This is a genomic window from Streptomyces sp. NPDC005181, from assembly GCF_040608395.1.
Lineage (GTDB): Bacteria > Actinomycetota > Actinomycetes > Streptomycetales > Streptomycetaceae > Streptomyces.
The window spans coordinates 57,672-113,148 of record NZ_JBEXID010000019.1; the positions used below are offsets into that span (position 1 = coordinate 57,672).

The window sequence follows — 55,477 nt, forward strand, 5'->3', positions numbered from 1 at the left end:
CCGGAAACGGCCATGTGGGCCGCTTCTTCGTCAACAATGGCGTGGAGCGCGCCCAGATCTGGCTGACGGCCAACAGCTATCACTCGGCCGATGAACCCGCGGTCACGGGTGGCCAGTTCGTGGACGTCACCGGACGTTATTTCGTCTACAACGCCGCGTCGACCGGAAAGCAATATATCGACGACGTTTCCGAATACCGCTCGACGAATGTCCGAATGACCCGGTCCATCGGCGCTGCCTCGGTATGGGGAGCCCTGCTGTGGACGTCCAGTTCCACCGCCGGAGCCGTTACCGCGATCGATCTCGAAAAGAAGAAGACCGTCGAGACGCTCGCCACCGGCGCGCCCTGTGTGGTCAAGGAACTGCAGACCGTCGGCCGCTGGCTCTACTGGAACTGCGGGACGGGCGGCCCTGCCGGTGTGTACGACCGTACGGCGAAGAAGAGCTTCACCGTTCCGTCCGGTGCCGCACTCGTCGGCGACGGCTATCTCGTACAGCACGACCGGTCCGCCGGGAAATTGATGCTCACCGACTTCCACACCGGGACAGCCGTGGCGCCCCGGGAGATCGCGGATCTGCCTGCGGGCAGCACCGCCGACCAGCGACGGCTGACCTGGGCCGTGGACAAGTTCGGCGGGGACATCGCGTACGTCGGCCCGGACAACGCGATCCGGTTCGTGCAGAGCGGTGTGCCCGCACAACCGCTGGCGAAGATCGAGTCCGATCTCGGCGACGGTTATCTCGACTACAAGAACATTTACGGCAGCCAGTACTGGGACAGCACCTGGCAGCTCAACAAGCCGGCGAGGTGGACCTTCACGGTCAAGGACGCGCTCGGTCGCACGGTCCGCACGCTTGCCGGGGACTCCGGCGCCGAGGTCAAGGTCGAGTGGGACGGGAGGACGGACGCGGGCGGCTACTCCTTCAACGGCCCTCACACCTGGACGCTGAGCGCTAAGGCCGCCGACGGCGACGGCACGTACACCACCAGCGGGAAGATCGCGGTCAGCGGCGGCCTGCAGGGCCACCACGACCAGGGCGGCTACACCTTCGGTGAGCTGGTCACGCTCAACTCCTCCGGCGACCTGACCCTTCATTACACCGAGGGCAAGGGCACCTTCGACGGGAAGCGGTCAGCCTCCGGCTGGCCCGCGGGCACGGTGGCCGTCCCGTTCGGGGACATGGGCACCGACCGGTGTTCCGAGATGCTCGTACGGGTGCCGAACGGAGAGCTGCGCCGGTACGCCGGCAAGTGCGGCGACTCGTACAAGCCGACCAGCAGCCACACCTCTCTGGGCACGGGCTGGAACGCGTACAACGTGCTGACGGCGCCCGGCGATCTGACCGGGGACGGCCGTACCGACCTGCTTGCACGCAAGACGTCCACCGGTGACATCTACCTCTTCGCCAACGACGGACACGGCAAGCTGAAGGCCGGCGTGAAGATCCGTTCGGCGTGGGGCGGCTACACGAAGATCGTGGGTGCGGGAGACCTCAACGGTGAAGGGTACGGCGATGTACTGGCCCGCCACAAGGACGGGACGCTCTACCGGTACAACGGCACCGCCACCGGCGCGCTGAAGGACCGGGTGAAGGTCTTCTCCGCGTGGGGAGCCTCGTACAACGTCGTCGTCGGGGTGGGAGACATCACCGGTGACGGCAAGGCCGACCTCGTCGAACGGGACGGCTCCGGCAATCTCTACCGCAACAACGGGGACGGCAAGGGGTCGTTCGGCTCGCGCACGAAAATTGCCACCGGGTGGCAGGCCTACAAGGGGGTCTTCTGATGTGGATGATGCGTGGTGGTGGCCGGGCTCTCACCACTGTGGCCGCGGCCGGGGCGGTGCTTGCCGGGCTGCTGGGATCCGCGCCGCAGGCCCAGGCGGCCACGACCGTCCCCTCGTGGCTCATCCCGCTCTACTACGCGGACGACGCGGACGGCTCCCACCGGGCCTGCACCGGCATCACGCTGTCCAAGACCCGGACCCTGGCCACGCCCGACTGCTTCACCGGACGCAGCGATGCGGACATGGAGTGGGACTACAGCCTGCAGAGCGGTCAGCTCTCGGGAGGCAGCAGCAGTCCGCGCTACCGCTCCCACCCGAAGTACGACACGAACACGCGTCAGGGGGCGGTGGCGGTCGCGGTCCGGCAGACGCCGTCCTCGTACGGCAAGCCGGTACTGGCGTCGTCGAGTGATACGGCGCTGTACGCCGCCGGTGCCAAGGCGACGTTCTACTCGTGGGCCGGATTCGACCTGGACGGGGCGCCGCGTGCCAGACACTCCGAACAGGTTGTCCTCAAGTCCGGGGCGGACTGCACCACTCTGCTCGGACGCACGCTGCCGAGCGGAACGCTCTGCACCGTACCGGCGCCGGGTGCTGCCCCCGTCGCGGACGACGACCAGTGCTTCGGCGACGCGGGCGGCGCACTTGTCGGCGCCGGCAAGCTCATCGCCGTATCGGCCACCAAGGCCACCGGGTGCGTCCGGGGCGGTGTACGCCTGTACACCAGGATCTCGTCCTACCGGGCCACGATCACCGACTGGACGCGCGATGTCGATCTCGACGTGCGGATCAGCGGATCGGTCCTGGCCCGGGAACCCAGCGACGAGATCGACCTCTGCACCACCAACGCGCAGGGCAAGCTCGCGGGCTGCTACGTCGACGATGCCGGTTCGATGCTCGACTGGGACGACGACTTCAACTACCTCACCGAGCTGGGGGACATGGGTGGCGACGGCAAGGGCGACCTGCTCGCCCGTACCCCCGGCGGCACGCTCTACCGCATTCCCAATCCGCTCGACTACATGGAGGTCGGCGACGCCCCGAGGGTGAAACTGGGCACCGGCTGGTCCCAGTACAACAAGATTGTGGCCGCCCGCGATCTCAGCGGCGACGGCCTGCCCGACATCCTCGCCCGTGACACCTCCGGAGTGGTCTGGCTCCACCGCGGCAAGAGCGACGGCTCCCTGGCGGGCCGTACGAAGGTCACCACCTGGAAGACGTACACCGCCATCGCCGGACGCGGCGACCTGTCGGGCGACGGCCGCGCGGACATCGTGGCGCGGGACAGCGCAGGCGTGCTCTGGCTCTACCGGGGCAACGGCAAGGGTGGTTTCGAGCCAAGGACGAAGATCGGCTCGGGCTGGGGCAAGTACAACGCGATCGTCGGCAGCGGCGACATGGACCACAACGGGCGGCAGGACATCCTCGCCCGGACGTCCGCGGGCGCGGTGTACCTCTACAACGCGAACCACACCGGGGGCTTCTCGGCGCCGAAGAAGCTGGCCGACACGCGCTGGAAGAAGTACTCGAAGATCAGCTGAGCGCTGGGCACGAGCAGAGGTGGGGTGCAGCCTGCGGGCTGCGCCCCACGTGCCGTGCGCCATGTTTTCCCAGTCGTAACCACGGCGGCGGCATGCGTACGCCGGGGCGAGGGCATCGCTGGGGTCATGACAACAGACATCAGCGAGGACAAGCCGCCACCGGGCGTTTCCGACGAGGAGCGTCTGGCGCAGCTCGGGTACACGCAGACGCTCGCCCGGCGTATGTCCGCCTTCTCCAACTACGCCGTCTCGTTCACGATCATCTCGGTGCTCTCCGGCTGCCTGACGCTGTATCTGTTCGGCATGAACACCGGCGGGCCCGCCGTCATCACCTGGGGCTGGGTCGGCGTCGGCCTGATGACGCTGTTCGTCGGCCTGGCGATGGCGGAGATCTGTTCGGCGTACCCGACCTCCGCGGGCCTGTACTTCTGGGCGCACCGGCTGGCCCCGCCGCGCTCGGCGGCGGCCTGGGCCTGGTTCACGGGCTGGTTCAACGTCCTCGGCCAGGTCGCCGTCACCGCGGGGATCGACTTCGGGGCGGCGTCCTTCCTCGGGGCCTACCTGAATCTTCAGTTCGACTTCACGGTGACGCCCGGTCGTACGATCGTGCTGTTCGCCGCGATCCTGCTGCTGCACGGACTCCTGAACACGTTCGGCGTCCGTATCGTCGCGATCCTGAACAGCGTGAGCGTGTGGTGGCACGTGCTGGGGGTCGCCGTCATCGTCGGTGCGCTCACCTTCGTGCCGGACTCCCATCAGTCGGCTTCGTTCGTCTTCACCGAGTTCGTGAACAACACCGGCTGGGGCAGCGGCTTCTATGTCGTGATGATCGGGCTCCTGATGGCCCAGTACACCTTCACCGGCTACGACGCCTCCGCCCACATGACGGAGGAGACCCACGACGCGGCGACGGCGGGTCCGCGCGGCATCGTCCAGTCGATCTGGACCTCCTGGATCGCCGGGTTCGTCCTCCTCCTCGGCTTCACCTTCGCCATCCAGTCGTACGACGGAGCCCTGAACTCCCCGACCGGCGCCCCGCCCGCCCAGATCCTCCTGGACGCCCTCGGCGCCACCACCGGCAAGCTCCTGCTGCTGGTCGTCATCGGCGCGCAGCTGTTCTGCGGGATGGCATCCGTGACCGCCAACAGCCGCATGATCTACGCGTTCTCCCGGGACGGCGCACTCCCGTTCTCCCGCGTCTGGCACACGGTCAGCCCCCGTACCCGCACCCCCGTTGCCGCGGTCTGGCTGGCCGCGACCGGGGCACTGCTCCTCGGCCTTCCGTACCTGATCAACGTCACCGCGTACGCCGCAGTGACCTCGATCGCGGTGATCGGCCTCTACATCGCGTACGTCATCCCCACCCTGCTCCGCCTCCTGCGCGGAGACGACTTCACCCCGGGCCCCTGGCACCTCGGCCGCTGGTCCCGGCCCGTCGGGATCGTCGCGGTGGTGTGGGTGGTCGTCATCACCGTCCTCTTCATGCTGCCGCAGCTGTCCGCGGTCACCTGGGAGACGTTCAACTACGCCCCGATCGCGGTCCTGGCGGTCCTGGGGTTCGCGGCGACGTGGTGGTTCGCGTCGGCGCGCCACTGGTTCCTCAATCCGGATCACAAACGCACGAGCGCGGACATGGCGGCGGACTGACGACCTCCGATGACGGCTCGACGGGCCCGGCGGCCGATACCCGATCGGCGGCCGGGCCGCGGCGGGCTGTGCTCAGGGGTGAATCGCCGAGGTCCGTTAGCTCTATTGGCAGAGCAGCGGACCTTTTATTCATCGGGTCGACCGGGCGGCCGGACCGCCGGGGCGCCGTCGAGTCACGGGAGCTGCCCGAGTTGCCCGCTTGCATCTGGGTTGTAGAGCTCTGCAACAGCTGATCGGGGCGAGGAGCAGGGCTCGGCCGGCGGCCTCGTGGATAAGGCCGCGAGGACAGCCTGGCCGTACGGCTATGCTGGGGCGCGCGGGCCGCTAGCTCAATTGGTCAGAGCAGCAGACTTTTAATCTGTTGGTTGTGGGTTCGAGTCCCACGCGGCCTACAGGTATGCCCCCTTCCTCGGTGATGTCATCTCGAGGAAGGGGGCATTGCAGTGGGTGGGCGTGACGCCAGGCGGCTCACTCGGTTGCCTCGTGAGGCCAGCGCTGCCGCTGCTGCGCGATCGCCTCGGCCAGTCGGCCACGGCTGTCGATCGTGTCCGGATGCCTGGCGCCCAGAACATCTACACGCCCTTCAGCGCTTCTGCGGACCCCCGGCTGTGGGTGACGCGGGCCGCGTCGTCTGCGAGCGCGCCCGTCGCGAAGCCGACTCGGGAGCGCCACATGCCGATCACGTCACCCGTGCAGACCGACCTCGTCGTCCTTGCCCGCACGCAACGTCGACCGGAGCCGATCTCGCCGAGACCTCCGAAGGGCGCAGGTCAGAGCCGCGCAGACGTCGAGGCCGCCATCGTCCACCGCCCGAGGTGCGGGGAGTGATCGGCATGTGGCATCAGTCCGGCACTCGTGCCGAACTCATGGATGTGATCAGGATCGCTAAGCCATCGAGCTACGAAATGCATGCGGCGTCATATTGTTGAGATGCATCCAAAGTCATGCATCAGCGAGGAGCGCATCATGCAGTTCGGCATCTTCGGCGTCGGAGACATCGCCCCCGACCCGACCACCGGATACACCCAGAGCGAGGCGGAGCGGATCCGTAACACGGTCAGGATCGCCCAGCGTGCCGACGAGGTCGGTCTGGACGTGTTCGCGCTCGGTGAGCACCACAACCCGCCGTTCGTGACGTCGTCCCCACCGACGCTGCTGGCGCACATCGCGGCGATGACGGAGCGGATCATCCTGAGCACGTCGGTCACGCTGATCACCACCAACGACCCGGTGAAGATCGCCGAGGACTACGCGATGCTGCAGCACGTCGCGAACGGCAGGCTGGACCTGATGCTCGGGCGCGGAAACACGGTTCCGGTCTACCCGTGGTTCGGCAAGGACATCCGTGAAGGCGTTCAACTCTCCCTGGAGAACTACAACCTGCTGCATCGGTTGTGGCGCGAGGACGTGGTCGACTGGGAGGGTCGGTTCCGTACGCCGCTGCAGGGCTTCACTTCTACGCCGCGGCCGCTGGACGACGTGCCGCCGTTCGTGTGGCACGGCTCCATCCGCACGCCCGAGACCGCCGAGCAGGCGGCGTACTACGGCAACGGGTTCTTCGCCAACCACATCCTCGCTCCGAACTTCCACTTCAAGCCGCTGGTCGACCTCTATCGGCAGCGGTTCGAGCACTACGGCCACGGCACCGCCGACCAGGCCATCGTCGGTCTGGGCGGGCTGGCGTTCATCGCCAAGCGGTCCCAGGACGCGATCAACACGTTCCGGCCCTACTTCGAGAACTATCCGGTCTTCCGCGGCTCCAAGCTGGAGGACCACATGGCCGCCACCCCGTTGACCGTGGGCAGCCCGCAGGAAGTCATCGACAAGGTCCTGACCTGGCGGGAGGGCTTCGGCGACTACCAGAGACAGCTGTTCGCCGTCGACAGCGTGGGGCTGCCCGTCGAACTGGCCCTGGAACAGGTGGAGATCCTGGGCACCGAGGTGGTGCCGGTGCTGCGCAAGGAGCTGGAGTCGCGGCGCAAGCCGGATGTTCCCGACGCGCCCACGCACGCCTCGCTGGTCAAGGCGAAGTACGGCGACGCCGAGCCTCGCCGGCCGCGACCGAACCCCAACCGGGGCGACAACCTGTCGGGCACCTCGCCCTACCAGGACAGCGACCCTGCGGTCGAAGCCGGCTTCCCGGTGGCGTTCTGATGTCCGACATCACCAGATTGGCGAACGAGGCTTGGGAAGCGATGTTCCGGGCCCAGGCGACGCTGGCACGCGAGTTCGAGTACGAGGGCGACTGGGGCGACTTCCCACCGCGCGAGTACGGCGTCCTCTACGCCCTGGCCAGAGCGGAGCAGGGCCTGCGGATCACCGACCTGATCGACGACGCCCTCCTCACCCAGGCCGGAGTCTCCCGGCTCGTCGCACGGCTGGAGAAGAGGGGCCTCGTCGAACGTCACGACGACCTCGACGACGCCCGCGCCTGCCGGATCGTCCTCACCACCGAGGGCCGCGAGGTCCAGCGGAACATCGGGAGGGCCCACGCCAAGCACGTCACCACCGCCATGACACGGGCCCTGAGCCCCGAGCAGCTGAAGACCCTGCGCGAACTCGGTAGGGCGCTCACTGCCGCAGCGCCACCGTCCGGCTCCAGCCATCACACGAGAGCAGTCTCGAAGAACCCGGCGAGGAACACAGCATGAGCAATCCCACCTCCACAGATCCGACCACACGACCGTCGACCAGTTCGGTGACGATCGTGGTCGTGAACGCCGGCGTGAGCGACCCGTCGTCAACCCGGCTGCTGGCCGACCGCACTGCTCAGAAAACGATCGACACCCTGCGCGACTCCGGCACGACGGCGGCGGTGCGCTCGATCGACCTCGGCCCGCTCGCCGTGGACATCGCCCAGGCGCTGGTCTCCGGCATGCCCAACCCGAAGGTCCGGGCCGCCATCGAGCAGCTTGCCCAGGCCGACGCCGTCATCGCCGCCACCCCGGTCTACAAGGCCGGGATCAGCGGGCTGTTCAAGTCCTTCGCCGACCTGATCGACAACGACCTGCTGATCGCCACGCCCGTCATCCTGGCCGCGACCGGAGGCAGCGCCCGACACGCCATGGTTGTCGACGACCATCTTCGGCCGTTGTTCGCGTTCCTGCGTGCGATCCCCGTGCCCACGTCGCTGTATGCCGCACCCGAGGACTGGGGCTCGACCGACCTGGGCAAACGCATCGCACGGGCCGCCGGCGAGCTCTCCGCGCTCCTGAGCAACGGCACGGCCCGCCAGGTGACCGAGGGCAACTGGTCCGGCTACCAGCACCAGTTCGGTGGTAACGCCACCCGCGCCGAGCGAACGGCCGCCGACGTCGATTTCGACACCGACCTGATGCGGCTGGCCGCCGGTGGCGTATCGCAGCCGCGCAACCACGCCCGGGCCCATGAGCGCTGACGATCACCCGAGTGGGCCGCACGGGCGCCTGGACCCCGACGCAGCCGCGAGCGGGCCACTGCGATCGGCAACGGTGGTAGTCATCGGGGGCGGCCAGTCAGGGCTGTCGGCCGGTTATCACCTCAAGCGGCGTGGGTTCACGAGTGCGTTGGTGGAACCGGATGGTGGCCGGACGTTCGTCATCCTTGATGCCGAACCGGCGGCAGGAGGGGCGTGGCGGCACCGCTGGGAGTCGCTGCGGATGGCGACGGTCAATGGGATCTTCGACCTTCCCGGCTACCCCAAGCCGCCCATCGACCCCGACGAGCCCAGCCGCACTGCGGTACCGCGCTACTTCGCCGACTTCGAGCATGCCGCGGAGCTGCCGATTCTGCGTGCTGTGACCGTCACCACCGTACGTCGCGCCGACACCGATCCAGAGGGTGGGCTCGTGGTCGAGTCCAGCCACGGAACCTGGAGCGCCCGGGCGATCATCAATGCCACCGGCACCTGGACCAACCCCGTTCGCCCGCACTACCCCGGCCAGGAGACCTTCACCGGACGCCAGCTGCATACCCACGACTACGTCTCCGCGGAGGAATTGGCGGGGCTGCGGGTCGCCGTGGTCGGCGGCGGTATCTCCGCCCTGCAACAGCTCGAAGAGATCAACCAGGTCGCCACGACGTTCTGGTACACCCGACGCGAGCCGGTCTTCCGCGAAGGCGAGTTCAACTCCGAGGTCGTAGGACGCGAGATCATCGCCAAGGTCGTCGCCGACGTCGAAGCGGGCAAACCCACTGGAAGCGTGGTCTCCTACACCGATCTCGCCTGGACGCCCTACGCACGCGCGGCCAGGGAACGCGGAGCTCTCCAACGCCGCCCCATGTTCACCTCGATCGAGCCCGGTGGCGTCCGCGAGGCGGATGGCTCCTTCACCCCCATTGACGCGATCGTATGGGCCACGGGATTCAAAGCCGCCCTCGGCCACCTGGACCCCCTCGCCCTGCGCAACGACCGGGGCGGCATCCAATTGGTCGGCACCCAGGTCACCGACGAGCCCCGCGTGCACCTGATCGGTTTCGGCCCCTCCCAGTCCACCGTCGGCTCCAACCGAGCCGGCCGAGACGCGGTGGCCGCGCTGACAAGACACCTCAACAAGCGGGATCCGGGCGTTCGGCCCGCGGTCCGGAGTCCAGCACACACGTGACCCACCGATCCCGGCCAAGGGTGCTCACCTCCGTCCAAATGTATGCGCAGTCATGTTGTTTAAACAATTGAGCGGGTCACCCGCACAAGCAAGGAGTACGCCATGACTTCCGAGACACAGTCAGCGCCGACCTCGGCGGGTCGCTTCGAGTTCGGACTGAACTCCTTCGGTGAGTTCGCAACGCAAGGCACGGATCGCCGGGTGCTCAGCGACGCCGAGACGATTCGACTTCTCCTCGATGAGGCCAAGCTGGCCGAGTCGGTCGGTCTGGACATGTTCAGCGTTGGTGAGCACTACCGCGCGGGGCACACAGACTCGGCCACCCCCGTGCTCCTGGCCGCGATCGCCCGTGAGACGGACCGGATCGGGTTGGGCACGTCGGTGACCGTGCTGTCGACCAACGACCCGGTACGGGTCTATCAGGACTTCGCGACGGTCGACGCGGTCTCCAACGGCCGCGCCCAGTTGGTATTGGGCCAGGCGTCGGCGATCGAGTCGTTCGGGCTGTTCGGCTACGACATCTCCGACTACGAGGAGTTGTTCGAGGAGAAGCTGGACCTGTTCTTGCGACTCCAGCACGAGGACGCCGTGACGTGGTCGGGCCGGTTCCGGACGCCGCTCGACGAAGTGGTGCTGCATCCACGGATGCCGGACGGCGGTATCCCGACGTGGATCGGCGTGGGTGGCAGCCCGGGCTCGGTAGTTCGTGCCGCCCGCCACGGCCTGCCGTTGATGCTGGCGATCATCGGCGGCCGACCCGAGCGGTTCGCCGGTCACGTCGAACTCTACCTGCGGTCCCTGGAGCAGTTCGGGCACACCGAGCAGCCCATCGCCCAGCACTCGCTCGGCCTGGTCGCCGAAACCGACGCCGAGGCCGTCGAGACCTACTGGGAGTTCTGGCAAAACTGACAATCCTGCGGTAGAAGGAGTATCGGCATGAGCACCACGATCGCATCCGGGACGCTACGCCTTGGCATTCTCGGTGCCGGAAAAGTCGGTACTGTGCTCGGCCGGCTCGCCATCGCCGCCGGCTACGAGGTCCTCATCGCAGGATCGGGCGACCCCGACAAGATCGCCCTGACCATCGACGTACTCGCGCCCGGAGCGATCGCCACCACAGCGGCCGATGCTGCCCGCAACTCGGACGTCATCATCTTGGCCCTCCCTCTGGGTAAGCATCGCAATCTCCCGGTCGAGGCCTTGGCCGGCAAGCTCGTCATCGATGCGATGAACTACTGGTGGGAGATCGACGGCATCCGCGACGACCTGGCCGACCCCCGCACCTCCACGAGCGAGATCGTGCAGGAGTTCCTCCCCACCTCACGAGTCGTCAAAGCCTTCAACCACATGGGCTACCACGATCTCGACGACGAGGCGCGACCCGCCGGCGCCCCCGGCCGCAAGGCGATCGCCCTCGCCGGCGACCACTCGGCGGACCTGGCGAGCGTCGCGGACATCGTCGATGTGCTCGGCTTCGACCCCGTCGTCGCCGGCGCACTCGCCGACGGCATACGCCTCGAGCCCGGAACCGAGCCTTTCGGCGCCAATGTCGACGCCGAGGAACTGCGCAGCATGATCAACCGGTTCCCCGACTCCGACCGCGGCCGCGAGGTCGTCGCCGCACGCCGGTGACCAGTGACCGACCCCGCGCGGGCGCCCGCCGGCCGGGCTCGCGGCGCGGCTCGGCACGCAGCGTCCGGGCCTGCGCTGCCTTCTTCGTCTCCCGGAAGTTCTCGTCGATCTCGTCGATCTTGGTCATCGACTGATCGGCAACGACGACTCGAGGGAGCACGCTACGACCGGGTGTGACGTGTCCGTCAGCCTGCCGTGGTGGTGGCGAACCGCCGCTCGAAGTCCACGAACGCGGCCTCCTGACGCCACTGGACCCGAGCTTTGGTGCTGGCGTCCAGGAGTCGCCGGCACTGCTGCCGGGGGTTGTCCGCACCGGGCCTGTTGTGGCGGCAGGGGCCGGTGAGACGGTAGCCGTTCCGGGTCGGGTTGCCCTGCCAGAGGCCGGTGCCCGGCAGGAAGGCGTACTCCAGGGAGGCCCGCGCGAGGTCCTTCAGCTCGCGGTAGCCGAGGTCGTACGTCGTGGCGGCGTACCGGTACTCGTGGCTGATGTCGATCCGGGACACGCCGGGATCGTCGGTGGCCAGCACGACGGGCACGCCGTAGGCGCGGTAGGTGGTGAAGGGGTGGTCGGCGCCCTTGACCCCGAGGATCTGCGCGTTGCTGGTGAACGGCACCTCGACCGCGATCTGCCGGTCGGCCATGGTGCGGGCGAGTCGCTGCCAGTTGTCCTCGTGGACCAGGTCGACACCGTGGCCGATGCGCTCGGCGTGGGCGACGTTCACGGCCTCACCGATGTGGAACGCCAGGTCCTCGGGCTTGACCAGGCCGGGCCACAGCTCGCCTGCGTGCAGGGTGATGTGTGCCTGGGGATACACGCGGTGCAGGTAGTCGAGCATCCGCATCTGGAGGCTGTAGTTCCGCAGGGAGCTGTCCCAGTCCTCCGGCTGCACCGGATTCACGGCGACGAACCGCTTGTCCCGCTCGGCGAGGCGCAGCCCCAGGGCCATCTGAGTGAAGACCCGTTCGGGTGAACTTCCGCGCGACACCTGCGAGATCCACCGCACCGGCACCCGGCAGCCGGCCTCCGCGCGGGGCGTGCCGCACTGCGCTGCCGTACGGAACTCCGCGTCGGACTCGTCCGTCTCCCGGCCCGCCTCGGCGACCAGCTCGTCCAGCTTGCCGCCGGCCAGCAGTTTGCTGTGCAGTTTCGCCAGGTCCTCGTCCCAGCCGACCTCGTCGGCCAGCTTCCTCGCGGCGTCGGACGCCGGGGTCACCATCGTCTCCAGATAGAACTGGTTCTGCCTCGCGACGGTGTTGACCACATCGGCGAGCAGCTTGCCCCGGTGGCGCCAGGTGACCTCGCCGAACTTCCCGAACGTGTCGAAGAAGTGGTCGTGCCCGGACCGGTCCGGCGGGAAGTCCTGCATGGACCACGCCTGCAGCAGCGCGCGGCGGAAAGCGGCATCGGTCAGGGCGTCGGACGCCGGTCGCCGGCCCGGCCCGCACGGCGGCGGCACCGCAGTCAGCGTCTTCTCGTCGATGCACAGACCGTCTTCCGCGGCGAGCGAGATCAGGTACTCGGTCGAGACGGCGCCGGACAGGTGGTTGTGCAGGTCCCCTCCCTTCGGCAGTGCCGTGAAGAAGGCACTCAGCGCGGCCGGATCGTTCCGGATCGCGGCGAGCCGCGCGGAGGTCAGGCGCTCCCCGCGCGTGGGCGGGGGCAGGGGCGCTGCGGCGGGGGGCCGAGTGGCGGCCACCGGCTGTGCGGCGGCGGGCAGCGTGCCCGGCAGCAGGGACAGGACGGCGAGGGCACCGAGACCGATCGGGGCCAGCGGGCCACGCGGGCGACGCACGGAGCGGCGGTTCACGAAGATCACCCGCGCATGATCCCGAGTTCCCCGGACGCTGTAGGCGCGACGGGCGGCCGCCCGGCCGGGTCCACCCGGCCGAGTGATCACGCCTGCGTCCTGCTGCCTCTTCTCCGCGGCGGCGAGCCGGTTGCCGTCGATGTGAGGTGCATCTCAGTAGGCTGATGCGCCCGGACGAAGGAGCACTGCGCATGAGTCTGCGCCTGAAGGCGATCACCCGCGAGGAGCACCTGGCCTTCGTCAGGGACCGGTCCTCCGCGAGCCACATGCAGGTTCCCTCGTGGGGGGACGTGAAGCCGGACTGGCAGGCACGGAGCCTGGGCTGGCTCGACGAGAACGATCGGCTCGTCGGCGTGGGGCTGGTCCTGCTCAGGCCGCTGCCGAAGCTCAGGCGATACCTCGCCTATCTGCCCGAAGGGCCGCTCATCGACTGGTCCGCGCCGGATCTGGAACGGTGGCTGCAACCGATGCTCGGCCACCTGAAGGCGCAGGGGGTGTTCTCGGTGAAGATGGGCCCGCCCGTTGTCGCCCGCCGTTGGAGTGCGGAGGCCGTCAAGGCCGCGATCGCCGACCCGCAGGCCGGACGGCTGGGGGACGCCGAGGCCACCGCCCGCGAGCCACGGGCCTTCGACATCGCGAACCGGCTGCGTGCGATGGGCTGGCGGCAGACCGAGCCCGGCAGCGAGGACGGCTTCGCCGCCGGTCAGCCGCGGTACGTATTCCAGGTGCCGTTCGCGGGCAAGTCGCTGGAAGAGGTCCAGCGAGGTCTCAACCAGCAGTGGCGCCGCAACATCAAGAAGGCCGAGAAGGCCGGCGTCAAAGTCGTCCGGGGCGGCTACGAGGACCTGCCCGCTTTCCACAAGCTCTACGTGGAGACCGCCCGGCGGGACCGGTTCATCCCCCGCCCGGCGGCCTACTTCCAGCGGATGTGGACCGCACTCACGGCCGAGGACCCGGACCGGATGCGGCTCTACCTCGCCCATCACGAGGGCGATGTTCTGGCGGCGGCGACGATGCTGACCGTGGGCGAGCACGTCTGGTACTCGTACGGCGCCTCCACCGACCGCAAGCGCGAGGTCCAGCCGAACAACGCCATCCAGTGGCAGATGATGTCCGACGCCCACGAACTCGGTGCGAGCGTCTACGACCTGCGCGGCATCACCGACACCCTGGACGAGGACAACCACCTGATGGGCCTGCTCCGCTTCAAGGTCGGCACCGGTGGTGAGGCCGTGGAATACCTCGGCGAATGGGACTTCCCTCTCAACAGGCTCCTGCACAAGGCACTCGACCTGTACATGTCCCGCCGCTGAGGCCGGGTCCGGGAAGTCCCACCACGCCCGTCGGGCCTCAGCCCTCGTCCTCCAGGTCTCCCTCCGTCTCCAGGAACACCTGGCGCAACGCCTCCAGGACCGTCGGGTCCGGCTTGGACCACATCCCGCGGGACTCGGCTTCCAGGAGGCGTTCCGCGATGCCGTGGAGGGCCCAGGGGTTGGCCTGCTGGAGGAACTCGCGGTTGGTCGGGTCCAGGACGTACGTCTCGGTGAGCTTGTCGTACATCCAGTCGGCGACCACGCCCGTCGTCGCGTCGTAGCCGAAGAGGTAGTCGACCGTCGCGGCCAGTTCGAAGGCGCCCTTGTAGCCGTGGCGGCGCATCGCCTCGATCCACTTGGGGTTGACCACGCGGGCGCGGAAGACGCGGGACGTCTCCTCGACCAGGGTGCGGGTGCGGACCGTCTCCGGGCGGGTGGAGTCGCCGATGTATGCCTCGGGGGCTGTGCCGCGCAGGGCGCGGACGGTGGCCACCATGCCACCGTGGTACTGGAAGTAGTCGTCCGAGTCCGCGATGTCGTGCTCGCGGGTGTCCGTGTTCTTGGCGGCGACGGCGATGCGCTTGTACGCCGTCTCCATCTCGTCGCGGGCCGGGCGGCCGTCGAGTTCGCGGCCGTAGGCGTAGCCGCCCCAGACCGTGTAGACCTCGGCGAGGTCGGCGTCGGTGCGCCAGTCGCGGCTGTCGATGAGCTGGAGGAGGCCCGCTCCGTACGTACCGGGGCGGGAGCCGAAGATACGGGTGGTGGCGCGGCGTTCGTCGCCGTGTTCGGCGAGGTCGGCCTGGGCGTGGGCGCGGATGTGGTTGTGGTCGGCGGGTTCGTCGAGGGATGCGGCGAGGCGTACCGCGTCGTCGAGCAGGCCGATGGTGTGCGGGAACGCGTCGCGGAAGAAGCCGGAGATGCGCAGGGTCACGTCGATGCGCGGGCGGCCCAGGTCGGCGAGGTCGATCGGTTCCAGGCCGGTGACACGGCGTGAGGCGTCGTCCCAGACGGGGCGGATGCCGAGCAGCGCCAGTGCCTCGGCGACATCGTCACCCGACGTACGCATCGCACTGGTACCCCACAGGGAGAGGCCGACCGAGGTGGGCCATTCGCCGTTGTCGGTGCGGTAGCGATCCAGGAGCGAGTCGGCCAGCGCCTGGCCGGTCTCCCAGGCGAGGCGGGACGGGACCGCCTTCGGGTCCACGGAGTAGAAGTTGCGGCCGGTCGGCAGGACGTTGACCAGGCCGCGCAGCGGGGAGCCGGACGGGCCCGCCGGGACGAAGCCGCCGTTCAGGGCGTGGACGGTGTGGTCCAGTTCCGCTGTGGTGGCCGCCAGCCGGGGGACCACCTCGCGGGCTGCGAAGTCGAGGATGTCCCGTACCGGTTGGGGGTGGGACGCTGCCACGGCCGCGACCGCCGACGGATCCCAGTCCGCGTCCTCCATCGCCTGGACCAGGGCGCGTGCCTGCTCCTCGGCCTCGTCCGCCGTGGTGCGGGTGGCGGCGGACTCGTCGAGGCCCAGTGCCTCGCGCAGCCCCGGCAGCGACGCCGTACCGCCCCAGATCTGGCGGGCGCGCAGAATCGCCAGGACCAGGTTGACCCGGTCCGGGCCGGCCGGGGCGCCGCCCAGGACGTGCAGCCCGTCGCGGATCTGGGCGTCCTTGATCTCGCAGAGCCAGCCGTCCAGATGCATGATGAATTCGTCGAAGCCCTCGTCGTCCGGGCGGTCGTCGAGCCCCAGGTCGTGGTCGAGCTTGGCGGCCTGGATCAGGGTCCAGATCTGGGCGCGGATCGCGGGCAGCTTCGCCGGGTCCATCGCAGCGATCTGGGCGTGCTCGTCGAGGAGCTGCTCCAGGCGTGCGATGTCGCCATAGCTGTCCGCGCGGGCCATCGGCGGTACGAGGTGGTCGATCAGGGTGGCGTGGACACGGCGCTTGGCCTGTGTACCCTCGCCCGGGTCGTTCACCAGGAACGGGTAGACGAGCGGGAGATCGCCCAGTGCGGCGTCCGGGCCGCAGGCCGCGGACAGGCCCGCGTTCTTGCCGGGCAGCCACTCCAGGTTGCCGTGCTTGCCGAGGTGGATCATCGCGTCGGCGCCGAAGCCGGCGTCGTCCCGGTCCGCCGCGATCCAGCGGTACGCGGCCAAGTAGTGGTGCGAGGGCGGCAGATCGGGGTCGTGGTAGATCGCGATCGGGTTCTCGCCGAAGCCGCGCGGCGGCTGGATGAGGACCAGCAGGTTCCCGCGGCGCAGGGCGGCGAGCACGATGTCGCCCTCGGGGTTGCGGGAGCGGTCCACGAACATCTCGCCGGGGGGCGGGCCCCAGTGCCGCTCGACGGCGTCGCGGAGTTCGTGCGGGAGGGTGGCGTACCAGCGCCGGTAGTCGGCGGCCGGGATCCGGACCGGGTTGCGGGCCAGCTGCTCCTCGGTCAGCCACTCCTGATCGTGGCCGCCGGCCTCGATCAGGGCGTAGATCAGCTCGTCGCCGTCGCCGGACACCAGGCCGGGCAGGTCGGCCGCGGGGCCGAAGTCGTAGCCCTCGGCGCGCAGTCGGCGCAGCAGGGCGACGGCGCTGGCCGGGGTGTCGAGACCGACCGCGTTGCCGATACGGGAGTGCTTCGTCGGGTATGCGGAGAGGACGAGTGCCAGGCGCTTGTCCGCGGCCGGGATGTGGCGCAGCCGCGCGTGGCGTACGGCGATTCCGGCGACCCGGGCGGCGCGTTCGGCGTCGGCGACGTACGCGGGCAGGCCGTCCTCGTCGATCTCCTTGAAGGAGAACGGGACGGTGATCAGCCGGCCGTCGAACTCGGGGACCGCGATCTGGCTGGCCGCGTCGAGCGGGGAGACGCCCTCGTCGTTGTCCTGCCAGTCGCTGCGCGAGCCGGTCAGGCAGAGCGCCTGCAGGATCGGTACGTCGAGCCCGGTGAGCGCGCCCGCGTCCCAGGACTCGTCGTCGCCGCCCGCGGACGCCTCGGCGGGCCGGGTGCCGCCCGCGGCGAGGACCGTGGTGACGATGGCGTCGGCGGCGCGCAGTTCGTCGATGAGTTCGGGTTCCGGGGTACGCAGCGAGGCGACGTACAGGGGGAGGGCGCGGGCGCCTGCGTCCTCGACCGCCCGGCAGAGCGTGTCGATGAACGCGGTGTTCCCGCTCATGTGGTGGGCGCGGTAGTAGAGCACCGCGATGACCGGGCCTGCGGTGGTGCGCGCGGTGCGCTCCAGAGGACCCCAGGACGGGGCAGGCGCCGGGGGTTCGAAGCCATGGCCGGTCAGCAGGACCGTGTCGGAGAGGAACCGGGCCAGCTGGTCCAGGTTGGCCGGGCCGCCGTGCGCCAGATAGGCATGGGCCTCGGCGGCGATCCCGATCGGCACGGTGGAGGCGGCCATCAGCTGGGCGTCGGGAGCCTGTTCGCCGGTGAGGACGACAACCGGCCTGCCGGTGGCGAGGAGGTGGTCGAGCCCTTCCTGCCAGGCACGGACACCGCCGAGGAGGCGTACGACGACGAGGTCGGTGCCGTCGAGGAGAGCCGGGAGGTCGTCGAGCGGCAGGCGCGAGGGGTTGGCGTAGCGGTAGGTCACCGGACCGTCCGCGGCGCGGGCGCTGAGCAGGTCGGTGTCGGACGTCGACAGGAGCAGGATCATGCGGCGTCGGGCCTTCCTCGGGGTGTCCACGCCCCGGGCGGTGTCGGACGACAGGAGTTCCTGACTCGCCCGGCCGTTGCAGCCGGACTCACAGTGGCGGGACCGCGCCGGACTCGCACCGGGCTTCCTCCCATGTCGCCGTTTCTGGCGATGCCGGACCGGGTGGCCCGCTGCTAGGCATAGTAAGGGTCATACATCGGATGGGATTCATACAGCTCAGGATGATGGTCGGTATGCTCGCCGCCATGTCCACTTCGCCCACCCCGACGTCGTCCCCGGGGGAGTCCCCGTCCCGGGAACGTGGCGATGCCTGCCCGGGGTCGCTGCGGCTGCACCGGGCGGACGACGGCGCGCTCGCGCGGGTGCGGATCCCCGGTGGTGTGCTGAGCATCCGGCAGGCGGACGTGCTCCGGGAGGCCGCACGGGAGTTGGGCGACGGTGAGCTGCATCTCACTTCGCGGGGCAATGTCCAGTTGCGCGGGCTCGGCCAGGAGTGCGGCGGACGGCTCGCGGAACTCCTCGGCGGGGCAGGGCTGCTGCCGTCCTGGCGCCATGAGCGGATACGTAACGTGGTGGCCTCCCCGCTCTCCGGGCTCGACGGCCGGGGCCGGTCGGACGTCCGGCCGTGGCTGACCGCGCTGGACGAGCTGTTGTGCGGAAGTGACAAAGCGGCCGGGTTGTCCGGCCGCTTTCTGTTCGCGCTCGACGACGGCCGGGGTGACGTGGATGCCCTGGGTGCGGATGTGACGTTGCTGGGCCGGAGCGACGGGAGTGCGCTGCTGCGGGTCGGGACTGCGGGGGCGGATCTGAGGGTCTCCGCGGTGGATGCGCCCCGCGCCGCGCTCCTGGCCGCCGAGACGTTTCTGGACGTGGCGCGGGAGGCGGGCGCCTGGCGGGTGACCGAACTTCCGCTTTCTTCCGAAGAGTTGCTGGAGATGACCGGAACGGCGCTGCGTGCGGCGGGAGTTGACACGGCCCGCGTGGAGCACGAAACACCGGCGACGGGGGCGCAGGAGCCCGGGTACGGACTCGTCGGCGCCCGCGGTACCTCCGGCCCGGCCGCGCTCTGTGCGGGTGTGCCGCTCGGGCGGCTGACCGGCACGCAGTGGGAGAGCCTGACCCGCGCGGGCGGTGAGGTGCGGCTGACCCCCTGGCGGAGCGTCGTCGTGACAGGTGTGGCGCGCGAAGAGGCGGCCGCGCGGCTGGCCGAGTGGGGCACGGCCGGACTGGTCGTCGGGCCCGACTCCGCGTGGACCGGGGTCGGGGCCTGCATCGGCCGGCCGGGCTGTGCGAAGTCCCTGGCCGATGTACGGGGGGACGCGGAGGCCGTGGTGACGGCCGGGGAACCGGGCACCGCGCGACTCCCTGTGCACTGGTCCGGCTGTGAACGCCGGTGCGGCCACCCCAAGGGCACCTGGGTCGACGTCGTCGCCGTCCCCGGCGGGCACGAGGTGTCCCGGGTGCGCGGCGACGTGCGGGGCGGCCCCGTGACGGTCCACGGCAGCCCGTCCGACCTGGCCGCCGCAGTGACGGCCGCCCGCCGCACCTGTAGCTGAACCACCGGCCCCAGGGCCCCGCAGTCCGTCAGCCCGACCACCCACCGACCGGAGAGAGCGAAACCACCGTGTTCCAGTACGAGAAGGACGGACCGGCGATCTACCGCCAGTCCTTCGCCGCCATCCGCGCCGAGGCGGATCTCGCGGGCCTGCCCGCCGACATCAGCCAGATCGCAGTCCGCATGATCCACGCCTGCGGCATGGTCGACCTCGTACGCGACATCGGCTTCACCCCGGGCGTGGTGGCCAGTGCCCGCCGGGCACTGCGGTCCGGTGCGCCGATCCTGTGCGACGTGGCCATGGTCGCCAGCGGGGTCACCCGTAAGCGGCTGCCCGCCGACAACGAGGTCATCTGCACCCTGTCGGACCCCACGGTCCCCGATCTCGCCGCGAAGCTGGGCACGACCCGCAGCGCCGCCGCGATGGAGCTGTGGCGGGACCGCATGGAGGGGGCGGTGGTGGCCGTGGGCAACGCGCCGACCGCACTGTTCCGGCTGCTCGAGATGATCGAGGAGGGCGCTCCCCGCCCGGCCGCAGTCATCGGTGTGCCCGTCGGCTTCGTCGGAGCCGCCGAGTCCAAGGACGCCCTGGCCGACCATCCGTCCGGTCTGGAACACCTGGTCGTACGGGGCCGTCGCGGCGGCAGCGCCATAGCCGCGGCCGCGCTCAACGCGATCGCCAGCGAGGAAGAGTAAGAGTGAGCGAGCAGAACACGGGCCGGCTGTACGGGGTGGGACTCGGGCCCGGCGATCCCGCACTGATGACCGTACGCGCGGTGCAGACCATCGCCGAGGCCGATGTCATCGCCTATCACAGCGCCCGCCACGGACGGTCCATCGCGCGCTCCATCGCCGCCGAGCACATCCGCGCCGACCACATCGAGGAGAAGCTGGTCTACCCGGTCACGACGGAGACCACCGACCACCCCGGGGGCTACCGGGGTGCGATGGAGGAGTTCTACGGCGAGGCCGCGGCCCGGCTGGCGGTGCACCTGGACGCCGGACGGACGGTGGCGGTGCTCGCCGAGGGCGACCCGATGTTCTACGGCTCGTACATGCACATGCACAAGCGGCTCGCCGGCCGCTATCCCACCGAGGTGATCCCCGGCGTCACTTCGGTCAGCGCGGCCGCCGCCCGGCTCGGCACCCCCCTCGTCGAGGGCGAGGAGGTGCTGACGATCCTGCCCGGCACGCTGCCGGAGGAGGAGCTGACGGCCAGGCTGGCCGCCACCGACGCCGCCGTGGTGATGAAGCTGGGGCGTACGTTCCCCGCTGTGCGCCGCGCCTTCGAGGCGTCGGGGCGGCTCGACGAGGCGCATTACGTGGAGCGGGCCACGATGGCCGGGGAGCGTACCGGCGATCTGGCGGACACCGACCCGGACTCCGTGCCGTACTTCGCCGTCGCGGTGCTTCCCAGCCGGATCGGCGCATCCCGCCCGGAAGCGAGTGCGGACGCGGCCGGCACCGGTGAGGTCGTGGTCGTCGGTACCGGACCTGCCGGACCGCTGTGGCTGACCCCGGAGACCCGTGGGGCGCTGGCCGCCGCCGACGATCTCGTCGGCTACACCACGTATCTGGACCGGGTCCCGGTCCGCCCCGGCCAGCTGCGCCACGGCTCCGACAACAAGGTGGAGTCGGAGCGTGCCGAGTTCGCCCTCGACCTCGCCCGCCGGGGCCGCCGCGTGGCCGTCGTGTCGGGCGGCGATCCGGGGATCTTCGCCATGGCGACCGCCGTACTGGAGGTGGCCTCGCAGGACGCGTACGCGAAGGTGCCCGTGCGGGTGCTGCCCGGTGTGACCGCGGCCAACGCCGCCGCCGCCCGTGCGGGCGCGCCGCTCGGCCACGACTACGCCACGATCTCGCTCTCCGACCGGCTCAAGCCGTGGGAGGTGATCGCCGCCCGGCTGCGCGCGGCCGCGGCGGCGGATCTGGTGCTCGCGCTGTACAACCCGGGTTCGCGGACCCGCGCCGAGCAGGTCGGCAAGGCCCGCGACCTGCTGCTGGAGCACCGTTCGCCGGAAACACCGGTGGTGGTGGGCCGGGACGTGGGCGGCCCCGCGGAGAGCGTACGGATCGTCACGCTGGCCGAGCTGGATCCGGCCGAGGTCGACATGCGGACGATCCTGCTGATCGGGTCCTCGCAGACGCGATCGGTGCGGCGGGGGGACGGCCGGCAGATCGTGTGGACACCGCGGCGGTACCCGGAGGTCTGAGGGCCGGCCTCGGCGCGGGCCGACCGGACCTCGGGCGTGCCGGCCGGCCGGTCGGTCCTACAGCGGCAGGCCGGCCAGCCACTCCACCGCGTGTTCCGGCGTGCCGACCACCGGTACGCCCTCCGGGACCGGCGGCCGGCGGACCACCACCACCGGGATGCCGGCCTCCCGGGCGGCGGCCAGCTTCGGTGCGGTGGCGTCGCCCCCGCTGTCCTTCGTGACGAGGACATCGACGCGGTGACGGCGGATCAGCTCGCGCTCGCCGTCGAGGGTGAAGGGCCCCCGGTCCAGCAGGACCTCCATCCGCGCCGGGTGCGGCCCGTCGGGGGCGTCCACCGACCGCATCAGGAACCACAGGGAGTCGAGGCCGGCGAAGGCGGCGAGTCCCATCCGGCCGGTGGTCAGGAAGACGCGGCGGCCCAGTGCGGGCAGGGCGGCGGCCGCCTCGTCCAGCGACCCGACGGGATGCCAGCGGTCGCCGTCGACGGGCACCCAGCCGGGCCGGCGCAGCGCGAGCAGGGGAACATGGGCGGCGGCGGCGGCCGAGGCCGCGTGGAAACTGATCGTCCCGGCGAAAGGATGGGTGGCGTCGATGAGCGCGTCGACCCGGTGCGTACGCAGCCACTCGGCGAGCCCGTCGGCTCCGCCGAACCCGCCGACCCGCACCTCGCCGGGCGGCAGCTTCGGACGGGCCACCCGGCCGGCGAGCGAGCTGGTGACCCGGGCCCCGGCGGGGAGCGCCTCCGCCAGACTCCCGGCGAGGCGGCGGGCCTCCGTCGTGCCACCGAGGACGAGTACGTGCATGGGATCGGTCCAGACATGAGTGAGGCGAAGGGCGGGCGCAGCGCTCAACTCAAACACACCGGTCTGCGGCCCGGCTGGACGACCGGCGCCTGTGCCACCGCGGCAGCCACCGCCGCGTACACGGCCCTGCTGACCGGCGACTTCCCCGATCCGGTGGCCATCATGCTGCCGAAGGGCCAGGCCCCCGCGTTCGCGCTGGCGGTGGAGGAGCTCGACGGGGAGCGGGCGACCGTGGGCGTGGTCAAGGACGCGGGCGACGATCCGGACGTGACGCACGGCGCGCTGGTACGGGCCACCGTGCGCCGCCTGCCACCCGGTTCGGGTGTGGTGTTCCGGGCCGGTCCGGGGGTGGGCACGGTGACCCGCCCCGGTCTGCCGCTCGACGTCGGTGAGCCCGCGATTAACCCGGTGCCCCGGCAGATGATGCGCGACCACATCGCGCGGGTGGCGGCGGAGCACGGGGCCACGGGCGACGCCGAGATCACCGTCTCGGTCGACCACGGCGAGGAGATCGCCCGCTCGACGTGGAACCCGCGCCTGGGCATCCTGGGCGGTCTGTCGATCCTCGGCACGACCGGAATCGTGGTCCCGTACTCCTGCTCGGCGTGGATCGACTCGATCCGCCGTGGCGTGGACGTGGCCCGGGCGGCAGGGCATACGCATGTGGCCGGGTGCACGGGTTCGACCTCGGAGAAGACCGTCGTCGCCGAGTACGGCCTGCCGGAGATCGCCCTGCTCGACATGGGGGACTTCGCGGGGGCGGTGCTCAAGTACGTCCGCAGGCATCCGGTGGACCGGCTGACGGTCTGCGGCGGGTTCGCGAAGCTGTCGAAGCTTGCGGCGGGCCATCTGGATCTGCACTCGGCCCGCTCGCAGGTCGACAAGGGGTTCCTCGCCGGACTCGCCCGGCAGGGCGGCGCGGACGCGGCCCTGGCCGCCGAAGTGGCGGACGCCAACACGGGCCTGGCCGCCCTTCAGCTGTGCGCGGCGGCCGGGGTCCCGCTGGGTGACCTGGTCGCGGTGGCCGCCCGCGACCAGGCGCTGTCGGTGCTGCGCGGGGCGCCGGTGGCCGTGGACGTCATCTGCATCGACCGCGCGGGCACCGTCGTGGGCCGCAGCGAGCCGCGCTGACGCCGGCCGGGCGACCGGGTCAGCAGACGTGCCGCTCGCGCTCCGCCGAGTACAGGTGGCTGTCGCGGAACTGCTCGGCGCCCAGCGTGCGGCCGACCATGATGACTGCGGTACGGATGACTCCCGCGGCCTTGACCTGGCCGGCGATGTCGCTGAGCGAACCGCGCAGGATCAGCTCGTCCGGGCGGGACACCATGGCCACCACGGCGGCCGGGCAGTCGGCCCCGTAGTGCGGCAGCAGCTCCTCGACCACCCGGTCCACGTACCGGGCGGCCAGGTGCAGCACGATCAGCGCACCGCTGCGCCCGAGCGTCGCCAGGTCCTCGCCGTCCGGCATGGCGGTGGCGCGGTGGGCGATCCGGGTGAGGATGACGGTCTGGCCGACGGTCGGCACGGTCAGCTCCCGCTTCAGCGCTGCGGCGGCCGCCGCGAACGCCGGTACGCCGGGCACCACTTCGTACGGCACGCCCGCCGCGTCGAGCCGCCGCATCTGCTCGGCGACCGCGCTGAAGACGGACGGGTCGCCGGAGTGCAGCCGGGCCACGTCGTGCCCGTCCTCGTGGGCGCGTACCAGCTCGACGGTGATCTCGTCGAGGTTGAGCTGCGCGGTGTCCACCAGACGGGCGTCCGCCGGGCACTCGGCGAGCAGTTCGCGGGGGACCAGGCTGCCCGCGTACAGACAGACCTGACAAGCGGCGAGTGTCCGCGCACCGCGCACCGTGATCAGGTCGGCGGCGCCGGGCCCGGCGCCGATGAAGTACACGGTCATCTGTTGTTCTCTCCTGATGAGGACGGTGAGGGCGGTATCCGGGGGGTGCCGACGGGCTTGCACACGGACCACTGGGTGACCGGCATGGCCTGCCGCCAGCCGGTGAACCCGCCGACCGGCACGGCGTGCGCCACCGCGAGCCGCACCAGCTCGCCGCCGTGGCGCCGGTACCGCTCGGCGAGCAGCGCCTCGGACTCCAAGGTCACGGTGTTGGCGACCAGCCGTCCGCCGGGCGGCAGCGCGTCCCAGCAGGCGTCGAGCAGCCCCGGCACGGTCAGCCCGCCGCCGATGAACACGGCGTCCGGGACCGGCAGTCCGGCGAGCGCCTCCGGGGCCCGGCCGGTGACCACACGCAGCGCGGGGACGCCGAGCCGGTCCGCGTTACGGGTGATGCGTTCGGCCCGCACCGGATCGCGTTCGACGGTGACGGCACGGCAGGAGGGGTGCGTACGCATCCACTCGACGGCGATCGACCCGGAACCGCCGCCGATGTCCCAGAGCAACTCGCCGGGGGCCGGGGCCAGTGCCCCGAGAGTGGCTGCGCGCACGTGTCGCTTGGTGAGTTGCCCGTCATGTTCGTACGCGAGGTCCGGGAGTCCGGGTACGGCCCCGAGCCGCAGCGCGTCCGGGGCGCGGCGGCACTCGACCGCGATGACGTTCAGCGGGTCGCCCGGCGGATGCGGCCAGCCGTCGGCCGTGCCGGTGACGACCGCCTCGGCCTCGCCGCCGAGCCGCTCCAGCACCCGCATGCGGCTGGGCCCGAAGCCGTGCGCGCACAGCAGCGCGGCCACGTCACCGGGGGTGCCCGCGCCCGCGCTCAGCACCAGCAGCCGCCGGCCGTCGTGCAGGGCGGCGGCCAGCCGGGCCGGCGGGCGGCCGACGAGGGTGACGACCTCGGTGTCCTCCAGTGGCCAGCCGAGCCGGGCACAGGCGTAGGAGACGGACGACGGATGCGGCAGGACGCGGAGGTTCCCGGCGCCCAACTCCTCGCAGAGCGCGCGCCCGATGCCGTAGAACATGGGGTCGCCACTGGCCAGCACGGCGACCCGGAGCCCTCGATGTGCGTCGAGCAGACCGGCCACGGCAGGCCGCAGCGGAGAGGGCCACGGCACGCGGCGCCCCGTACAGACCGGCGGCAGCAGGTCCAGCTGCCGCGCACCGCCGATCACCGCCTGCGCGTCGAGCAGCACCGCACGCGAGCTCTCCGGCAGCCCCTCCCACCCGTCGGCGCCGATCCCCACCACGGTCGGCGCAGGGGGCGGGGGTAGTGCGGGCTCTGCGGGGATCACGGCCGGTACCTCGGTGTTCGGGGGCTGACGCAGCCGAAACTCTACTGTTCGCGCTGACCGGCGAGATCGTTCCGGCGGGTGAGCATCGCCATACGTGCGCCGCCGACGCCCTCGGCCGGGGCAGCGGAACGCCCTTGCCCGGCGCGTGGGCCGGGCAAGGGCGTTCGAGGGCGAAGCCCGGGTCAGAATCCGAAGACGGGTCCTGCGGCCGCTTCCATGGCGCAGGCGCTCGGGTAGGTGCGCTGCCAGTTCACCCTGTGACCGTTGTACGTCCCGTGCGCGGTGACCGTGACGGGGTCGTAGATCATCGGGCACAGTTGCGGGTTGCCGGGCAGCCTGTTGAAGTCACCTTCGGCCTTGTCCAGCGCGGCGCACGCCTGCGCCGCCTTCGGGTAGATGCTCTGGGAGGAGGCCGGACACTGGAGGCCGATGCCGCGGATCCAGGTGTTGTCGCTGCCGGAGACGGTCAGGAAGAGGATGGCTCCCCGGGACTCGGCGTGCGCGGGCGGAGACATGAGCACGGGGGCGGCCAGGGCGGCGGCGGTCAGCGAGGCGGCGGCCAGGCGCCGGGCGACGGTAGAGATGATCACGGTGGGGGTAACGAATCGCCGGTCACGAGGACACGAGCGGTGCTCCTTCCAGGTGGGGTGAAGGGAGGCTTCCGGCATGCCGTTCGATCCGTTGGGGGCAGCTCATTTCCGCGAGGCGGCTGCACCCCGCCGGGTGCCCCGCCGGAGTATCCTGGATAAACGAGGAACATTCCGTGCACGAGCTTCCGAGTCCGTGGCGTTCTTGGCGATTCGCAACGCCGGGCCGGTGCACACCGGCCCGGGGCAGGGTTCGTGTCATGACTGCGACCATTCTGTACACGTCCGCGGTCGACGACCGGACCTTCTCTTTGTCCTCGTTGCCACCGCGCCTCTCGCTGGCCCGGGCCGGCACCGCTCCCGCTCTGCTGGACGGCGCGTGGTGGCCGCGTTCCCGCGATCTGACGGCGGAACTTCCCGCGCTGACAGCGGTGCTCGACCCGCTGTGGGGGCGGATCACCCGCGTGACGGTGAACCCCACTGTCTGGCCCGTGATCCCACGGAAGGTGCCCGTCCAAGGGCATGTCGTCCACGTCGGCTGGTTCAAGCCCGAACAGGACCCGAACAAGTTGCTGCTGTTCTCCTACGCCACCGGCCGCTGGGACCTGCTGGTGATCCCGCCGCAGACCGGCCCGGCCACCGCCGCCTGGCTGATGAACGCGGCCGCTGATCCGGCGCGAAGCATCACCGCGAGCGGACTGATGCGGGAGGCCGAGTTGTTCCGGGCCGCGGCCGAGGCCGACTGGGACCTCGTCCGGGAGACGGTCTGGGACTCCGAAGGCGGCCACAGCGCCCGTCCGGGCTACCGTCGCCTGCGAGAAGTCGTCGCCCAGGCGCCGCGCCCGACGCAAGGGATGTGAGGGCATGACGTCCGATGTGCACGCACGTACCCCTGCCGATGACCCGGCGCCGCACCTGCTCCTCGCGGATACGAGCAGTCGGCCGATCGTTCCTGGCGTCGCGGTGCTGCGGATGGAGATGACCCCCAACCGTGAGGGGACCTTCGACGGCGCGTGGTGGCCGCGTACCCGTCACGTGGCGTCCCAACTGCCTGACCTGATCGATGCCTTGACCGCTCGGCTGGGACCCGTCGCGCGGGTCGGCCTGGATGCGAGTGCCTGGGACGACGCGCCGGGCCACCTCGTGATCAAGGGCAGGACCGTCCGTATCGACTGGTCCGCCGTCGACGACAGCACGATGATCGTCACCCGTGGTCATCAGGACCACTTCTCGTTCCTGGTGATCCCCTCGCAGGCCACTGCCGCTGCCGCGCGGGCGGCGATGGCCATGGCCGTGCAGGACGGCAACAGCGCGTCCGCGGAGCAGATCCTCATGGACACGGGCATCGTGCCCGCTTCACCGGACTGACGCGCACATGGAAGCGGCCCCGATGGTCTCGCCACCGGAGCCGACCCTTCCAGGGCGCCACACGTGAGAGTGTGCGTCCTTGCCTCTACGATACTCCGCAAATCGGTCCAAAGCGGATCCGATCCGCGTCTATTCCGTGTTGCCGTGCCACTGCCCCTCGACGCGGAACCACAGGCCCGGTGCGTAGATCGCATGGACGACCGGGGCTTCCCCCTTCGCCACCTGCAGGATCCTCAAGGCGCCGCTGGGGAGCAGGTCGTACTCGTAGACCATCTCGGAGTCGCTCTCCGTGATGTCCGCGTACGAAATGTCGGCCACTCCCCGCTCCGCGTATTCCTTGGGGGACGATTCTCCACCAACTTGACGAAAACACCCATGAGGCTGCCGCGCTCCCCGGACGGCATCCCACGACCGCGGAACCGGAGGCGGTCAGATCCGCCCGGTCGGCGCGATGTTCTGGTTGGCGTGGAAGAAGTTGTCCGGGTCGTAGGCCCGTTTGACGGCCGCGAGCCGGTCGTAGTGGTCGCGGTAGGTCGCCCGGACGCGGTCCTGGGTCTCGCCCGCACCGATGAAGTTGACGTACGTGCCGCCCATCGAGTGCGGATGCAACTCCTCCCAGTAGTCCACGCACCACTGCCGGAGTCTCTCGGCGCTGTCCGGGTCCGGGTCGATGCCCGCGATGACGCCGGACCAGACCGCGTCCCGGTAGGCCCAGGCCGTGTCGTCGGGGCCGAGCCGGTGGGCGGCTCCGTCGACCGGGTACAGGTGCATGGTCGACAGATCGGTGGGGAGGTTCTCGGCGTACTTGCTGTGTACGTCGATGGCGTCGTCCGTGATCCGGTCGAAGAAGTTGCCGCGCCAGTACCACTGCAGGCCGGCCGGGAGCAGTTCGTCGAACATGCTCTGCAGTGCGGGGTACGGCATCGGTGCGGTGAAGTGGAAGGCCGGCGGACCCGGTTCGTTCACCACCTCAAGGGTCTCTTCGAGGAGCTCGGGGTCGCCGGTCCAGCACCAGACGACGCCGCATATCTTCTGACCGTGCAGCTCCTCCGGGAACGGCGGACCGGGCGGCACGCTGAGCGCCGCGAAGAAGCCGTTCAGGTCCTCGGGTGCCTGCGGCAGGAAGTCCCGGTACCACTGAAGGACTTCGCGGGTCCGGTCGACCGGCCACACGGTGATCGCGACCCCCACGGTGTCCACCGGGTGCAGCCGGAAGGTGAACGAGGTGACGATGCCGAAGTTCCCGCCGCCGCCGCGCAGCGCCCAGAACAGGTCGGCGTTCTCGGTCTCGTTCGCGGGGACGAAGCTGCCGTCGGCCAGCACGACATCCGCCGCAAGGAGGTTGTCCACCGTCAGGCCGTACCTGCGGGTGAGATGGCCGTGGCCGCCGCCGAGGGTGAGGCCGCCGACGCCCGTGGTGGACTGGATCCCGGCCGGGGTGGCCAGCCCGAAGCCGTGGGCGGCGTGGTCGAGGTCGGCGAGCCTGCTGCCGCCGCCGACGCGGGCGGTCCGGGCGCTCGGATCGATGTCCGCCCAGCGCATGGGCGACAGGTCGAGGGTGACACCGTCGTCCACCACGCACAGTCCGGCGCCGCTGTGCCCGCCGCCCCGGACAGCGAGTTCGAGCCCTTCGGTACGGACGAAGTCGACCGCGGCCATGACGTCCGCCGCGTCCACGCACCGCACCAGGGCAGCCGGACGCCGGTCGATCATGGCGTTGTAGACCGTGCGGGCCTCGCGGTACTCCGGATCCTGCGGGCCGATGACCGGGCCGCGCAGCGCGGTCCGCATCGCTTCGAGAGTGGTGCCGTCCATAGCCGTCTCCTTGCCGGGGCGCGGACCGCTGACCTCTCCACGCTGCCGTCGGGCGGGGGGCCGTGCAATCGCCCGGGGCCGCGCAAAGAGCGACATGCGGTGCCGGGGAGCGGTGGGCGGCGGGCAGCGGCGGGCGCACCATGAAGCCATGGATGGACGCCCAGGGCCTTTTGCCGGCGACATCAGCCCATCGGGGCGCCTCGCCGGGCCCGGCGAGGGCATCAGCCCGGAGGAACTCGCGCTCGCGGCCCGCAACCACGGTCTGCCGCTGGAGGCGCTGCGTTACGACCTCACTCCGCCCGGACTGCACTACGTACTGGTTCATTACGACATCCCGTACGTCCCCGACGCCTCCGTCGCGCGCTCCCACGGCTGGCAGCTCACCGTGCACGGCCGGGTCCGCAGACCGCTGGCGCTGGACGTGGCGGCTCTGCGGTCGTTCCCGGCCGTCACCCTCCGCGTCACGATGGAGTGTGCGGGCAACGGCCGGGCCCTGCTCGCCCCGCGCCCGGTCAGCCAGCCGTGGCTGGTCGAGGCGGTCGGTACGGCGGAGTGGACCGGGGTGCCGCTGCGGCTGCTGCTCGCCGAGGCCGGGGTCGAGCCGGACGCCGTCGAGGTCGTGTTCAGCGGGGCCGACCACGGGGTCGAGCGGGGCGTCGAGCAGGACTACCGGCGGAGCCTGCCGCTGGACGTGGCCACCGGCGACGACACGGACGTGCTGGTGGCGTACCGGATGAACGGCGGGCCGCTGCCACCGCAGCACGGCCATCCGCTACGGCTGGTGGTGCCCGGCTGGTACGGCATGGCTCATGTGAAGTGGCTGCGCGAGATCCGGCTCACCGACACCCCGTTCACCGGATTCCAGCAGGCGACGGCCTACCGCTACCACCAGGAGCCCGGTGATCCGGGCGAGCCCGTCACCCGGATCGCCCCACGGGCGCTGATGATCCCGCCCGGCTGCCCGGACTTCATGTCCAGGATCCGTTTCGTCCGCCCCGGCCGCGTGCTGCTGGAAGGCAGGGCCTGGTCGGGGCGGCCGCCGGTCACACGGGTCGAGGTGACCACGGACGACTGCCGCTCCTGGTACGACGCCGAACTCACCGCGCCGGACGGGGAGGGGGTGCACCTCTGGGCCTGGCAGCGGTGGCAGTTGTTCTGGACGGCCACGCCCGGCAGTCATGTCCTCGCCGCCCGCGCCACCGATGCGGCGGGCCGGGTCCAGCCCCTCACCCAGCCGTGGAACCGCGGCGGCTTCGGCAACAACCGCGTCCAGCGGATCCCGGTCCACTGCAGGCCGGGACGGCTGGGATGAGGAGTACGCCCGGGAGGAGGGAGGAGGGAGGAGGGACGAGGCACGGGTCTCAGATGAGGAGCTTCGTCTTCGCCTGCCGGAACTCCTCATCCGTGATCGCGCCCCGGTCCTTGAGGTCCGCGAGTTTCGCCAGTTCGTCGACGCTTCCGCCGCTCTTCGGTGTGCCGCCGCCCTTCTCGCCGGTGCCCGCGGCCTCGCGCACGTACGCCTTGAAGGCGGCTTCCCTGTCCTGGGCCTCCTTGAGGTCGCGCTTCCCCATGGTTTTGCCGCGCGCGATCACATAGATCAGGACGCCGAGGTACGGCAGCACCAGGGCCAGGATCAGCCAGCCCGCCTTGGCCCAGCCTCCGAGGTCGTCGCTGCGGAAGATGTCCACGATGACCTTGAAGAGGAGGAACAGCCACATGATCCAGAGGAAGAACCAGAGCATGGTCCAGAACAGATTGAGCAGGGGGTAGTCGTCCACGTTCGGCTCCCTGGTCGTCGCTGTGACACAGCGTCGAATGTCTGAATTCTGAATCAGTCATACCATCACATATCGACGTCCGCTCATCGCCGTCCGGGGCCGTTCCCCGAGGGGTGGTGCGGAGTACCTTGGAAACATGAGGGAGGCGTGGGCGAGGGCGTATGAGAGCCGCAGATGAGTCCGGCCTGAGCCCGGTCGGGGCGATCGGGCGCGTTATCGTGCCGATCCCGGAGGGTGGCCCGGGCGAAGTGCTGGTGGCCGTACGGGGTGGGTCGGAGGCCTACACCGCATGGTCGGCGACGTCGATCGACAGGGACGAACGTGTCGTTGTCGTCGACTCGGTCTCGGCACGCAGCGTGATGGTCGAGCGCCTGCCGTCCTGACCAGGGAACCGGAGGCGGGACCCGACGCCGAGAGGAAATGACGTACGGCAGGAGTTCGCTCATGTTGTTCTGGCACGTTCCCGCCCCCAACGAGGCGATGCTCATCTCCGGATCGAAGCGGCAGACTCAGGACACCCAGTTCCGGATCGTCACCGGCCACGGCAGTTTCGTCGTACCCGTGAAGCAGAAGGCGCGCATGCTCTCCCTGGCGCTGCGCGAGGCGGAGATCACCGAGGACTGCGTCACCCAGCAGGGCATCCGCCTCAACGTCCGCGCGGTCGCCGTCTTCAAGGTCGGTGACGACACCGTCTCCATCGCCAACGCCGCACGCCGCTTCCTGTCCGAGCAGGACCAGATGGAGGAGCTCGCCGGCCGGATCTTCGCCGGTCACCTGCGTTCCATCGTCGGCGGGCTGACCGTCGAGCAGATCATCCGGGAACGGAACCGGGTCTCCCAGGAGGTCATCGCGGGCAGTCACGGCGAGATGGAGAAACTCGGCATCGTCGTGGACGCCCTCCAGATCCAGGAGATCGACGACGCCACCGGCTACATCAACAACCTCGCCGCCCCGCACGCGGCCGCTGTCGCCAGCCAGGCCCGGATCGCCCAGGCCAGGGCCGACCAGGAAGCGGCCGAGCGCGAGCAGCAGGCCGCGGCGCTCAAGGCCGAGTACGAACGGGACACCGCGATCAAAAGGGCCGGTTTCCTCGCCGAGACCGAGCAGTACAACGCTCGCGCCGCCCAGGCCGGACCGCTCGCCCAGGCCAGGGCGTCGCAGGAGGTCATCGAGGAGCAGACCGCTCTGGCCGAGCGGCAGGCCGCGCTGGCCGCACAGCGGCTGGAGGCGGAGGTCAGGCGTCCGGCGGACGCCGAGGCGTACCGGCAGCGCACGCTCGCCGAGGCCGACCGCGACCGGGCGAAGTTCCAGGCCGACGGCAGCGCGTACGCCGAACGGACGCTGGCCCAGGCACAGGCCGACGCCAACACCGCGCGCGCCGCCTCGCTCCGGGACGGCAACCAGGAGCTGATCGCGGCCAACCGCATCGTGGAGAACCTGCCGGCGCTGGCCGACGCGGCGGCCCGCGGGATGAAGGGGGCCAGCCTCACCGTGCTCAACGGCACCGACGGGGTCAACGAGATGGCGGCGGGCGTGGTCGGCCAGGGGCTGGCCATCCTCCACTCGCTCCAGCGCAGCGCGAGCGCGGGAAAACCGGCGGTCAACGCAGAACAGGCGCAGCGCATCACTGACTCGAACTGACCCGGCGGGGCCGGGGCGGGGAAAGACGCCGGGACCGTTCGGTCGGGCGGCGGATTCCTTCTTGGTCAGCAGTCAGTTCCTGATGGCGTAGAGTTGTGTTTACCGACGCGGGGTGGAGCAGCTCGGTAGCTCGCTGGGCTCATAACCCAGAGGTCGCAGGTTCAAATCCTGTCCCCGCTACTGAAGAATCAGGCCCGGCATGCAGAAAGCGTGCCGGGCCTGATTCGTGTTTTCCGTCGTCCCTTTGGCCGATGAGCAGTCGCCGCGCGACGCCGCTCCGGCAAACCTGGGAGGCGGGGCGCACGTCCTCAGCCGTGCGCGTGCAGGTCAGGACAGAGCCGTGCGCGTGCAGGTCAGGACAGAGCCGTGCGTGTACGGGGCAGGAGACCACAGGGCGCACCTGCCCAGGACAGCACAGGGCGCGCCGGGCAGGAGACCACAGGTGGGGATGGCGGAGAAACTGCGCGGGGGGCGGCTCAGGGGGCGGGACGTGGTCCGCGGCTGGGCCTGGTGGTTCGTCCGTGCGCTGCCGTTCCTGATGATCGTCGGCGGGCTGGTGTTCGACTACCTCAGCCCACCGCCCTTCACCGCAGTGCCGATGTTCGTGGCCGCTCCGCTGATCGCCGCACCGTTCTTCTCGCTGTTCAGCACCGTCCGGATCGGCATCGCCGCGGTTCTCTCGATCCTCGCGCTGCGGTTGTCCGGCAGCACGCTGCCGGCGGTCGTGCCGTCCATCGAACTCGTCACCGTGATCACGGTCGCTGTCCTCGCCGTCGTCATCAACCGGGTCGTACAGCGCGGCAACGAGCAGCTGGCTTCGGCGCGGGTCATCGCGGAGACCGCCATGCGGGCCGTGCTGCCGATCCCGGCCGAGCGGGTCGGGGGACTCCATGTCGCCGCGCGGTATGAGGCGGCCCAGGCGGACGAATTCGTCGGCGGTGACCTGTTCGCCGTGGCGGAGAGCCCGTACGGGGTGCGGCTCGTGGTCGGGGACGTGCGGGGCAAGGGGCTCGAAGCGGTCGCGACGGTGGCGGTGGTCATCGGCGCGTTCCGGGAGGCCGCCGAGCAGGAGGATTCGCTGGAGGGCGTGGCGCAGCGGCTGGAGCGGGCGCTGACGCGGGAGAGGCCGCGGCAGGGTGGGATCGATCCGGTCGAGGGGTTCGTCACCGCCGTGCTCGCCGAGATCCCGCCCGGTGCGGCCGAGGTGCGGATCGTCAACCGAGGCCACCCCGAGCCGCTGCTGCTCCACCTCGACGGCCAACTGGACGTGTTGGCGCCGACGGTGCCCGCGCTGCCGCTCGGCATGGACCTGGGGGCGTGGACGGACCGGGCCGACGTATGGGAGCTGGCCGCCGGGACGACGCTGCTCGCCTACACGGACGGACTCACCGAGGCGCGCGACACCCAAGGAGATTTCTACGATCCGGCGGCCCGGCTGCGCGGGCGGATCTTCCCCGCGCCCGAGGCGCTGCTGTCCGCGCTGGCCGACGACGTACGGCTGCACACCGGCGGCAGGTCCACCGACGACATGGCGCTGCTCGCGGTCGCACGTCCCGCGCAGGGGCAGCCGGAGCGGCGCAGGACTGTGAAGATCGTGGGCCGGGACGCGAGTGAGGAAGAGCTGAGCCGGTGAAGGGGCTCCACACGGGCGATGCCACCGTGCGTAACCGAAAGGCCCCGCTCCGCATAACATTTGACGCAACGTCAGAAACCGGGTAGTGGCTGAGGAGCGGTCAACTCGCCCTTTCCGCCCGATTGTGTCCCGTAAAGTCCAGGCCAAGGCCATGAACGATCAGTGGGAACGGCTTGGAATCGGACCCGTCTGTCTATTAACGTTCGATAACGCAGCGCGGTTGTCCCAGCCGTCGTCAGTGGCGGCACCGTGCGCGAGCGCCGAATTCCGCAAGGGAACCGGGGAACCACCTACATGGGGTGAATCGGACACCTGTGTCTCGCGAGAGGCAGAGGGATCCGTAGGAGACCTTCCTGCTCCGAACCCGTCAGCTAACCCGGTAGGCGAGAAGGAAGGAAAGGAGTGCGCCCCCGTGGCGTCCAACAAGCCTGCCCCCGAAGCCCCCTCCCGGTTCGGTTCCGCCTTCACGACCGAGTACGGAACCGAGCAGCGAACCGATTTCGGCGCCGAATTCACCACTGAGTTCGCGGCCGACGGTTCCGGTGAGACCGACCGGGCGTGGGAGGAATGGAATCCCACCGAGGAGTCCGTCCGCCCCGTACGCGGCAGGCACCGCGTCGTCAAGCAGCGCAACGGGCTCGCCCGCAGCTCCACGGTGCTCGGAGTCGGCGTCATCGCGGCCGTAGGTGCGGGCGGCATGGCCACCGCGCAGAGCAAGCCGCCGGTCTCCATCTCCCTTCCCGACTCACTCGCGGACAACCTCCCCGACGCCAAGTCCCTTCCCGGCGTGGGCGCCCTGTTCTCCGACGAGTCCGCCACCGACCAGGCGAAGTCCGCGGTCTCCGCCGCCCCGCTCACCAGCGCCGGCATCACCACCGCCGAGGCCGAGCAGGGCACCACCGACGCAGGCGAGGCGCTGCGCGCCCGCATCCTCCAGCAGGCCGAGCAGCAGCAGAACGCCGCCGACGCGGAGGCCAAGGCCGCCGAGGAGAAGGCCGCCGCGGAGAAGGCTGCCGCCGAGGCCAAGGCGAAGCAGGACGCCGCCGAGACCAAGGCCGCCGCCGCGAAGAAGAAGGCGGAGGAAGAGGCGAAGGCGAAGGCCGAGGCCGCACGGCTCGCCAAGCTCGCCGCCTCCTACGCCATCCCCACCTCCTCGTACACGATCACCTCGACCTTCGGCGAAGCCGGTTCGATGTGGTCCTCCGGCTACCACACCGGCCTCGACTTCGCGGCGCCGACCGGCACGCCGATCAAGGCCGTCCACACCGGCACCATCAAGTCGGCGGGATGGTCCGGTTCGTACGGCTACCGCACGGTCCTGGAGCTCGAGGACGGTACGGAGCTGTGGTTCTGCCACCAGTCGTCGATCGACGTCAGCGTCGGCCAGAAGGTCACCACCGGTGACACCATCGGCCGCGTCGGAGCCACCGGCAATGTGACCGGACCCCACCTCCACCTGGAGGTCCACACCCCGGACGGCTCGGGCATCGACCCGATGACCTGGCTGCGCGACAAGGGCCTCACCGTCTGAGTCCGCGCCGGTTCCCCGGCCCCTGAACCCCGGCAGTCCTGACGCTCACCCCCCGACGTCAGGGCTGCCGGTCTGCTGTCACCCGGTCCTTGCGATGCCGGTGCGGATGCCCGTGCAGAGGCCCCGGTGGATGCCCGTGCGGGGCCCTCCAGGTGCCCCCTGGACGGAATAGCGGGCGCGGCGGGTTCCGTTGATCCATTTGATTTCTCTCCGTAAGCTCGGCTCTTCCGACCTCCAGGTCTTCCCGCTCGCCCTCGGTGGCAATGCCTTCGGCTGGACCGCCGACGAGGCGCAGTCGTTCGCGGTACTCGATGCGTACGCCGCGGCGGGCGGCAACTTCCTCGACACCGCAGACGCGTACTCCGCCTGGGTCCCTGGCAACTAGGGCGGCGAGTCGGAGACGGTCATCGGCAAGTGGCTCGCCGCACGCTCCCGCCGTTCCGACATCCTCGTCGCCACCAAGGTGGGCTCCCACCCCGCGTACAAGGGGCTCTCCGCCACCACCATCAAGGCCGCGGCAGAGGAGTCGCTGCGTCGGCTGGGCACCGACCACATCGACCTCTACTACACGCACTTCGACGACGAGACCGTCCCGGTCGAGGAGATCATCACCGCCCTCGACCAGCTGGTGAAGGAGGGCAAGGTGCGCGAGATCGCCGCCTCCAACATCAGTCCGGAGCGGCTCCAGGCGTCCCTGGACTTCTCCGAGCGCGAGGGGCTCGCCCGTTACGTCGCCCTGCAGCCGCACTACAACCTCGTCTCCCGCGACACCTACGAGGGCGAACTCCAGGAGGTGGCCGCCCGCGCCGGGCTCGCCGCGGTCCCGTACTTCGCCCTCGCCTCGGGCTTCCTCACCGGCAAGTACCGTCCGGGCACGTCGGTGGAGAGCGCGCGGGCCGAGAAGGCCGGCCAGTATCTGGCGTCGGAGCGCGGACAGAAGGTCCTGGCCGCACTCGACAAGGTCGCCCAGGAGCGCGGCGCCGAGATCGCGACCGTCGCCCTGGCCTGGCTCGCCGCCCGTCCGACCGTCGCCGCGCCGATCGCCTCGGCCCGTACGGTCGAGCAGGTGCCCGCCCTGGTGGCCGTGGCCGACCTTCAGCTGACCGAGCAGGAACTGGCGGAGCTCACCGAGGCCTCCGCCTGAGCCCTCACCAGGAGCGCGGGGGTGGGCCGCTGCCGTACGGCGGCTGGGCATACGGCTGCTGGGCGTGGGGCGGCAGATACGGGTTCGGGCGGTAGCCGCCGTACTGCGGGTGCGGGGCCGGCCTCGCGGGTATGCAGCGGGGGCGCAGGCGGCCCGTTGCCTGCGCCGCGTACGTCAGTGCGGGGCCGGCCACTTCCCTGCGCTGCCAGAGGTGGTGCAGCAGCTCCAGCTCGCGCGCCACGAAGTCCGGGTCCGCGGCCCCGCGGCGGGCCCGGTGGCGCAGCAACGCCAGCGACGTCGCGAACGACTCGTACTCGGCGACCGCACGGGCCGCCGCTCTGCCGCGCGCCTTGGCCTGAGCCTTGGCATGGCTGCGGACCTGCGCCACGACCCGGCTGTTCCCGTACACCGGGGAGTGGGGTGGTGGGGGGCCGGGTGCGGGGTAGCCGTAGCCGGGGTTCGTGACTCCGTACGGGGTGCCGTACGGACGCGCGCTTCCGTACACACGCGCGTGCTGGTGGCGCGCCACGTCCCGGGCCATGCCGCGGGCCCGCATCGAGGAGAGCGCGAGCGGCTCGGCCGGGGTCAGCCAGCCGGCTGCCGCGTAGGCGGGCAGCTCGGTCTCCAGGGTGCGCAGCTCCCGCTGGCGTGACCAGATCACCAGCCAGGTGAGCAGCCCGAAGACCGGGACCATGAACACCCCGTACACGGCATAGAAGCCGAACGGGCCGAACGCCCCCGAGCCGTTCCACAGGGCGTGCATGCCCATCGCGAGGACCAGCCCGAGCAGCGGCAGCAGGATCCGGCGGATGCGGTGGCGCCGTGCGCTGAGCGCCGCGAATCCGAAACCCAGGCCGGTCAGCACGGTGAAGAGGGGATGCGCGAACGGCGTCATCACGACGCGTACGAAGAACGTCGCGGCGGTCACCGACGCGAAGCCCGAGGTGCCGATCTGCTGGTCCTCGCCGAAGGCGTTGCCCAGGTAGAGGATGTTCTCGGTGAAGGCGAAGCCCGTCGCGGTGAAGCCCGCGATGACGACGCCGTCGACGATGCCGCTGAAGTGGCGCCCTCGGAAGAGAAAGATCAGCAGGACGGCCGCGGCCTTCGCACTCTCCTCGACCACCGGTGCTATCACCGTGGCGCCGAGAGTGTCCGCGCTCGCCGGGTCGGCGGTGGCCGTCGCGATCCAGTGGGTCGCGAACGAATTCGCGATGATCGCGACCAGGGCGGCGGCGCACGCACCCCAGGCGAACGAGAACAGCAGATTCCGCCAGGACCACGGCTCGACCCGGTCCAGCCAGCGGAATGCCGCCATCAGCAGTGGTACGGGCAGCACGGCGAGGCCCAGACCGACGAGGAACCCCTCCGTACCCGTCTGATCGCGGACCAGGGCGAGGATCACCAGCCCGCAGAGCGCCAGCACGGTGAAGACCGCGCCGACGCGGAACGTCTTGCTCCGCCAGACCATGCCGACCCGGCGCGGCCGGTAGCGCCACTGGTCCCGCTCCGGCACGGCCGCCAGGATCTCGCCGACCCGCTGCTCCTGGAGAAGCGGGACGGCCGGCTGCGACTGTTGCTGCTGCACAGGCCCGTCGGACACCCATTGACCCTAACGAGAGGGACTGACAACTGACCATGGGGCGGCGGGGGATGTGTACCGACCTGTCAGGAAAATCAGCAGCTCAGCAGCTCAGCGGCGGGCGAACAGCAGGTCGTGCACGACATGGCCCTTGTCCAGGCCCTGTCCCTCGAACCGGGTCAGCGGACGGAACGCGGGCCGCGGTGCGTAGCCGCCGTCGGCCTGGGTGTTCTCGAAGTGGGGGTGGGCGGTCAGCACCTCCAGCATCTGCTCGGCGTACGGCTCCCAGTCGGTCGCACAGTGCAGCACGGCCCCCGGCTTCAGCCGCTGCGCCACCAGGTCGAGGAACTCCGGCTGGATCAGCCGCCGCTTGTGGTGGCGCTTCTTGGGCCACGGGTCGGGGAAGTACACCCGCAGCCCGTCGAGCGAGTCCGGCGGCAGCATCTCGCGCAGCAGGATGATCGCGTCACCGTTGGCCACCCGGATGTTGGACAGTCCGTTCCGGTCCGCGAGACCGAGCAGGTTGCCCTGGCCCGGGGTGTGCACGTCGACGGCGAGTATGCCGGTGCCCGGATCGCCGGCCGCCATCTGCGCGGTGGCCTCACCCATCCCGAAGCCGATCTCCAGCACGACCGGGAGCCCCTCGAACAGCTCCGGCAGGTCGAGGACCGCCAGCCCGTCGATGTCCAGGCCCCACTTCGGCCAGAGCCGCTGCAGGGCGTCCTCCTGGCCGGGTGTGACACGGCTGCGGCGCGGCTGGAAGCTGCGGATCCGGCGCTCGTGGTGCGAACCGGCCGGATCGGCGGCGGGCCCGCCGGGGAAGCGCGGCTCCTGACGCAGCCTGCGCTGCCGCTCGAAGGCGGCGGCACGCAGATCGTGGGCCTCGTCGGTCTCGGGGGCGGGGTTCAAGGACTCAGACACAATGCCCTGATTCTACGGCGGGCGGCTTCCACCCCGTCCCCCGTGCCCGGAGCAGCGCCCTGCGTGCCACCTCCCGCCCGATGGGCAGCGAGGCCGTCGCGGCGGGCGACGGAGCGTTCAGCACGTGCACGGTGTGCGGGGCCTCGCGGATCAGGAAGTCGTCCACCAGCGTGCCGTCGCGCAGCACCGCCTGGGCCCTGACACCGGCTGCGGCGGGACGCAGATCGTCCTCGGTGACCTCGGGCAGCAGCCGCCGCACCGCCGCCGTGAACGCGCGCTTCGACAGCGAACGGTGCACCTCTCCCGCCCCGTACCGCCAGTGCCTGCGCGCGATCCGCCAGGAGCCCGGCCAGGTCAGCGTGTCCACGAGCTCATTCGGGCGTACGACCGGCCAGCCGTACCCCTCGCGGGCCAGCGCCGGCACTGCGTTCGGCCCGACGTGGACGCTGCCGTCGTGGCCCCGGGTGAGATGCACCCCGAGGAACGGGAACGCGGGATCGGGCACCGGGTAGACCAGCCCGCGCACCAGCTCCGGTCTGGCCAGCTCGTAGTACTCCCCGCGGAAGGGCACGATCCGCATGCCCGGGTCGTCGCCCGCCAGGCGCGCCACCCGGTCGCACTGCAGTCCCGCGCAGTTGACCATGACCCGGGCCCGCACGACGCGTCCGTCCGCCGTCCGCACCGCCACACCCCACGGGCGGCGGTCGATCGCCGTGACCTCCGCGCCGAACCGGATCAGCCCGCCCGCGCCGCGCACCTCGGCCGCGAACCGCTCGGTGACCGCCTTGAAGTCGCACACCCCGGTCGTCCCGACCCGGATCGCCGCGAGCCCGCGCACCTGTGGCTCGTACTCCGCGATCTGCGCGGGTCCCAGCTCCCGCACCGGCAGCCCGTGCTTCCGGCCGCGCTGCACCAGTGCGTGCAGCCGGGGCAGCTCGGACCGCTCGGTCGCGACGATCAGTTTGCCGGTCACCGCATGCGGAATGCCATGCTCCGCACAGAAGTCGACCATCTCCGAGGCGCCGCGCACCGCGTAGCGGGCCTTCAGCGAGCCGGGGCGGTAGTAGATACCGCTGTGAATCACTCCGCTGTTGCGCCCCGTCTGATGGCGCGCCGGGCCCCACTCCTTCTCCAGCAGCGTCACTCGCGTGCCCGGAGCAGTCCGCGTGATCGCATACGCCGTCGACAGGCCGACGATCCCGCCGCCGATCACCAGCACATCGCAGTCGTACGCCGCGTGCGTCATCATCACGCCACCTCCCACCCCGATAGTGCACTGACCCACTGACAACGCACTCAAACCAGCGGGGGCCAGCGTGGCGCCGAGATTTCGGCAGGCGGCCGCCTGCGCGTCGCCCGGAGGACTCCGCGCAGGCATCCGAGGGGCGGGCGGCGCCCGGGGAGGCCGCTACGCGGGGGCCACCAGCAGCGGTCGCGCCCGCTCCCGCAGCTCGGCGACGCGCGGCTCGTCCCCGTACGGTTCGAGGCGGTGCAGCAGGTCCCGTACGTACTCGGTCGTCCGCGCCGACGAGATGCGGCCCGCCACCTCCACCGCCCGGGTGCCCGCCGCGCACGCCGCGTCCAGGTTGCCCGACTCCAGCTCGGCGACCGCCGAGACCACCAGTCGCAGCCCGTGCGAGCGGACGAACTCCTCGGTCGGCCGGGACAGCGCCTGTTCGGTGAAGCGCCGCACCTGCCGGGGCGCCTTCAGATCGCGGTAACACTCCGCCGCGTCGGCGGCGAACCTGTCGTACGAGTAGAACCCCAGCCACGACGGGTCCGCGTCGCCGTCCCGGGAACGCTCCAGCCAGCTCTCGGCGGCCTTGAGCGCCGCCCCTGCGGCCGGTGCGTCGCTCGCCTTCGCATGGGCCCGCGCCTCGACAAGACGGAAGAAACTCATGGTGCGGGCGGTGGCGAGCCCGCGGTTGCGTTCGACAGCGGCCTGCGCGAGGTCGACCCCCTCGTCGGCGAAGCCGCGATAGGTCGCCTGCAGCGACATCGAGGCGAGGACATAGCCGCCGAGCGGTACGTCGGCAGCAGCCCGGGCCAGCCGCAGCGCCTGGACGTAGTACCGCTGCGCGGCCTCCTGCTGACCCGTGTCGAACGCCATCCACCCGGCGAGTCTGGTCAGTTCGGCGGCGGCGCCGAACAATGCCCGGCCCACCTCGTCGCTGTAGGAACCGAGGAGCAGCGGCGCCGCGTCCACCCGTAAGCACTCCGGGACCATGGAGGAGCGCCAGTCGCCGCCGCCGTACTTGGAGTCCCAGCGGCGCGCGTCCTGGGCCGCCTCGCGCAGCTTGGTCACGTCGCTGTGGCCGACTCGCAGCGGCGAGATGTCGTTCATGGAGTCGGGCCCCGGCTGAACGGGAACGGCAGGAGCACCCGGCGAACCCGGCGCGCCCTCCGTGGCCGGAACGCCCGGTGCCGCGCCCGCTGATGCGCCCCGTTGCGCGCCCGGCGCACTCTGAGCGCTCTGCGCAGTCGGCGCACTCTGCGTGCCGAGGATCGCCGCCTCCGCGGCCGACGAGTCGCGTGCCACCGACGGGTCGGCGGGGGATATCAGCCAGCGGGACGCGGGTGTCGCGTACGCACTGACCGAGAACGAGCCCGCCAGCGACTGCCAGATCCCGCCGCCGCCCGCCCGTCGTCCGGCCAGATCCAGCCGGTACAACTCGGTCGCCGAACGCACGGCCTCACCGACATCGCGCGGGAAGGAGAGACCTACCTCCGGCGCCGGATCGGCGTCCGCGAGCCCGATCTCGTGCAGCGGGACCGGCCGGCCGAGTTTGGCGCCGATCGCCGCGGCGATGAGATGGGGCGCGGCGCCCTGCGGCACCATGCCCTTGGAGACCCATCTCGCCACGGAGGTCTTGTCGTAGCGAAGTATCAGGCCGCGCTGCGCCCCGAGGTCGTTGACCCGCCGGGCGAGCCCGGCGTTGCTGATTCCCGCGAGGGCGAGAACGGTTCCGAGCTTCTCGTTCGGTCCGCGTTGCTCCCTGGACATGCGCCACCCCTCGACACACAGACGGCCGCCGCGTCACCCGTCGAGGCGCGCGGCATTCGTACCGTGTCCTCCCCAGGGACGGACCCCGGCACTCCGGCCGCACAGGCATGTGGCCGAGCCCCGAGGAATATGCCTCCTGCCGAGAACCTCAGTGAACCCAGCGTAGTTCGCCGCATCCCTACCGTTAAGGGGCAGACGTCCGTATGGCGGGATTGTTGTCCGTGCGGGCGGTCGGCGACGGACGGTGGAGGGAGCGCGACGGGACCCAGGGGAGACGGGAGGGTGCGAGGAGCGGGAGGGGAGCGTGATGCGAACGGACGGCGGACGCGAGGCGGACGGGGAGCGAGCCCGCCACGGCGGTCCGGTCGCCCTGTCGGACCTGCCCGAATGCCGCTCCGGACCCCGCGGGGCGAGCTCCCCTCGTGCTCCTGCCGTGTGGCCGTGCGCCCGGCCGTGCGCTGTTGTCCGGCCTTCGAGGGAGCGCTTCCATGGGTGCTGCGTGGGTCGGCCCACTGCACTGGACTCAGTGGGCTGGGGGACACTGCCGCCTCATTCCCCGCAGGCGGCGGACCGGTCCGGGAGGCGAACCGCGCCTCCCGGACTGTGCGTGGAGCCGAGGGGGAGCCGAGGGGGAGCCGGCGGGGAGCCGGTGGCGGAACAGGTACAGGAGCCAGTGCGGAGTCGGTACGGATCCGATCCGACAGCCTCGCGCCAAACCGGAACATAACGGTGTATTACGTGTGACGTTCTTCGCGCCCAGCGGTCGATGTGCCCTCCGAGAATGGCCGAATGGCGTCGGTCGGTCGGGGTTGGGCCGAACGATTCGCGGATACCTGACGGGCTGTTGACGGGCGGACCGGAGGGTGGCCGGATTTCAGCCGGTACGGTCCGGGTGCGGCGGGGAACGCAACACGCGGAACCTCTGCCTCCATTGCGCCGCGGCCCGGCCCGTCGAGGTCGGGCGCCCGCCACTTGCCCTCCGGCCTTTGCCAGGGGCGCATGCGCTTCCGACGTGCGCCCTCCGTAGCCACTCCTGCGCGCCGTTGTCGTGGCAGCATGTTCGCAACGGCGCTGCATGTTCCCGCAGTTCTCCCGACATGTTCCGGGCGCGCCGTTTTGTCCACAGCCTGTGGAGGCGGCGATGCGTTGGTTGGTGGGGTGGAGCAGTATCGCCGCGAGTTTCGGCACGGTCGGGGCGGCCGGCGCGGATGACGAGGGGCGCACGGTGCACCCGGTGGGCTCCCAGCTCCTGTGGGGCGACCCGGATCCGCTCTGGGCGGTCGGCGACTGGCGGCCCGACGAGATCCGGATCAGCACCCTGGAGACCGCCGAGGGCGCACCCACCGCGCGCCTGGCCGTCCTCGGCTGCTGCGGCGCCACCGACGAACAGCTCCGGCTCGGCCTCCTCGCCGCCCGCGGCGGCGCGCTGCGCCATCTCACCGCCTGGGCGGGCAGTTACACGGCCCTCGTCCAGATAGGCCGACGGGTCACTGTCGTCGGGGACCTCGCCGGAGCCCGCCCGGTCTTCTACACGCCCTGGGCCGGCGGCACGGCGTACGCGACCGCCGCACTCCCGCTCGCCGACCTGATCGAGGCGCAGCTGGACATCGGCCACCTGGCCGCGCTGCTCGCCTGCCCCGAGACACCCGAGGCGCTGCGCGACGGCACTCCGTACGTGGGCGTGAAGCGCATCCCGCCGGGACACGCGCTCATCCTCCGCGAGGGCTCGCGCGAGATCACCGGATACGAGCCGGTGGCCTCCCTCGCCGTCGCGGCGCCCCAACTCGACCCGGTGAGCGCGGTGGACGGGGTGCGCGACGCGCTGGTCGAGGCGGTACGCGCCAGGCTCACGGCCCCGCGCCACGCCCCCGAATCCCTGCCGCCCGACCCCGGCCCGGTCCCCGGCATGGGCCCCGCCGAACGCCGCGCCGCCCGTGGCGCACCCGTCCCCGGCATCGGCGCCGACCTCTCCGGAGGCAGCGCCTCCGCCACCCTCGCCCTGCTCGCCGCCGGGCTGCCGGGCCTGCCCGGCACGCTCCTCGGCCATGGCACGGGAGCGGGCGAGCGGCTGCTCGCCGTCACCTTCAACGACCTCACCACCCGCGACCACGAGGACGAACTCGAACGCGCCGCGGTCATCGCCGCCAACCCACGTCTGCACCATGTCGTCGTCGCCGCCGGCGAGGAGGCCCTGCCCTACGCCGACCTGGGCAGCGGTCCGCTCACCGACGAACCGGGTGCCTCCCTCGTCGTGGCCGAACGCCACCGGCGCCGGCTCGTCGCGGGCAGCGCCGACCACTTCGTCGGCGACGGCGCCCGGCAGGTCCTCGACGCCCACCCGGCCCGCCTCGCCGACCTTCTGATGGACCGCCGCCGACGCCACCTCCTGCGCCCGGTCGCCGCCTTGGCCAGAGCCGAACGGCTGTCCGCGCACTCGTTGTTCGTCCCGCTGACCGTCTACCGCGCCGCCCGCCGCCTGGCCCGGACGTCGTACCGCACCGGTCTCGAAGCGGCGGCCGACCGGCTCCCCGACGCCAACCGTCACACCCCCGGACTCGACACCCCCGCCGACGCCTCGCTCGCCGCGCTCACCTGGTCGCGGCCCGGTCCGGCCGCACGCTGGCTGACGGGGGAGGCGCTCGCCGAAGTATCGGTTCGTCTGCAGGAGGCGGCGATCCGCCCCACCTCCGTGCAGCGTCCCGGCGAGGCGCGCGCCCGCGCCGCGCTCGCCCGGTACGCCGCCGACCACCGGATCCTGGAGCAGGCCGCCGAGATCCGCAGCCAGCGGCTGCACGCCCCGTTCCTCGACAATCAGGTGGTACGCGCCGCCCGCGCCCTGCCCGAATCGCTTCGGGTCCAGCCCGGCGCCCGCGCCGCGATCCTGCGCCGGGTCCTCGCGGGTGCGGGCATCCATGAACTGCCCGCGGGCTGGGGCACCCCCTCCCAGGCCACCTCGACCGCGGTCAACCGCACCGGCCTGCGCACCGCGCTCCCCGACCTGATCGCCCTTTTCGACGCTCCGCTGCTCGCCGACGCAGGCCTGATCGAGGCCCGGGTCGTACGGAAGGCACTGCGCGCGGCCTCCGAGGGCGAACCGCTGCCCCTGGACGGCCTCGCCGACCTGGCAGCCACGGAACTCTGGCTCCGCCGCCTCGTCTCGCGCCGCGGCACCTGCTGGACGGGAACGGCGGCGCCCCGACAGCGCGCGGTGGCGGGCGGAGTGGCTCCGGCGCGACGCACGTTGCAACGCTGACGGCCGGCCGCCGGCGCTGTCACCTGCTGCCCGGCCGCGGACCGGCCGCGGCTCAGCCGCAGCTGATTCTCGACTCCGCCCAGTCGGCCAGCGCCACCCCGCCGAACGGCGTGTGCGGCTCGACGACGAGCCGGATCCGCTGCTGCCCCGCGATACCCAGGCCGACCGGCACGGGCAGATGGTTGCCGTTCATCACAGGGGACTGCCACAGCTGTGCCCCGTCACCGTTGAACACGGAGAAGCGCACCGAGCCGCGCCCCATCGTCAGATCGTCGACTCCGACCATTGCCTCGTAGCGGGTGCACGGCCGGTTCAGCTCGATGGTGACCGAGGAACTGCCGTGCACGGTCACCCCGTGCGCATACTGCGTACCGTCGATGGACATACCGGAGCGCCGCCAGATCCAGCTGCTCTCACCCAACGCCACCTCGGGCTCGGTGTGGTCGCCGAGGACGGAGTAGTGCAACTCGCTGACCTGGTAGACGGTCGGCGGCGCGGGCGGCGGCGGAGCAGGCGTGTCCGTCGGGGACGGCTCGGGCTTCGGCGGTGCGGGGACCGGCGGCTTCGGCTTGGGCGTGGGCTTCGGCGTAGGTGTGGGGGCAGGCGCAGGCGTCGAAGGCTTCGGGGGCGGGGTCTGCGCGGGGGCGGGCGGCGCGGCCGCGCTCGGCGACTCGGGCGGCGGTGTCGGCTTCGGTGGTGGGGGCGACGGCACCGCGGGCGCCACGACCGGCGGCCTGGCCACGGGCTTGGCCTCCGGCTTCGGCGACTCGTCACCGAGCAGCGCCCACACCAGACCGGCCGTGGCCGCGACGGCCACGGCCGCCGCGATCCCGGCCTTCACCGGCGCGCCCAGGCCTTCCGAAGCTGCCACGCCACCGGCCGAGCCGCCGGACGAACTCCCGCCCGTCGCTGCCGCGGCGGCACCCGCCGCGCCGGCTGCGCCGCCCGCCACGATCCCGGCGGCCTTGAGCCCGTATCCGGCGGCGAACCAGCCGATGACCGCGACCGGAAGCAGCGCCGGAATCCCGGCGTTGACATGCGTGAGTTCGCCCGCGGCGACCCGGCACTTCGCGCACTCGTCCAGATGCTTGCGCAGCCCGCGCTCGGCCCGCATCCGCAGCCCGCCCCGGGCATACGCGCCGAGCCGGTCCGCATAACGCGCACAGTCACCGCCGGAGGTGAGCGACCGGCTCACATGAGCCTGCAGATACGCCTGTTTCAGCCCCTCACGGGCCCGGCTGGCCAGTACCGCCGTGGCGTTGGCGGTCAGCCCGAACAGCGGCGCGATCTCGCTCGGCGACTCCTCCTCGACGGTGGTGTGCCACAGCACCGCCTGCCAGCGCTCGGGCAGACTGCGGAACGCCTGCATGGCCATCGACTGCTCGGCCTCGTGCATCGCCATGACGTCGGCGCCGAGATCCAGCGTGTCCGCGTCCGACACCTCGGAGGAGCCGGTCGCCTGCGCGGCGAACACCGCGAAGTCATCGACCAATTGCTCCCGCTTCGCCGTCTTTGTCCAGGCGGCGGCGACATGCCGGACGGCTGTCATCAGGTACGCCCGCACGGCTTCCTCGGGCCCGCTGCCGCCCCGTACTGCCTGCAGGGTGCGGGCGAAGACCTCGGCCGTCAGGTCGTCGGCGGTGTGGGCGTCCCGGCAGCAGCTCCGCGCGTAGCGACGCACGCTGCCCGAGTGGCGCCGGAACAGCTCCTCGTACGCGAGATCGTCGCCGTCCCGCATCCGCAGGATCAACTGGGCGTCGGAGAGTGCGAGGCCGGCGGCGCCGGAACCGCTGCCGCCTGCTCGCTGCATCGGTACGGCGGCTTCGGCTCCGATCCCGCCGTCCGGCCCCACCGGACTGCTGCCGCCGGGTGAGGGCGGCCAGGGGCCGGGCAGTACATTGCCGCCTTCGGCGTCGTCGCCCGGACGCCCGGGGCCGGCCTGACTCGGCACCTGCCGGGCGGGCATCCCGCCGGCCTCCGTGCCGCTTCCCACGGTCGAGATGCCGTCGAGCGGCTCTTCCCGCTGCCCGTCACCGCTCATGGCGGAAGCCCCCGTATGCGCCTTCGGACCCGAACACCGGGCAAGAGTGTCACATGGCGCAATGACGGCGGCCGCTCAGTCCCGGCAACCACTCATCCGGGGCGTTTTCCCGAAAGCGAGCACTGACAGCCACTCGAACAGGGAAGGAGCAATGCGTCTCCGAGGCGGGCGAGTTGTCGAGCGTGACCCGTACACACGGGCCGCGCCGACTCCTCACACCACCCTCACCGGACCGAGACGGCACCCTCACTGACTCGAAGACCCCACCCGCCCAGAAGCCCGCCGGGAGCACGCGCGGATCGTGCCGGAGCACGCACAGAGCCCGCCGGAGCACGCAGAGAACAGGCCTCGGTCGAGCAGTCCGAACATCCCGCTCACGCAGGGCGTGAACGCAGGCCCTCCAGCAGGATGTCCAGCAGCCGGGCCGAAGCGGCGGCCTGCTGTGCCGCATCCGGCAGCGAGGGTGCCGCCGTGGCGATGACGAGCAGTACGTCCGCCACCGTCACATCACGGCGCAGTTCACCCGCCGCCCGCGCCCGGTCGACCAGCCGGCCCACGACCTCCAGCAGCTCGGACGCACCCGTGTCGTCGTCCGCGAGCCCGTCCTCGTCGGCGGAGCGCCCGCCGACGACCCGGAGGTCGGTCTGCCCCACTCCCTGCCGTTGGTGAGGCACTCGAGCCTCATCCCGGACTTCACCGGAGCCGGAGCCGGAGCCCGTAGCCGCGCCCGCGTCCCGTAGGACTCCCGACTCTCCGACGACCGTCGAGTCGTCCACATCGACGCCGACCCGCAGCACCTGCGGCGGCAGCAGCCGACCCGCGCCCGAGGCCACGGATGTGCGCAGGAAGCGCGAGAGCGCCGACCACGGCTCGTCCTCCTGCCCCAGTGCGGCCCGCGCCTGGTCGGTCAGCCGGGAGGTCTCCTCCTCGGCTATCCGGCGCACCAGCACGTCCTTGCTCGGGAACCGCCGGTACACCGTGCCGACCCCGACCCGGGCGCGGCGCGCCACGTCCTCCATCGGGGCCCCGTATCCCAGCTCCCCGAACACCTCGCGTGCTGCTCGCAGCACATGCTCAAGATTGCGCTGTGCGTCCACGCGCAGCGGCGCCGAGCGGGCGCCGCCGGTCCCGACCGCGGTTCCCACCGCACTTCCCGCTCCAGCGGGACTCGCCGAGCCGAGTGTCCCCACTGTGCCGATTCGTCCGTTTCCGTCGGACGAGACAGCAGCAGTCTGCCAATGCGATTCCTGAATGTGCATAACTTTTCCCCCGGTTATGACGTCTCCCCCCGGAGACTCCCGCCGTGTCAGTCGGGGAGTGGATCATCATCCCAACCCGACACCCCGACGACATACGAACATAGTTGAGCCCGGGTCAATTCAGAAGGGGTAGTTCCGCACGGTGCGCCCCCCGATCGGAGCAAGGACCGGTTGGTTCCTGATTCCGGCCCACTCCGCCACCCCCGCTGCAACGTCTGACCTGCGCGCCTTCCGTGCACCCGCAGGGATCGACCGCACCGGCCCGCGGAGAACCTCCCGTCACACAATTTGTCGGGGCTGTGGACAAACACCGGAGCGCGTTGCGTCATGGGGAGGTGATGGCTTCAGATTCCCGGGGGACACTCCCGGGCCCGCCGCCGGGTGTGCGCATTCTCGTCATCGGTGGCGGCTATGTCGGGATGTACACAGCGCTGCGTCTCCAGCGGAAGCTGAAGCAGAGACTCAAGTCCGGCGAGGCCGAGATCGTCATTGTCACGCCCGAGCCCTATATGACGTATCAGCCGTTCCTGCCCGAAGCCGCCGCCGGCTCGATCTCGCCGCGTCATGTCGTCGTGCCGCTCCGCCGCGTCCTGGCGCACTGCACCATCGTCATCGGCGAGGCGCGGCACATCGACCACGCCAAGCGCACCGCGACCGTCACCACCCTCGCCAGTGGTGAGGACGGCACGGGCGCCGTCGAGATCCCGTACGACGAGATCGTCATCGCGCCCGGCTCCGTCTCGCGCACCCTCCCGGTCCCCGGCCTCGCCGACCACGGCATCGGCTTCAAGACGATCGAGGAGGCCATCGGCCTGCGCAACCACGTCATCGAGCAGATGGACATCGCTTCCGCCACCCGCGACCCGGCCATCCGCGATGCCGCTCTGACCTTTGTCTTCGTCGGCGGCGGCTATGCGGGCGTCGAGGCGCTCGCCGAGCTCGAGGACATGGCCCGCTACACCGCCCGCTACTACCACAACATCAAGGCCGAGGACCTGAAGTGGATCCTCGTCGAGGCTTCGGACCGGATCCTTCCCGAGGTCGGCGACGCGATGGGCAAGTACGCCATCCGGGAGCTGCGCGGCCGCAACATCGACGTGCGTCTCGACACCCGGCTGGACTCCTGCGAGGACCGGGTCGCCGTCCTCAGCGACGGTTCCCGCTTCCCGACCCGCACGCTCGTGTGGACGGCGGGCGTCAAGCCCGCCCCGATCCTTGCCGCCACCGACCTGCCGCTCGACGAACGCGGCAGGCTCACGTGCACGGCGAAGCTCACCGTCGAGGGCACCGAACACGCCTGGGCCGCCGGGGACGCCGCGGCCGTTCCCGATCTGACCGCAGAAGAAACGGGCAAGGAAACCGCTCCCAACGCACAGCACGCGGTGCGTCAGGCCAAGGTCCTTGCCGAGAACATCCTCGCGGCGCTCAGCGGTGAACCGCTCAAGGAGTACCGGCACAGCTACGCGGGCTCCGTCGCCTCGCTCGGTCTCCACAAGGGCGTCGCCCATGTCTACGGGCGCAAGCTGAGGGGCTATCCGGCCTGGCTGATGCACCGTACGTACCATCTCAGCCGGGTACCGACGTTCAACCGGAAGGCCCGCGTCCTTGCCGAATGGACCCTCGCCGGACTCTTCAAACGCGAGATCGTCTCCCTCGGTTCACTGGAACACCCGCGTGCCGAATTCGAACTCGCCGCAGGGGGAAGGCGTACCGTCGGGGACCGCCCGCCGAAGAAGGACGGTTGACTGTCAGTACGGTCCGTCACACTGGACGTGTGACCATAGGTGGGTCCACACCTGCACAGAGTGACCCGGCCGGCAGTGACCAACAGTGACCAGTACGACGAGGCCCGGCTGCGCCTCCCCGGGGGTCCGGCCCCCGGTGCCCCCGATCCCGGCGAGAGAGAACCGGAAGCAGAACCGGCAGAGGAAGCAGCCCGCCCGAGCGGACCAGACCGACACACGAGGCCAGAAATTCCGTGAACTTCACGCGTTGGAGCGCCCGCCTACCAGGAACGCAGCGCCGCGCCGCCGCCCGGGACGACCGCAGTTCCGTGCCCGCGGCCCGCGCCGAGTACGCCAGACCCGAGCCCGGGTCCGGGCCGGCGGACGGCGACACCCCCAGGGCATCCGCAGAGATCTCTCAGGAGACCGCCGGCCAGCCTTCCGGCCCCGCCCTGCTGGAGGATCTCTCCGCCCGCGAGATCCTCGGCCGGCTGCCCGCCCTGGTGGCTCTCGTGTACGGCCCCGACCACCGCATCGCGTACGTCAACGACGCCTACGCAGCAGCTTTCGGCCCCAGGCCCACGGGCGCCACCGCCGCCGAGGCGATGCCCGAGCTCGCCGAGCTGAGCCTGCTGCCCCTCATGGACCAGGTCCTGCGCAGCGGCACGCCCCGTACGGTCAAGTCCCGCAAGGTCCGCAGCGGCAACTCGTACACCGTGACCTGCACCCCCGTCGCCCCTGCCGCCGGTCTCCCCGCGAACGGCAGGAGCAAGGACAGGAACGGCAGGAACAAGGGGAGCGAGGGCGGTGTCCTCCTGTACGCCGCCGATGTCACCGACCACGCCGAAGCGGCCGAGCGCCTGCGCACCAGCGAGCGCCGCCACCGCGAAACGGCCGTGACCCTCCAGCGCTCCCTGCTCCCGCAGGAGCTGGAGCAGCCCGACGACCTGCGGATCGCCGCCACGTACCAGCCGGGTGGCACGGACGCGGCGGTCGGCGGCGACTGGTACGACGTCATCACTCTCGGCGCGGGCCGCACCGCTCTCGTCATCGGAGACGTGATGGGCCGCGGGGTGCGTGCCGCCGCGGTGATGGGCCAGCTCCGTACGGCCGTGCGCGCCTACGCCCGCCTCGACCTCCCGCCGCACGAGGTGCTCCAACTGCTCGACGGTCTCGCCGCGGAGATCGACGCCAGCCAGATCGCCACCTGCGCCTACGCGGTCCACGATCCGAACGAGGGCCGGCTCGTCTATGCCTCCGCCGGTCACCTTCCGATCCTCGTGCGCGACGAGGACGGTGCGGTCCACCGCGCCGAGGACCCGACCGGACCGCCGCTCGGCACCGGTGGCTGGATCCACACCTCGGGCACGATCGCGTTGCCCCCGGGCTCCACCGCCGTCCTCTACACGGACGGTCTCGTCGAACGCCGCAGTGAGGACATCGACGAGGGGGTCGCCGCCCTGGAGCGTGCCCTCTCCGGTGCCAAGGGGTCCCCGCAGGTGGTCTGCGACCGTCTCATCCGCTCCCTCGGAGTCACCGCCGAACACGACGACGACGTGGCCGTGCTGGTGGTCCAGCACCCCGCCCGCACGGGGACGAACGCGGAGCTGTTCCACAATGCCTCGCTCGATCTGCTCGGCGGCATCGAAGCGGCCCCGCGCGCCCGCGCCTTCGCGACCGGCGTCCTCACGTCGTGGCGCTTCCCGGTCGAGCTGTGCGATCTGGGTGTCCTGGCCGCCAGCGAACTGGTGGCGAACTCCCTCCAGCACGGCACCCCGCCGATGCGCCTGGGCCTGCGCCGCACCGACCGCCGCCTGATCATCGAGGTGACCGACGGCGACGATCACCTGCCCCGCCGCCGCCGCGCCGAACCGGCGGACGAGTCGGGCCGCGGCATCTCCATCGTCGCGACGATCGCCTCGTCCTGGGGCAGCCGCCGCACACCGGGCGGCGGCAAAGCGGTCTGGTGCGAGTTCGCGCTGCCTCAGTGAGCGGCAGCGGGGGACGTCACCGCGCGACAGCGGGCTCGGACACCAACTCGGCCAGCGCCCCGGCATCCGGTCGTGACACGGCCACCACCCGCGACGGCGACGCCGCGAGCGAAGGCTGATCCTGCACGGGGGTGAGCCGGCGGCCCAGCCGCAGCGCGAGCACGGTGATGCCCAGCGAGAACAGCACGAACGTCACGATGTACGGCCCGTGCAGCGACGCCCCCATCGGCCCGCCCACAGCCGGACCTACTGCCAGCGCAAGCTGCTTGACCAGGGCGAACGCCGAGTTGTACTGACCGACCATCGACTCCGGTGCCAGATCGGCGACCAGCGGCGCCACCGTCGGCGACAGCATCGACTCACCGAGCCCGAACAGCGCATACGTCGAGATCATCGCGGCCGTCGCCATGGTCTGGCTGCCGTGCCCGAGTCCCGCGTACCCCGCCACGATCCAGGCGAACGCCCAGATCAGGCCGACCGAGGCGATGACCCGGCTGCGCTTGCGCCGCTCGACCAGCCGCAGCACGACGAACTGCGCCACGACGATGACCGCGGTGTTGGCAGCAAGGGCGATACCCAGCGTCGCGGGCTCGATCCCGGCAGCCTCGGTCCCGTACGCAGCGAGACCGGACTCGAACTGCCCGTAGCAGGCGAAGAACAGCACAAAGCCCAGCACGCACAGCTGCACCATGGCCCGGTGCGACAGCAGCGCCCGCAGCCCGCTCTTCGCCGTGGACCCGTCGGTGGGCCGGGCGTCCGCGATCGCAGCGGTACGAGGCGTCCGCACCGTCGCCGCGACGACGCCGAGCACGATGAACATCGCCGCCTCGATCAGGAACAGCAGCGTGAAGGTCTCCGGCCGGCTCGTGTCGACGATCTGCCCGCCGACCAGCCCACCGATGCCGAGCCCCAGGTTCTGCAGGAAGAACTGCATGGCGAAGGCGCGCGTACGGGTGGCAGTGCTGGAGCACCAGACGAGCATCGTGGCGAGCGCCGGCGACATGACGGCCGTGCCCGCGCCGAGCACGGCGGCCGACAGCACGGTGGTCGTCACATGCGACGAAAGCCCGAGGGCCGCCGCCCCCACGGACGCCACCACGGCGGCGACGATCAGCACCGGCATCGGACCGCGCCGGTCGATGGCCCGCCCGGTGAACGGCAGGACGGCCAGCGCGGCCATGGCGAAGACTGCCAGCACGACTCCCGCCGTACCGGCGCCCAGATCCCGCACCTGCGCCACATAGACGTACAGATACGGAACGGTGAACCCCACACCGAACGCGCTCAGCGCGCTCCCCAGCTGGATCCGCCGCAGCGCTGCTCCCATTTCCCTGGTCACACTCACCTACCTCAAGCTCATGAAGGACTCACGCCCAAAGACTTCAACAGTAAAGTTAGAACCTCAACAGTACAGAACGAAGGACTTCGACGCCAATGAAAGGCGTGCCATACTGCCCGCCATGTCTGACACCACCGAGCCCTCCGGGCTCGAGGAGCCGAGCCTCGACGAGCAGATCGCGGCTTATCAGCGCGAGTTCCGCGACCTGGACCCCCAGGTCGAGCAGGTCGTCTCAGCCCTCGGCCGACTGAACCGCCGGATGAACGTCGGCTACGGACGCCAGTTGGCCGAACTCGGCATCAGCAACGCCGAGTGGGAGGTCCTCAAGACCCTCGTCGTGGCGGGCTCCCCCTACCGGCTGGGCCCGGGCGAGCTGGCCAAGCGCCTCGGCCTCACCCCGGCCGCGATGACTCACCGCATCGACCGCATGGCGGGCGAGGGTCTGGTCACCCGGGACCGGGACGAGAGCAACCGGGTGCGCGTCATCGTCGAGCTGACCGATGAAGGCCGCACGAAGTGGCTTGAGGCGATGCGCATGGCGTCCGCCTTCGAGGAGGACCTGCTCCAGGACCTCTCGGGCGACGAGCGCGGAGCCCTCGGCGAGATGCTGATCCGCCTCCTGCGCCGGGTGGAACACGCCCAGCCGGACGCCGGCGGCCGCCTCGCCGACCTGGACTGACGCACGTCGGGCGCACGGGGAAAACGGCTTGACCTGGCGGGGTTGACACACCCCCCCGCCGATGCGTAAAGTTCTTCGAGTTGTCACGGAGCCGGAACGGTTCTGCGACAGCCGATCCCGCCGCGAATGCGGCAACCAAAACTCTGCACGATCTCCCACTCGGGACGATTTCGGCATGCCGGAATTCATTTCGAAGGCTCGATTATGAGCCGCCGGGAAAATCCGCTAGAGTTTGGACGTCGGAACGGCCCAACAGCCGGGAAGGCAAGCCCCACTGACTGGGAATCAGGCCCGAAAGGATCTGATAGAGTCGGACTCGCCGGAAAGGGAAACGCGAAAGCGAAGAACTGGAAAGCACAGTAAAAATTCTCCTGCTCTGCGGGGGGCCGCTTCGACCGGGAATCGGACACGAAAGAGTCTGATAGAGTCGGAAACGCAAGACCGAAGGGAAAGCCCGGAGGAAAGCCCGAGAGGGTGAGTA

General features: G+C 70.9%; 41 protein-coding genes, 2 tRNA genes, 1 pseudogene and 2 riboswitches (1 of these 46 running past the window's edge). Of the genes and pseudogenes, 28 read left to right on the forward strand and 16 right to left on the reverse strand.

Annotated elements, in window-relative coordinates; genetic code table 11:
* The 10 genes from ABZV38_RS15410 to ABZV38_RS15455 form a co-directional block, all read left to right on the forward strand.
* Nucleotides 1-1,787, forward strand: the 3' portion of a protein-coding gene (locus ABZV38_RS15410) for an FG-GAP-like repeat-containing protein (protein WP_356327299.1). The gene continues 352 nt to the left of window position 1, outside the view; 1,787 of the gene's 2,139 nt are visible here — the last part of the coding sequence; the start codon falls outside the window, past its left edge; its stop codon occupies nt 1,785-1,787.
* Complete coding sequence (locus tag ABZV38_RS15415; protein WP_356327300.1) at nt 1,787-3,328, forward strand: FG-GAP-like repeat-containing protein; 1,542 nt, start codon at nt 1,787-1,789, stop codon at nt 3,326-3,328. The genes ABZV38_RS15410 and ABZV38_RS15415 overlap by 1 nt, the downstream gene beginning before the upstream one ends.
* 138 nt (nt 3,329-3,466) lie before the next feature.
* Nucleotides 3,467-4,975 carry an amino acid permease gene (locus ABZV38_RS15420; protein ID WP_356327338.1) on the forward strand — a complete coding sequence of 503 codons (1,509 nt, stop codon included), beginning with the start codon at nt 3,467-3,469 and terminating at the stop codon, nt 4,973-4,975.
* Between the two features lie 318 nt (nt 4,976-5,293).
* Nucleotides 5,294-5,367, forward strand: a tRNA-Lys gene (locus ABZV38_RS15425).
* A gap of 574 nt (nt 5,368-5,941) precedes the next feature.
* On the forward strand, nt 5,942-7,129 hold the full coding sequence (locus ABZV38_RS15430; protein WP_356327301.1) for a CE1758 family FMN-dependent luciferase-like monooxygenase: 1,188 nt from the start codon (nt 5,942-5,944) through the stop codon (nt 7,127-7,129).
* Nucleotides 7,129-7,626, forward strand: coding sequence for a MarR family winged helix-turn-helix transcriptional regulator (locus ABZV38_RS15435; RefSeq protein ID WP_356327302.1), 498 nt, complete (start codon nt 7,129-7,131; stop codon nt 7,624-7,626). The genes ABZV38_RS15430 and ABZV38_RS15435 overlap by 1 nt, the downstream gene beginning before the upstream one ends.
* On the forward strand, nt 7,623-8,372 hold the full coding sequence (locus tag ABZV38_RS15440; RefSeq protein WP_356327303.1) for a CE1759 family FMN reductase: 750 nt from the start codon (nt 7,623-7,625) through the stop codon (nt 8,370-8,372). Before ABZV38_RS15435 ends, ABZV38_RS15440 begins: the two co-directional genes overlap by 4 nt.
* Complete coding sequence (locus tag ABZV38_RS15445) at nt 8,362-9,558, forward strand: NAD(P)-binding domain-containing protein (RefSeq protein WP_356327304.1); 1,197 nt, start codon at nt 8,362-8,364, stop codon at nt 9,556-9,558. The genes ABZV38_RS15440 and ABZV38_RS15445 overlap by 11 nt, the downstream gene beginning before the upstream one ends.
* A gap of 102 nt (nt 9,559-9,660) precedes the next feature.
* A complete protein-coding gene (locus ABZV38_RS15450; RefSeq protein ID WP_356327305.1) occupies nt 9,661-10,467 on the forward strand; it encodes an LLM class flavin-dependent oxidoreductase in 807 nt (268 codons plus the stop codon).
* 27 nt (nt 10,468-10,494) lie between these two features.
* Nucleotides 10,495-11,190, forward strand: coding sequence for an NAD(P)-binding domain-containing protein (locus ABZV38_RS15455; protein ID WP_356327306.1), 696 nt, complete (start codon nt 10,495-10,497; stop codon nt 11,188-11,190).
* Nucleotides 11,191-11,375: 185 nt separating this feature from the next.
* Here ABZV38_RS15455 and ABZV38_RS15460 read toward each other — a convergent pair whose 3' ends face one another.
* The gene (locus ABZV38_RS15460; protein ID WP_356327339.1) at nt 11,376-12,998 is read right to left on the reverse strand and encodes an adenosine deaminase; all 1,623 of its coding nucleotides are present in this window, start codon (nt 12,996-12,998) and stop codon (nt 11,376-11,378) included.
* Nucleotides 12,999-13,189: 191 nt separating this feature from the next.
* Here ABZV38_RS15460 and ABZV38_RS15465 point away from each other — a divergent pair, with 191 nt between their 5' ends.
* Nucleotides 13,190-14,311, forward strand: coding sequence for a peptidoglycan bridge formation glycyltransferase FemA/FemB family protein (locus ABZV38_RS15465; RefSeq protein WP_356327307.1), 1,122 nt, complete (start codon nt 13,190-13,192; stop codon nt 14,309-14,311).
* A 37-nt stretch (nt 14,312-14,348) separates the two neighbouring features.
* On the opposite strand, the gene cobN is transcribed toward ABZV38_RS15465, so the two are convergent.
* A complete protein-coding gene (gene cobN, locus ABZV38_RS15470) occupies nt 14,349-17,948 on the reverse strand; it encodes a cobaltochelatase subunit CobN (RefSeq protein ID WP_356327308.1) in 3,600 nt (1,199 codons plus the stop codon).
* Nucleotides 17,949-18,002: 54 nt separating this feature from the next.
* A riboswitch (cobalamin riboswitch) is annotated at nt 18,003-18,078 on the reverse strand.
* Between the two features lie 103 nt (nt 18,079-18,181).
* On the opposite strand from cobN, the gene cobG reads away from it, so the two are divergent.
* From cobG to ABZV38_RS15485, 3 genes are all read left to right on the forward strand, one after another.
* A complete protein-coding gene (gene cobG, locus ABZV38_RS15475) occupies nt 18,182-19,504 on the forward strand; it encodes a precorrin-3B synthase (protein ID WP_356327309.1) in 1,323 nt (440 codons plus the stop codon).
* 68 nt (nt 19,505-19,572) lie between these two features.
* Nucleotides 19,573-20,199 carry a precorrin-8X methylmutase gene (locus ABZV38_RS15480; protein WP_356327310.1) on the forward strand — a complete coding sequence of 209 codons (627 nt, stop codon included), beginning with the start codon at nt 19,573-19,575 and terminating at the stop codon, nt 20,197-20,199.
* Between the two features lie 2 nt (nt 20,200-20,201).
* The gene (locus ABZV38_RS15485; protein ID WP_356327311.1) at nt 20,202-21,716 is read left to right on the forward strand and encodes a precorrin-2 C(20)-methyltransferase; all 1,515 of its coding nucleotides are present in this window, start codon (nt 20,202-20,204) and stop codon (nt 21,714-21,716) included.
* 57 nt (nt 21,717-21,773) lie between these two features.
* Here ABZV38_RS15485 and ABZV38_RS15490 read toward each other — a convergent pair whose 3' ends face one another.
* Entirely contained in the window at nt 21,774-22,520 is a 747-nt protein-coding gene (locus tag ABZV38_RS15490; protein WP_356327312.1) for a cobalt-precorrin-6A reductase, read from the reverse strand.
* A 15-nt stretch (nt 22,521-22,535) separates the two neighbouring features.
* On the opposite strand from ABZV38_RS15490, the gene ABZV38_RS15495 reads away from it, so the two are divergent.
* Entirely contained in the window at nt 22,536-23,651 is a 1,116-nt protein-coding gene (locus ABZV38_RS15495) for a cobalt-precorrin-5B (C(1))-methyltransferase (RefSeq protein ID WP_356327313.1), read from the forward strand.
* Nucleotides 23,652-23,670: 19 nt separating this feature from the next.
* On the opposite strand, the gene cobM is transcribed toward ABZV38_RS15495, so the two are convergent.
* From cobM to ABZV38_RS15510, 3 genes are all read right to left on the reverse strand, one after another.
* Nucleotides 23,671-24,420, reverse strand: coding sequence for a precorrin-4 C(11)-methyltransferase (gene cobM, locus ABZV38_RS15500; protein ID WP_356327314.1), 750 nt, complete (start codon nt 24,418-24,420; stop codon nt 23,671-23,673).
* A complete protein-coding gene (gene cbiE / locus ABZV38_RS15505) occupies nt 24,417-25,709 on the reverse strand; it encodes a precorrin-6y C5,15-methyltransferase (decarboxylating) subunit CbiE (RefSeq protein WP_356327315.1) in 1,293 nt (430 codons plus the stop codon). Before cbiE ends, cobM begins: the two co-directional genes overlap by 4 nt.
* A 182-nt stretch (nt 25,710-25,891) precedes the next feature.
* Nucleotides 25,892-26,299 (reverse strand): SSI family serine proteinase inhibitor, encoded by a 408-nt coding sequence (locus tag ABZV38_RS15510; RefSeq protein WP_356327316.1) that lies wholly within the window; start codon nt 26,297-26,299, stop codon nt 25,892-25,894.
* Nucleotides 26,300-26,556: 257 nt separating this feature from the next.
* Between ABZV38_RS15510 and ABZV38_RS15515 the strand changes: the two genes are divergently transcribed.
* Entirely contained in the window at nt 26,557-27,156 is a 600-nt protein-coding gene (locus tag ABZV38_RS15515; RefSeq protein ID WP_356327317.1) for a DUF5994 family protein, read from the forward strand.
* Nucleotides 27,157-27,160: 4 nt separating this feature from the next.
* On the forward strand, nt 27,161-27,664 hold the full coding sequence (locus ABZV38_RS15520; protein WP_356327318.1) for a DUF5994 family protein: 504 nt from the start codon (nt 27,161-27,163) through the stop codon (nt 27,662-27,664).
* 129 nt (nt 27,665-27,793) lie between these two features.
* Here the strand turns inward: ABZV38_RS15520 and ABZV38_RS15525 are convergent, their stop codons facing one another.
* Together ABZV38_RS15525 and ABZV38_RS15530 are read right to left on the reverse strand one after the other, a co-directional pair.
* A complete protein-coding gene (locus tag ABZV38_RS15525) occupies nt 27,794-27,982 on the reverse strand; it encodes a hypothetical protein (RefSeq protein ID WP_356327319.1) in 189 nt (62 codons plus the stop codon).
* Nucleotides 27,983-28,093: 111 nt separating this feature from the next.
* Nucleotides 28,094-29,479: an FAD-binding oxidoreductase gene (locus tag ABZV38_RS15530; protein WP_356327320.1), complete on the reverse strand. Its 1,386-nt coding sequence runs from the start codon at nt 29,477-29,479 to the stop codon at nt 28,094-28,096.
* 148 nt (nt 29,480-29,627) lie between these two features.
* On the opposite strand from ABZV38_RS15530, the gene ABZV38_RS15535 reads away from it, so the two are divergent.
* The gene (locus ABZV38_RS15535) at nt 29,628-30,791 is read left to right on the forward strand and encodes a sulfite oxidase (RefSeq protein WP_356327321.1); all 1,164 of its coding nucleotides are present in this window, start codon (nt 29,628-29,630) and stop codon (nt 30,789-30,791) included.
* 49 nt (nt 30,792-30,840) lie between these two features.
* Here the strand turns inward: ABZV38_RS15535 and ABZV38_RS15540 are convergent, their stop codons facing one another.
* Nucleotides 30,841-31,257: an SHOCT domain-containing protein gene (locus ABZV38_RS15540; RefSeq protein WP_356327322.1), complete on the reverse strand. Its 417-nt coding sequence runs from the start codon at nt 31,255-31,257 to the stop codon at nt 30,841-30,843.
* 161 nt (nt 31,258-31,418) lie between these two features.
* On the opposite strand from ABZV38_RS15540, the gene ABZV38_RS15545 reads away from it, so the two are divergent.
* From ABZV38_RS15545 to ABZV38_RS15570, 6 genes and pseudogenes are all read left to right on the forward strand, one after another.
* A complete protein-coding gene (locus ABZV38_RS15545) occupies nt 31,419-31,640 on the forward strand; it encodes a hypothetical protein (RefSeq protein WP_356327323.1) in 222 nt (73 codons plus the stop codon).
* 61 nt (nt 31,641-31,701) lie between these two features.
* Nucleotides 31,702-32,898 (forward strand): SPFH domain-containing protein, encoded by a 1,197-nt coding sequence (locus tag ABZV38_RS15550; RefSeq protein ID WP_356327324.1) that lies wholly within the window; start codon nt 31,702-31,704, stop codon nt 32,896-32,898.
* A gap of 106 nt (nt 32,899-33,004) precedes the next feature.
* A tRNA-Met gene (locus tag ABZV38_RS15555) sits at nt 33,005-33,078 on the forward strand.
* Nucleotides 33,079-33,436: 358 nt separating this feature from the next.
* Nucleotides 33,437-34,531: a PP2C family protein-serine/threonine phosphatase gene (locus ABZV38_RS15560; RefSeq protein ID WP_356327340.1), complete on the forward strand. Its 1,095-nt coding sequence runs from the start codon at nt 33,437-33,439 to the stop codon at nt 34,529-34,531.
* Nucleotides 34,532-34,779: 248 nt separating this feature from the next.
* Nucleotides 34,780-34,932: riboswitch (cyclic di-AMP (ydaO/yuaA leader) on the forward strand.
* A gap of 11 nt (nt 34,933-34,943) precedes the next feature.
* Nucleotides 34,944-36,062, forward strand: a complete 1,119-nt coding sequence (locus ABZV38_RS15565) for a M23 family metallopeptidase (protein ID WP_356327325.1) — start codon at nt 34,944-34,946, stop codon at nt 36,060-36,062.
* A gap of 199 nt (nt 36,063-36,261) precedes the next feature.
* Nucleotides 36,262-37,206: pseudogene (locus tag ABZV38_RS15570) on the forward strand (aldo/keto reductase).
* Between the two features lie 4 nt (nt 37,207-37,210).
* Here ABZV38_RS15570 and ABZV38_RS15575 read toward each other — a convergent pair.
* The 4 genes from ABZV38_RS15575 to ABZV38_RS15590 form a co-directional block, all read right to left on the reverse strand.
* The gene (locus tag ABZV38_RS15575; protein ID WP_356327326.1) at nt 37,211-38,806 is read right to left on the reverse strand and encodes a PrsW family intramembrane metalloprotease; all 1,596 of its coding nucleotides are present in this window, start codon (nt 38,804-38,806) and stop codon (nt 37,211-37,213) included.
* A 90-nt stretch (nt 38,807-38,896) separates the two neighbouring features.
* Nucleotides 38,897-39,706, reverse strand: coding sequence for a tRNA (guanosine(46)-N7)-methyltransferase TrmB (trmB, locus tag ABZV38_RS15580; protein ID WP_356327327.1), 810 nt, complete (start codon nt 39,704-39,706; stop codon nt 38,897-38,899).
* Nucleotides 39,699-40,955, reverse strand: a complete 1,257-nt coding sequence (lhgO, locus tag ABZV38_RS15585; RefSeq protein WP_356327328.1) for an L-2-hydroxyglutarate oxidase — start codon at nt 40,953-40,955, stop codon at nt 39,699-39,701. The genes trmB and lhgO overlap by 8 nt, the downstream gene beginning before the upstream one ends.
* Nucleotides 40,956-41,114: 159 nt before the next feature.
* Complete coding sequence (locus ABZV38_RS15590) at nt 41,115-42,710, reverse strand: sporulation protein (protein ID WP_356327329.1); 1,596 nt, start codon at nt 42,708-42,710, stop codon at nt 41,115-41,117.
* 1,141 nt (nt 42,711-43,851) lie between these two features.
* Here ABZV38_RS15590 and ABZV38_RS15595 point away from each other — a divergent pair.
* Nucleotides 43,852-45,963 (forward strand): asparagine synthase-related protein, encoded by a 2,112-nt coding sequence (locus ABZV38_RS15595; protein WP_356327330.1) that lies wholly within the window; start codon nt 43,852-43,854, stop codon nt 45,961-45,963.
* Nucleotides 45,964-46,015: 52 nt separating this feature from the next.
* On the opposite strand, the gene ABZV38_RS15600 is transcribed toward ABZV38_RS15595, so the two are convergent.
* Nucleotides 46,016-48,004: a sigma-70 family RNA polymerase sigma factor gene (locus ABZV38_RS15600; RefSeq protein WP_356327331.1), complete on the reverse strand. Its 1,989-nt coding sequence runs from the start codon at nt 48,002-48,004 to the stop codon at nt 46,016-46,018.
* Between the two features lie 374 nt (nt 48,005-48,378).
* On the reverse strand, nt 48,379-49,263 hold the full coding sequence (locus ABZV38_RS15605) for a helix-turn-helix domain-containing protein (protein ID WP_356327332.1): 885 nt from the start codon (nt 49,261-49,263) through the stop codon (nt 48,379-48,381).
* A 338-nt stretch (nt 49,264-49,601) separates the two neighbouring features.
* On the opposite strand from ABZV38_RS15605, the gene ABZV38_RS15610 reads away from it, so the two are divergent.
* Together ABZV38_RS15610 and ABZV38_RS15615 are read left to right on the forward strand one after the other, a co-directional pair.
* Nucleotides 49,602-51,008, forward strand: a complete 1,407-nt coding sequence (locus tag ABZV38_RS15610; protein ID WP_356327333.1) for an NAD(P)/FAD-dependent oxidoreductase — start codon at nt 49,602-49,604, stop codon at nt 51,006-51,008.
* 233 nt (nt 51,009-51,241) lie between these two features.
* Nucleotides 51,242-52,978 carry a SpoIIE family protein phosphatase gene (locus ABZV38_RS15615; RefSeq protein ID WP_356327334.1) on the forward strand — a complete coding sequence of 579 codons (1,737 nt, stop codon included), beginning with the start codon at nt 51,242-51,244 and terminating at the stop codon, nt 52,976-52,978.
* Between the two features lie 16 nt (nt 52,979-52,994).
* On the opposite strand, the gene ABZV38_RS15620 is transcribed toward ABZV38_RS15615, so the two are convergent.
* Nucleotides 52,995-54,305 (reverse strand): MFS transporter, encoded by a 1,311-nt coding sequence (locus tag ABZV38_RS15620; RefSeq protein ID WP_356327341.1) that lies wholly within the window; start codon nt 54,303-54,305, stop codon nt 52,995-52,997.
* Between the two features lie 133 nt (nt 54,306-54,438).
* Here ABZV38_RS15620 and ABZV38_RS15625 point away from each other — a divergent pair, with 133 nt between their 5' ends.
* Nucleotides 54,439-54,996: a MarR family transcriptional regulator gene (locus tag ABZV38_RS15625; protein WP_356327335.1), complete on the forward strand. Its 558-nt coding sequence runs from the start codon at nt 54,439-54,441 to the stop codon at nt 54,994-54,996.
* The last annotated feature ends 481 nt before the right edge of the window (nt 54,997-55,477 follow it).

Bases quoted from the DNA above. Each gene is read 5' to 3' on its own strand.
- ABZV38_RS15415 (WP_356327300.1), top strand. From the start codon at position 1,787: ATGTGGATGATGCGTGGTGGTGGCCGGGCTCTCACCACTGTGGCCGCG.
- ABZV38_RS15430 (WP_356327301.1), top strand. From the start codon at position 5,942: ATGCAGTTCGGCATCTTCGGCGTCGGAGACATCGCCCCCGACCCGACC.
- ABZV38_RS15435 (WP_356327302.1), top strand. From the start codon at position 7,129: ATGTCCGACATCACCAGATTGGCGAACGAGGCTTGGGAAGCGATGTTC.
- ABZV38_RS15440 (WP_356327303.1), top strand. From the start codon at position 7,623: ATGAGCAATCCCACCTCCACAGATCCGACCACACGACCGTCGACCAGT.
- ABZV38_RS15445 (WP_356327304.1), top strand. From the start codon at position 8,362: ATGAGCGCTGACGATCACCCGAGTGGGCCGCACGGGCGCCTGGACCCC.
- ABZV38_RS15450 (WP_356327305.1), top strand. From the start codon at position 9,661: ATGACTTCCGAGACACAGTCAGCGCCGACCTCGGCGGGTCGCTTCGAG.
- ABZV38_RS15455 (WP_356327306.1), top strand. From the start codon at position 10,495: ATGAGCACCACGATCGCATCCGGGACGCTACGCCTTGGCATTCTCGGT.
- ABZV38_RS15465 (WP_356327307.1), top strand. From the start codon at position 13,190: ATGAGTCTGCGCCTGAAGGCGATCACCCGCGAGGAGCACCTGGCCTTC.
- cobN (WP_356327308.1), bottom strand. From the start codon at position 17,948: ATGATCCTGCTCCTGTCGACGTCCGACACCGACCTGCTCAGCGCCCGC.
- cobG (WP_356327309.1), top strand. From the start codon at position 18,182: ATGCTCGCCGCCATGTCCACTTCGCCCACCCCGACGTCGTCCCCGGGG.
- ABZV38_RS15490 (WP_356327312.1), bottom strand. From the start codon at position 22,520: ATGCACGTACTCGTCCTCGGTGGCACGACGGAGGCCCGCCGCCTCGCC.
- ABZV38_RS15495 (WP_356327313.1), top strand. From the start codon at position 22,536: ATGAGTGAGGCGAAGGGCGGGCGCAGCGCTCAACTCAAACACACCGGT.
- cobM (WP_356327314.1), bottom strand. From the start codon at position 24,420: ATGACCGTGTACTTCATCGGCGCCGGGCCCGGCGCCGCCGACCTGATC.
- ABZV38_RS15515 (WP_356327317.1), top strand. From the start codon at position 26,557: ATGACTGCGACCATTCTGTACACGTCCGCGGTCGACGACCGGACCTTC.
- ABZV38_RS15520 (WP_356327318.1), top strand. From the start codon at position 27,161: ATGACGTCCGATGTGCACGCACGTACCCCTGCCGATGACCCGGCGCCG.
- ABZV38_RS15530 (WP_356327320.1), bottom strand. From the start codon at position 29,479: ATGGACGGCACCACTCTCGAAGCGATGCGGACCGCGCTGCGCGGCCCG.
- ABZV38_RS15535 (WP_356327321.1), top strand. From the start codon at position 29,628: ATGGATGGACGCCCAGGGCCTTTTGCCGGCGACATCAGCCCATCGGGG.
- ABZV38_RS15545 (WP_356327323.1), top strand. From the start codon at position 31,419: ATGAGAGCCGCAGATGAGTCCGGCCTGAGCCCGGTCGGGGCGATCGGG.
- ABZV38_RS15550 (WP_356327324.1), top strand. From the start codon at position 31,702: ATGTTGTTCTGGCACGTTCCCGCCCCCAACGAGGCGATGCTCATCTCC.
- ABZV38_RS15560 (WP_356327340.1), top strand. From the start codon at position 33,437: ATGATCGTCGGCGGGCTGGTGTTCGACTACCTCAGCCCACCGCCCTTC.
- lhgO (WP_356327328.1), bottom strand. From the start codon at position 40,955: ATGATGACGCACGCGGCGTACGACTGCGATGTGCTGGTGATCGGCGGC.
- ABZV38_RS15590 (WP_356327329.1), bottom strand. From the start codon at position 42,710: ATGTCCAGGGAGCAACGCGGACCGAACGAGAAGCTCGGAACCGTTCTC.
- ABZV38_RS15595 (WP_356327330.1), top strand. From the start codon at position 43,852: ATGCGTTGGTTGGTGGGGTGGAGCAGTATCGCCGCGAGTTTCGGCACG.
- ABZV38_RS15600 (WP_356327331.1), bottom strand. From the start codon at position 48,004: ATGAGCGGTGACGGGCAGCGGGAAGAGCCGCTCGACGGCATCTCGACC.
- ABZV38_RS15605 (WP_356327332.1), bottom strand. From the start codon at position 49,263: ATGCACATTCAGGAATCGCATTGGCAGACTGCTGCTGTCTCGTCCGAC.
- ABZV38_RS15610 (WP_356327333.1), top strand. From the start codon at position 49,602: ATGGCTTCAGATTCCCGGGGGACACTCCCGGGCCCGCCGCCGGGTGTG.
- ABZV38_RS15620 (WP_356327341.1), bottom strand. From the start codon at position 54,305: ATGGGAGCAGCGCTGCGGCGGATCCAGCTGGGGAGCGCGCTGAGCGCG.
- ABZV38_RS15625 (WP_356327335.1), top strand. From the start codon at position 54,439: ATGTCTGACACCACCGAGCCCTCCGGGCTCGAGGAGCCGAGCCTCGAC.